Source organism: Gemmatimonas aurantiaca T-27 (genome assembly GCF_000010305.1).
GTDB classification, from domain to species: Bacteria; Gemmatimonadota; Gemmatimonadetes; order Gemmatimonadales; family Gemmatimonadaceae; genus Gemmatimonas; species Gemmatimonas aurantiaca.
The window spans coordinates 230,686-288,356 of record NC_012489.1; the positions used below are offsets into that span (position 1 = coordinate 230,686).

General features: G+C 65.1%; 50 protein-coding genes (1 of these 50 running past the window's edge). 24 read left to right on the forward strand and 26 right to left on the reverse strand.

The annotated features are described in order from the left end of the window. Nucleotides 1-127: 127 nt before the first annotated feature. From GAU_RS00985 to GAU_RS01030, 10 genes are all read right to left on the reverse strand, one after another. Nucleotides 128-1,231: a pyridoxal-phosphate-dependent aminotransferase family protein gene (locus GAU_RS00985; protein ID WP_012681682.1), complete on the reverse strand. Its 1,104-nt coding sequence runs from the start codon at nucleotides 1,229-1,231 to the stop codon at nucleotides 128-130. A 25-nt stretch (nucleotides 1,232-1,256) separates the two neighbouring features. Next, nucleotides 1,257-1,931, reverse strand: a complete 675-nt coding sequence (locus GAU_RS00990; protein ID WP_012681683.1) for a haloacid dehalogenase-like hydrolase — start codon at nucleotides 1,929-1,931, stop codon at nucleotides 1,257-1,259. Beyond that, complete coding sequence (locus GAU_RS00995; protein ID WP_012681684.1) at nucleotides 1,928-3,328, reverse strand: FAD-binding oxidoreductase; 1,401 nt, start codon at nucleotides 3,326-3,328, stop codon at nucleotides 1,928-1,930. The genes GAU_RS00990 and GAU_RS00995 overlap by 4 nt, the downstream gene beginning before the upstream one ends. Nucleotides 3,329-3,331: 3 nt before the next feature. Continuing rightward, nucleotides 3,332-4,936 (reverse strand): phosphoglycerate dehydrogenase, encoded by a 1,605-nt coding sequence (gene serA, locus GAU_RS01000; protein ID WP_012681685.1) that lies wholly within the window; start codon nucleotides 4,934-4,936, stop codon nucleotides 3,332-3,334. A gap of 148 nt (nucleotides 4,937-5,084) precedes the next feature. After that, on the reverse strand, nucleotides 5,085-5,618 hold the full coding sequence (locus GAU_RS20140; protein ID WP_012681686.1) for a MerR family transcriptional regulator: 534 nt from the start codon (nucleotides 5,616-5,618) through the stop codon (nucleotides 5,085-5,087). A gap of 55 nt (nucleotides 5,619-5,673) precedes the next feature. Beyond that, nucleotides 5,674-6,930 (reverse strand): sigma-54-dependent transcriptional regulator, encoded by a 1,257-nt coding sequence (locus GAU_RS01010; protein WP_012681687.1) that lies wholly within the window; start codon nucleotides 6,928-6,930, stop codon nucleotides 5,674-5,676. A gap of 133 nt (nucleotides 6,931-7,063) precedes the next feature. Then, the gene (locus GAU_RS22575) at nucleotides 7,064-8,023 is read right to left on the reverse strand and encodes a hypothetical protein (RefSeq protein WP_012681688.1); all 960 of its coding nucleotides are present in this window, start codon (nucleotides 8,021-8,023) and stop codon (nucleotides 7,064-7,066) included. Between the two features lie 205 nt (nucleotides 8,024-8,228). Then, entirely contained in the window at nucleotides 8,229-9,350 is a 1,122-nt protein-coding gene (locus GAU_RS01020; RefSeq protein ID WP_052574169.1) for an HD-GYP domain-containing protein, read from the reverse strand. An 18-nt stretch (nucleotides 9,351-9,368) separates the two neighbouring features. After that, nucleotides 9,369-11,996, reverse strand: coding sequence for a GAF domain-containing sensor histidine kinase (locus GAU_RS20150; RefSeq protein ID WP_052574170.1), 2,628 nt, complete (start codon nucleotides 11,994-11,996; stop codon nucleotides 9,369-9,371). A gap of 27 nt (nucleotides 11,997-12,023) precedes the next feature. Next, the gene (locus GAU_RS01030) at nucleotides 12,024-12,797 is read right to left on the reverse strand and encodes a zinc ribbon domain-containing protein (protein WP_156798847.1); all 774 of its coding nucleotides are present in this window, start codon (nucleotides 12,795-12,797) and stop codon (nucleotides 12,024-12,026) included. A 27-nt stretch (nucleotides 12,798-12,824) separates the two neighbouring features. On the opposite strand from GAU_RS01030, the gene glnA reads away from it, so the two are divergent. The 3 genes from glnA (at nucleotide 12,825) to GAU_RS01045 (ending at nucleotide 15,603) form a co-directional block, all read left to right on the forward strand. Further along, complete coding sequence (gene glnA, locus GAU_RS01035; protein WP_012681692.1) at nucleotides 12,825-14,192, forward strand: type I glutamate--ammonia ligase; 1,368 nt, start codon at nucleotides 12,825-12,827, stop codon at nucleotides 14,190-14,192. A 126-nt stretch (nucleotides 14,193-14,318) separates the two neighbouring features. After that, nucleotides 14,319-14,942, forward strand: a complete 624-nt coding sequence (locus tag GAU_RS01040) for a superoxide dismutase (RefSeq protein ID WP_012681693.1) — start codon at nucleotides 14,319-14,321, stop codon at nucleotides 14,940-14,942. Then, nucleotides 14,935-15,603 carry a GNAT family N-acetyltransferase gene (locus GAU_RS01045; protein WP_012681694.1) on the forward strand — a complete coding sequence of 223 codons (669 nt, stop codon included), beginning with the start codon at nucleotides 14,935-14,937 and terminating at the stop codon, nucleotides 15,601-15,603. The genes GAU_RS01040 and GAU_RS01045 overlap by 8 nt, the downstream gene beginning before the upstream one ends. Here the strand turns inward: GAU_RS01045 and GAU_RS01050 are convergent. Continuing rightward, nucleotides 15,539-16,360 carry an Ig-like domain-containing protein gene (locus GAU_RS01050; protein ID WP_156798849.1) on the reverse strand — a complete coding sequence of 274 codons (822 nt, stop codon included), beginning with the start codon at nucleotides 16,358-16,360 and terminating at the stop codon, nucleotides 15,539-15,541. The genes GAU_RS01045 and GAU_RS01050 overlap by 65 nt on opposite strands. Before the next feature lie 397 nt (nucleotides 16,361-16,757). Here GAU_RS01050 and GAU_RS01060 point away from each other — a divergent pair, with 397 nt between their 5' ends. Further along, a complete protein-coding gene (locus GAU_RS01060; RefSeq protein WP_169307552.1) occupies nucleotides 16,758-19,007 on the forward strand; it encodes an Ig-like domain-containing protein in 2,250 nt (749 codons plus the stop codon). 63 nt (nucleotides 19,008-19,070) lie between these two features. Here the strand turns inward: GAU_RS01060 and GAU_RS20155 are convergent, their stop codons facing one another. Next, nucleotides 19,071-21,317, reverse strand: a complete 2,247-nt coding sequence (locus tag GAU_RS20155; protein ID WP_169307553.1) for an ATP-binding protein — start codon at nucleotides 21,315-21,317, stop codon at nucleotides 19,071-19,073. A 172-nt stretch (nucleotides 21,318-21,489) separates the two neighbouring features. Here GAU_RS20155 and GAU_RS01070 point away from each other — a divergent pair, with 172 nt between their 5' ends. Further along, nucleotides 21,490-22,071, forward strand: a complete 582-nt coding sequence (locus tag GAU_RS01070; RefSeq protein ID WP_012681698.1) for a hypothetical protein — start codon at nucleotides 21,490-21,492, stop codon at nucleotides 22,069-22,071. 7 nt (nucleotides 22,072-22,078) lie between these two features. Here the strand turns inward: GAU_RS01070 and GAU_RS01075 are convergent, their stop codons facing one another. The 3 genes from GAU_RS01075 to GAU_RS01085 form a co-directional block, all read right to left on the reverse strand. Next, nucleotides 22,079-23,005, reverse strand: a complete 927-nt coding sequence (locus GAU_RS01075) for an SRPBCC family protein (protein ID WP_041265130.1) — start codon at nucleotides 23,003-23,005, stop codon at nucleotides 22,079-22,081. After that, nucleotides 23,002-23,340 (reverse strand): ArsR/SmtB family transcription factor, encoded by a 339-nt coding sequence (locus GAU_RS01080; RefSeq protein ID WP_012681700.1) that lies wholly within the window; start codon nucleotides 23,338-23,340, stop codon nucleotides 23,002-23,004. Before GAU_RS01080 ends, GAU_RS01075 begins: the two co-directional genes overlap by 4 nt. Nucleotides 23,341-23,431: 91 nt before the next feature. Then, on the reverse strand, nucleotides 23,432-23,842 hold the full coding sequence (locus tag GAU_RS01085; protein WP_012681701.1) for a VOC family protein: 411 nt from the start codon (nucleotides 23,840-23,842) through the stop codon (nucleotides 23,432-23,434). Between the two features lie 327 nt (nucleotides 23,843-24,169). Between GAU_RS01085 and GAU_RS01090 the strand changes: the two genes are divergently transcribed. Together GAU_RS01090 and GAU_RS01095 are read left to right on the forward strand one after the other, a co-directional pair. Then, nucleotides 24,170-24,907, forward strand: a complete 738-nt coding sequence (locus GAU_RS01090; RefSeq protein ID WP_012681702.1) for a DUF305 domain-containing protein — start codon at nucleotides 24,170-24,172, stop codon at nucleotides 24,905-24,907. 52 nt (nucleotides 24,908-24,959) lie between these two features. Further along, nucleotides 24,960-26,921 carry an LVIVD repeat-containing protein gene (locus GAU_RS01095; protein WP_156798850.1) on the forward strand — a complete coding sequence of 654 codons (1,962 nt, stop codon included), beginning with the start codon at nucleotides 24,960-24,962 and terminating at the stop codon, nucleotides 26,919-26,921. Between the two features lie 126 nt (nucleotides 26,922-27,047). Here the strand turns inward: GAU_RS01095 and GAU_RS01100 are convergent, their stop codons facing one another. Next, complete coding sequence (locus GAU_RS01100; protein WP_012681704.1) at nucleotides 27,048-28,829, reverse strand: M1 family metallopeptidase; 1,782 nt, start codon at nucleotides 28,827-28,829, stop codon at nucleotides 27,048-27,050. 254 nt (nucleotides 28,830-29,083) lie between these two features. Between GAU_RS01100 and GAU_RS01105 the strand changes: the two genes are divergently transcribed. Continuing rightward, entirely contained in the window at nucleotides 29,084-29,869 is a 786-nt protein-coding gene (locus GAU_RS01105) for a sigma-70 family RNA polymerase sigma factor (protein WP_012681705.1), read from the forward strand. A gap of 118 nt (nucleotides 29,870-29,987) precedes the next feature. Next, nucleotides 29,988-30,887 (forward strand): hypothetical protein, encoded by a 900-nt coding sequence (locus GAU_RS01110; protein WP_041265132.1) that lies wholly within the window; start codon nucleotides 29,988-29,990, stop codon nucleotides 30,885-30,887. A gap of 73 nt (nucleotides 30,888-30,960) precedes the next feature. On the opposite strand, the gene GAU_RS01115 is transcribed toward GAU_RS01110, so the two are convergent. The 4 genes from GAU_RS01115 to GAU_RS01130 all read right to left on the reverse strand — a co-directional run bounded on the left by GAU_RS01115 (nucleotide 30,961) and on the right by GAU_RS01130 (nucleotide 36,893). Beyond that, complete coding sequence (locus GAU_RS01115; RefSeq protein WP_012681707.1) at nucleotides 30,961-31,764, reverse strand: hypothetical protein; 804 nt, start codon at nucleotides 31,762-31,764, stop codon at nucleotides 30,961-30,963. 4 nt (nucleotides 31,765-31,768) lie between these two features. Further along, nucleotides 31,769-34,852, reverse strand: coding sequence for a CHAT domain-containing protein (locus tag GAU_RS01120; RefSeq protein ID WP_012681708.1), 3,084 nt, complete (start codon nucleotides 34,850-34,852; stop codon nucleotides 31,769-31,771). 86 nt (nucleotides 34,853-34,938) lie between these two features. Then, nucleotides 34,939-35,934: a hypothetical protein gene (locus GAU_RS22375; RefSeq protein WP_012681709.1), complete on the reverse strand. Its 996-nt coding sequence runs from the start codon at nucleotides 35,932-35,934 to the stop codon at nucleotides 34,939-34,941. Further along, nucleotides 35,931-36,893, reverse strand: coding sequence for a hypothetical protein (locus GAU_RS01130; protein WP_012681710.1), 963 nt, complete (start codon nucleotides 36,891-36,893; stop codon nucleotides 35,931-35,933). The genes GAU_RS22375 and GAU_RS01130 overlap by 4 nt, the downstream gene beginning before the upstream one ends. A gap of 138 nt (nucleotides 36,894-37,031) precedes the next feature. On the opposite strand from GAU_RS01130, the gene GAU_RS01135 reads away from it, so the two are divergent. The 3 genes from GAU_RS01135 to GAU_RS01145 all read left to right on the forward strand — a co-directional run bounded on the left by GAU_RS01135 (nucleotide 37,032) and on the right by GAU_RS01145 (nucleotide 39,210). After that, entirely contained in the window at nucleotides 37,032-37,229 is a 198-nt protein-coding gene (locus GAU_RS01135) for a DUF1289 domain-containing protein (protein WP_041265134.1), read from the forward strand. A gap of 200 nt (nucleotides 37,230-37,429) precedes the next feature. Beyond that, nucleotides 37,430-38,671: a serpin family protein gene (locus tag GAU_RS01140; protein ID WP_041265135.1), complete on the forward strand. Its 1,242-nt coding sequence runs from the start codon at nucleotides 37,430-37,432 to the stop codon at nucleotides 38,669-38,671. 338 nt (nucleotides 38,672-39,009) lie between these two features. After that, the gene (locus GAU_RS01145; protein ID WP_041265136.1) at nucleotides 39,010-39,210 is read left to right on the forward strand and encodes a hypothetical protein; all 201 of its coding nucleotides are present in this window, start codon (nucleotides 39,010-39,012) and stop codon (nucleotides 39,208-39,210) included. Between the two features lie 130 nt (nucleotides 39,211-39,340). Here the strand turns inward: GAU_RS01145 and GAU_RS01150 are convergent, their stop codons facing one another. Then, nucleotides 39,341-39,757, reverse strand: coding sequence for a VOC family protein (locus GAU_RS01150; RefSeq protein WP_012681714.1), 417 nt, complete (start codon nucleotides 39,755-39,757; stop codon nucleotides 39,341-39,343). A 97-nt stretch (nucleotides 39,758-39,854) separates the two neighbouring features. Beyond that, nucleotides 39,855-40,823 carry a sigma-70 family RNA polymerase sigma factor gene (locus GAU_RS01155; RefSeq protein WP_012681715.1) on the reverse strand — a complete coding sequence of 323 codons (969 nt, stop codon included), beginning with the start codon at nucleotides 40,821-40,823 and terminating at the stop codon, nucleotides 39,855-39,857. A gap of 114 nt (nucleotides 40,824-40,937) precedes the next feature. On the opposite strand from GAU_RS01155, the gene GAU_RS20160 reads away from it, so the two are divergent. Then, complete coding sequence (locus tag GAU_RS20160; protein ID WP_012681716.1) at nucleotides 40,938-42,257, forward strand: metal-dependent hydrolase; 1,320 nt, start codon at nucleotides 40,938-40,940, stop codon at nucleotides 42,255-42,257. A 49-nt stretch (nucleotides 42,258-42,306) separates the two neighbouring features. Further along, on the forward strand, nucleotides 42,307-42,591 hold the full coding sequence (locus GAU_RS01165) for a putative quinol monooxygenase (protein WP_012681717.1): 285 nt from the start codon (nucleotides 42,307-42,309) through the stop codon (nucleotides 42,589-42,591). A gap of 98 nt (nucleotides 42,592-42,689) precedes the next feature. Here the strand turns inward: GAU_RS01165 and GAU_RS01170 are convergent, their stop codons facing one another. Further along, the gene (locus GAU_RS01170; RefSeq protein WP_169307554.1) at nucleotides 42,690-44,267 is read right to left on the reverse strand and encodes a serine hydrolase domain-containing protein; all 1,578 of its coding nucleotides are present in this window, start codon (nucleotides 44,265-44,267) and stop codon (nucleotides 42,690-42,692) included. Between the two features lie 176 nt (nucleotides 44,268-44,443). Here GAU_RS01170 and GAU_RS01175 point away from each other — a divergent pair, with 176 nt between their 5' ends. The 10 genes from GAU_RS01175 to GAU_RS20170 all read left to right on the forward strand — a co-directional run bounded on the left by GAU_RS01175 (nucleotide 44,444) and on the right by GAU_RS20170 (nucleotide 54,112). Next, the gene (locus GAU_RS01175) at nucleotides 44,444-45,385 is read left to right on the forward strand and encodes a methylated-DNA--[protein]-cysteine S-methyltransferase (protein ID WP_012681719.1); all 942 of its coding nucleotides are present in this window, start codon (nucleotides 44,444-44,446) and stop codon (nucleotides 45,383-45,385) included. 9 nt (nucleotides 45,386-45,394) lie between these two features. Continuing rightward, on the forward strand, nucleotides 45,395-46,066 hold the full coding sequence (locus GAU_RS20165; protein WP_052574174.1) for a SixA phosphatase family protein: 672 nt from the start codon (nucleotides 45,395-45,397) through the stop codon (nucleotides 46,064-46,066). A gap of 22 nt (nucleotides 46,067-46,088) precedes the next feature. Next, nucleotides 46,089-46,847, forward strand: coding sequence for a class I SAM-dependent methyltransferase (locus tag GAU_RS01185; protein ID WP_012681721.1), 759 nt, complete (start codon nucleotides 46,089-46,091; stop codon nucleotides 46,845-46,847). Nucleotides 46,848-46,870: 23 nt separating this feature from the next. Further along, nucleotides 46,871-47,398, forward strand: coding sequence for a molybdopterin adenylyltransferase (gene mog, locus GAU_RS01190; RefSeq protein WP_012681722.1), 528 nt, complete (start codon nucleotides 46,871-46,873; stop codon nucleotides 47,396-47,398). Between the two features lie 52 nt (nucleotides 47,399-47,450). Beyond that, nucleotides 47,451-47,648, forward strand: a complete 198-nt coding sequence (locus tag GAU_RS01195; protein ID WP_041265137.1) for a Trm112 family protein — start codon at nucleotides 47,451-47,453, stop codon at nucleotides 47,646-47,648. Nucleotides 47,649-47,659: 11 nt separating this feature from the next. Then, on the forward strand, nucleotides 47,660-48,850 hold the full coding sequence (locus GAU_RS01200; RefSeq protein ID WP_041265138.1) for a cystathionine gamma-lyase: 1,191 nt from the start codon (nucleotides 47,660-47,662) through the stop codon (nucleotides 48,848-48,850). After that, entirely contained in the window at nucleotides 48,840-50,540 is a 1,701-nt protein-coding gene (locus GAU_RS01205) for an amidase (protein WP_197526029.1), read from the forward strand. Before GAU_RS01200 ends, GAU_RS01205 begins: the two co-directional genes overlap by 11 nt. Beyond that, nucleotides 50,537-50,890: a hypothetical protein gene (locus tag GAU_RS01210; protein WP_012681726.1), complete on the forward strand. Its 354-nt coding sequence runs from the start codon at nucleotides 50,537-50,539 to the stop codon at nucleotides 50,888-50,890. The genes GAU_RS01205 and GAU_RS01210 overlap by 4 nt, the downstream gene beginning before the upstream one ends. Further along, nucleotides 50,890-52,089 (forward strand): dipeptidase, encoded by a 1,200-nt coding sequence (locus GAU_RS01215; RefSeq protein WP_012681727.1) that lies wholly within the window; start codon nucleotides 50,890-50,892, stop codon nucleotides 52,087-52,089. Before GAU_RS01210 ends, GAU_RS01215 begins: the two co-directional genes overlap by 1 nt. A gap of 121 nt (nucleotides 52,090-52,210) precedes the next feature. Next, the gene (locus tag GAU_RS20170; protein ID WP_012681728.1) at nucleotides 52,211-54,112 is read left to right on the forward strand and encodes a serine/threonine-protein kinase; all 1,902 of its coding nucleotides are present in this window, start codon (nucleotides 52,211-52,213) and stop codon (nucleotides 54,110-54,112) included. Between the two features lie 236 nt (nucleotides 54,113-54,348). Here the strand turns inward: GAU_RS20170 and GAU_RS01225 are convergent, their stop codons facing one another. The 3 genes from GAU_RS01225 to GAU_RS01235 form a co-directional block, all read right to left on the reverse strand. Beyond that, nucleotides 54,349-55,725, reverse strand: coding sequence for a hypothetical protein (locus tag GAU_RS01225; protein ID WP_012681729.1), 1,377 nt, complete (start codon nucleotides 55,723-55,725; stop codon nucleotides 54,349-54,351). Between the two features lie 33 nt (nucleotides 55,726-55,758). Next, the gene (locus GAU_RS01230) at nucleotides 55,759-57,078 is read right to left on the reverse strand and encodes a transporter (RefSeq protein ID WP_041265139.1); all 1,320 of its coding nucleotides are present in this window, start codon (nucleotides 57,076-57,078) and stop codon (nucleotides 55,759-55,761) included. A 76-nt stretch (nucleotides 57,079-57,154) separates the two neighbouring features. After that, on the reverse strand, nucleotides 57,155-57,671 hold the 3' end of the coding sequence (locus GAU_RS01235) for an amidohydrolase (protein ID WP_012681731.1). 626 nt of this gene lie beyond the right edge of the window; only the last 517 of its 1,143 coding nucleotides appear in the window; the start codon falls outside the window, past its right edge — the gene reads right to left on this strand; its stop codon occupies nucleotides 57,155-57,157.

The following is a 57,671-nucleotide window of genomic DNA, read 5'->3' on the forward strand; positions in this document are numbered from 1 at the left end:
TGCACTCCATGTTGTACCGTGAATACGGCAGAAGCCGCGCTGTCTGGCGCGGCTTCTCTGAAATTGGTGCATTCCGGCGCATCACGCATCAGCGATCCCCCGACATGGTCAGGGGCCGACGAGTCACCTACGACGCGCCGAGTGTCTCCTCGACGGCTTCCGCCGTGGCTTCCAGCACCCGCTCCAGACCTTCCATGGTGTGGTCACCCATGTGACCAATGCGGAACGTGCTCGCCTTGAGCTTGCCATACCCACCGCCGATCACGAAGCCGCGCTTGGCGACGGCCTTCACGACATCGTCCCCTTTGAGGTTGGCCGGCAGCGACACGGCCGTCACCGTCTGGCTGGCAGCGCCATCGGGCGCATACACCGAAAACTCAGCGCCCACCCGCGCCCGCAGCTCGTGCACCCAACTGTGGGTGTGCTCCGACATGGCGACGTGCCGGTCCCATCGCCGCTCGATGGTCTCCTGCGCGATGCGCTCACCCTGCACCGCGGTGGCGTATAACAACGACAGCGCCGGCGTGTTGGGTGTCTGATTCTTGTGCACGTACTGCTCGAACTCCACGAGGTCGAAGTACAGCCCCCGTCCCGCTGCGGCTTTGGCTTCGCCGATGAACTTCTCGCTGGCGACACCAAACGCGAGCCCGGGGGGCAATGCCAGCGCCTTTTGAGAACCGGTGAGCACAAAATCGAGTTCCCAGGCATCCGTTTCCACCGGCACACCGGCGAGACCGGTCACCGAGTCCACCAGCACGGCGCAGTCGTAGCGATGTGCGAGCTTCGTGAGCGGTTCGAGGTCGGTGAGCACACCGGTGCTGGTTTCCGAGTGCACCACGGTGAGCGCGGAGTAGCCACCACGCTTGAGTGCGCCTTCCACGGCATCGAGCGACACGGGGCCGCTCCAGTCACCACCGATCACGGTAGCTTCGCGGCCGCACGACTGCGCGATGTTGGCGAAGCGCTCACTGAACGCGCCGTTCACGAGACACAGGATGGCCCCGGGCCGAGCGCAGCGAATGGCGGCTTCCATGAGCCCCGTCGCGCTCGAGCTGGATACGTACACCGGCCGCGTGGTGCGGAAGATGGGTTTGAGTCCCGCCTGGATGCGTGCGAACAGCGCTTCGAACACGGCGCCGCGGTGTGGCAACATGGGTTGCAGCATCGCGCGCAGCACATCGGGATGCACTTCCGTGGGGCCGGGCAGGAAAAACGTGCCGAAGTCGCTCATCGATCAGTTCGGAAAACGGTCTGGATCAGGTCTTGAACAACAGGGGATACAACGCGTCCACCGAATTCGCTTCGGCGTCGGCCACTGCCACCACCTTTTCGCGACGCGCCACCGCCGTGAAGGCGAAAAACGCCTCCACGACTCCACGTACGGCGGCGTCCGTGCTACCATCGCCCACCATCGCCACGGGGCCGCGCAACTGCAACGCGTTCACCACCTGCGGCTTGCCCTGCTGCGTGGCGAGTCGCTGCTCACCATCGAGCAGGCTGAACGTGCCGTCCTCGTCGCGTGCCAGCGACACCGCATGGACACGATCGGCAGCCACACCCAGATACAGCGCCAGCGGAATGATGGATGCCCGCAAGCCGCCGCTCAGCAAATGCACATGCACGCGCGCATCGAGCAGCGCACGCACCAACTCGGGCATGCCGGGCACGATGGCCTGCCGGTAGGCGTCGCCGAGCATCAACAACTCCGCACCGGTGGGGCGAATGCGTGCCAGGCGCCGCGTATACACTGCGTCGATAGGAAGCTCACCCGCCATGGCCTGATTGGTGAGCGCTTCGCTTTCGCGGGCGATGGTTTCATCGCGCAGTGTGGCCAGCCAGTCGATGCCTTCGATGCTGGCCAGTGTGGAATCGACGTCGAACACCACGGTCTTGAAACGTGGTGTTGCCCCTTCAGCGAATCCTGCGTTCACAACACGTTCCCCGGTGCGAGCAGGCCGAGCGGGTCGAGCTCACGCTTGAGCGCCCGCATCACGCGCTGCTGCGCGTCGCTGGCCTGCAGCGGCAACCAGCGCCGCTTGATCTTGCCAATGCCATGTTCCGCCGCCACGGTGCCGCCCATGGCGATCACTTCCTTGAGCGTCGCATACACCACCTGCTCGATTCGCGCGAGTTCGTCGGCGTCCTGTGCGATGATGTTCTGATGCGGATGGCCGTTGCCGGCATGCCCGTAGGCGATGCCACGTGGTGTGCCGGCTTCTTCGGCAAACCGGCGCGCGATGGTGAGAGCTTCGCCGAGTCGTGGATACGGCACGGCCCAGTCGGTGCTCACCTTGCGGCCACCAAAGGCACGCCGAGCGGCGCCCCGTTCATTCATCGTCGCTGGTACGGCATGTCGCATGCGGCGCGCGTCGTTCAACGCACTTGCCGAATCGTACACGCGGATGTCTTCGGCCGAGGCATGATGGGCTTCGGCCAGTGCGAGCCAGGCATCGAGTGGCAGCTCCTCGTCACCATCGCCGCCGCCGGTTTCTTCCACGTAGACCATGGCACTGATGCCTGGTGCCCATGCCCCGGCACCCTCGGCCGTGCGTGCGATCTCCATGGCCCCCTGATCGAAGAACTCGAGGCACCGGGGATGCACATCCGGTGCGCGTCGTGCCGCGACGACGAACGCCAGGGCATCGGCTTCACTCATGAACGGCACCGCGAGCCCCAACACCTGCGATGGTAGCGGATACAGTGCCAGCTCGGCTTCCACCACCACACCCAGCGTGCCTTCACTCCCAACGAACCAGTCGACCGGGTCGTGTGCGATGGGATAGCCCACCGTGTTCTTTTCGAGTGCTGGACGTCGCAGTTCGAGTTGCTCGCCGTTGGCCAGCAGCACGGTGAGGGCGCGCACATGTGGACCGGTGGCACCGTAGCGCAACGATCGGGCCCCCGAGGCATTGCAGGCGATGGCGCCGCCGATGGTGCTTTCTTCTTCGCTGGTCGGATCGGGCGTGAACAGCAACCCGGCTGCTTCGGCGGCGCGGCGCACATCGGCGACAATGGCACCGGCGCCGGCGCGGATCACGCGGGCATCGGGGTCGACTGCGCCAATGTGCGAGAGTCCACGCAAGGACAACAACACGCCGTGGTCCGCAATGGACGCACCCGTCGTGCTGGACTGTGCCCCGGCGGGGGTAACCGACACACCGTCGGCGGTGGCCGCGCGCAACAAGTCCTGCACTTCTGCCACCGAGGATGGACGCGCCACCATGTCGGCCATCATCTCGAGGCCCGAGACGTCACGCGCAAAGGCGCGACGCACGTCCTCGTCATGCGTGACGGTGGCAAGCCCACCAACGCGTTGCGTGGTGGTCACGGACTATTCGTTGCGGAAGTGCACGATGCTGGCCGATCGCACATCGGACAACTCGAGCAGGGCTTTCCGGGTCTCTTCGCTCACCGTGCCGTCCACCGATACGGCGGCGAGTGCATCGCCACCCTGTGCGAGACGCGCCTGGTGATACTCGGCGATATTCACGCCCCGCTCGCCCAGCAGCGTACCCACCCGACCGATAACACCCGGTACGTCGTGATTGGTGAGCACCAGCAGCGTTTGCCGCGGGTTCACGTCCACGTGGAACGAGCCGATGCGTGTCAGGCGTGGCGTGCCGCCTTCCGGCGCCACACCGGCTACAGCGAGCTGCTGCATGCCACCCGACAGTGAGACTTCGAGCGCACGCCCCGACCCGAGCTCGGTGGTTTCGGCCACCGACAATTCGAGCCCGCGTGCCTCGGCCAACGAACGTGCGTTGATGAGATTGAGACGGTCGGTTTCAATCACCCCTTCCAGCACGCCCGCGGCGGCGGCGGCGAGCATGGCTCCGGTGCCATGGGCCAGATCCGGGCTCACACGCAGCGCCACGCGGCGTACGGCACGCATGCCCTGATCGGCGAGCACCGCACGGGCCACCGCGGCGGCCCGACGTGTCAGCAGCATCGCGCTCTGCAGCTCGCTCCATTCGCCCGTAGCGCCCGACACGTTGATGGACCGCGAGAGGTCGTTGTGCAGCAGTGCATCGCGCACCGCGACGCATACATCACGCGAGACATTGCGCTGCGCTTCCACGGTGTTCGCGCCGAGGTGCGGCGTGAGCACGAGATTGGGGATGTTGCGCAGGGGGCTGTCGGGCGCGAGCGGTTCGACGGTGAACACATCGAGCACCGCACCACGCAGTTGATCGGTTTCGAGCGCCGCCTGCAGCGCGGCTTCTTCGATGACACCACCACGCGCGAGATTCACCACCACCGAACGGGCAGGAAGGCGTGCAAGCTCGCGTTTGCCGATCATGCCGCGCGTTTCATCGGTGAGCGGCACGTGCAGGGTGAGCACGTTGGTCTCGGCCAGCAGTGCGTCGAGCGATGGCGCACGACGCACACGCAGCGCGGCGAATCGCTCGTCGGCGATATACGGATCGTACGCCACCACGGTCATACCAAAAGCGTGGGCCCGGGCGGCCACTTCACTGCCGATACGGCCGAGGCCCACGATACCGAGTGTTTTCCCCTTCAGTTCGCGGCCCATGAACTTGGCGCGATCCCAGCGTCCGTCGCCCATGGCGGCAGCGGCGGTGTGCAGTTGCCGCAGCAGACCGATCACCGTGCCGAAGAACAGCTCCGCCACGGCGACGGTGTTGCCGGCCGGCGCGTTGATGATGGCGATGCCCAGCGATGTGGCGACATCGAGCTCGATGTTGTCGACACCAACGCCCGCACGACCCACGACCTTGAGCTTTCCGCCGGCTTTCAGCAGTTCGGCAGAAATGCGCGTGGCGCTGCGCCCCACGATCGCATCGTACTCGCCGATGCGGCGCAGCAGTTCATCCTTGGGGAGGGTGGGGAGTTCGTCCACCTGCAATGCGGGTTCCGCAGTGAGGAGAACAACACCTTCCTGATCGACTTCGTCGGTGACGAGGACGCGAAACATGTATGGCGGCAGTGAGGCAGCAGTGACCTGCGCGTGAGTACAGCGAGCGTAAAGAGACGCCGAGCGGAGTTACGCGACGACGGAGCTGACGAAACGACGACGGACGATCACGAGGATCGTCCGAGGATTGTCGAGCAGTGGACTGCGGCTACTGGCCGAGCGATCGGCGCAGCATGTCCCGCAAACTCACCAGCGTGTCGTCTTCGGCTGCCGGCGAATCCTCGCGCACATGCAGCTCCACGCCTTCAGCAACGATAACGCGTCGCCAACTCGCAACGGGATTGCCCGCGCGCGATGCGCTCGCATCCATCTGCAGCGACAAGGCGGGGGCCAATGACGCCGCGACCCGGCGTTCGAGCGCGTCGCCCGTGGTTTCGCGCATCTCGGCCTTGATAGCCTCGAGCGTCTGTCCCTCGCGCTGGCGAATCTTGATGGACAGCAACTGCAGCAGATGGCGATAGCCGTACGTCGCGGCCGTGCCGGCACCTTCCGGGCGGTCGAGCAGGCCGTTGGCCACATAGAACCGTACGGCGCGTGCACTGGGCATGGCCCGCGCGGACGCGTTCGTGGGCTTTACGCCCGCCGAGTCGACGAGAGCGGCCGCGTGCGCAGCGAGACCGCGCGCATTCCACGGAGCGTGGCGCGCGTGGGCGCGCAGAAGTTGGACAGGAGACTCGGCCATGGGACGCGCAATATACGTGGATCGAGTCCGTCGTGCCCGCCTGTCCGGTTCGCGGTCATGGGAGCCCGTATCGCTTGATCTTCTCGAGCAGGGTGGAGCGCGCGATGCCGAGACCCTGCGCGGCTCGCGTGCGGTTGCCGCGGTGGGCCGCGAGGGCGGCGCGAATGGCCTCCCGTTCCACGGCATCCAATGGTCGCGCGCCCGCCGAACCGGCCATGGCAGAAGCGCCAGCGGCACGCACCGCGGTGTCGGTGCCAGGAAGCGCCAGGTGCACGACATCGATGACGTCCTGACCGGCTACGACCTGCGCCCGCCACAGAGTGTCGCGCAATTCGCGCACGTTGCCGGGCCAGCGATGGGCTGTGAGGGCGTCCTGCGCTGCCGGGGAAAGGGCGGCGCCGGCGGAGAGAAACGTTTCGGCCAGCGGCAGAATCTCGTCGGGCCGGGCACGGAGCGGCGGCAGGGTGAGAGTCAGGGTCTGCAGCCGGTAGTAGAGGTCGGCGCGGAACCGTCGGTCGGCCACTGCATCGGACAGGGGCGTATGCGATGCCACGATGAGGCGAACCTCAGCCGCAACAGGCGTCCGTCCACCATGACGAGTGAAGCGCCGATGTTCGAGCAGTTCGAGTAACCGGTCTTGCATGGCCGAATCGAGGCGGTCGACCTGGTCCAGAAACACGGTGCCCTGTCCCGCCGCCTCGAGGAGGCCGGCGACAGAAATCGACGACGAATCTGGGATATGTGGTTCATTGCCGAACAATTCAGATGTCAGATTTTCCGAATGAAACAGACTGCAATCAATCTCGAGATATGGTGATTCGTTTTTAGACGAACGATTATGGATGAGACGAGCGATGTACCCTTTTCCGGTACCGATTTCGCCTTGTAGCAGTACCGGTGCCTCGGCACTGGCTGCCAGAGCGACGAGTTCGTCGAAGGTCGGCGCCAGGGTGGGGCGTGGCAGCGGGCTGGCGGGCCCTCCGTGTGTACGCAGCCAGCGCAACTCGCGACGGGCTCGCCCGGCATCGGCGGCGTCCTGGAGAGCCGTTTCGATTTCCGTCGCATCAAAAAAGTCCGGCAGCAGGCAGGTGCCGAACGATGTGGCGACCAGTTCAGGAAGGCGTTCGAGTTCGGCCGGCGACCCGGTGAGTACCAGCAACTGCGGCGCCTCGTCGCGGGCCAGCGTGTTCGCCTGTTCACGCGTCGCGGCCTGGCGCACCCGATGACCGTGATCGATCAACCTGGTCGCCAGCGCTTCTCGGGCGCTCGCATCGCTTTCCAGCACCAGCAGGGAGAGGGAACTCGTCGTCATGCGGAGGCCGGTGATGGGTCCAAAGTAGGTGTGCCACGCCTGGCCATGAAACACTGAGCACCCGAGCGCCGCCCGGTGGCAGGGCGGCTTCGGGTGCTCAGCAGGATGGAGCGAGTATCACATCCGCCGGGGCTCAGCGGCGCTTTGCGCCCTTCTTGGCCGGAGCCTTGGCCGGCTTCTTGGCGGGCTTGGCGGCCTTTTTCGGAGCTGCCTTTTTCACGGCCTTCTTGGGAGCAGCCTTGGACGGCGCTTTCACCGCCTTCTTCGCCGGTGCCTTCGCGCCCTTCTTGGCCGGTGCCTTGGCCGCCTTCTTGGGGGCCGCCTTCTTCACGGCCTTCTTTGGCGCGGGCTTGGCTGGCGCCTTCTTGGCCGGCGCCTTCGCAGGTGCCTTGGCGGCCTTCTTCGCCGGAGCCTTGGAAGCCTTCTTGGCTGGCGCCTTTGCCGGTGCCTTTGCTGGAGCCTTGGCAGGCGCCTTCGCCGGAGCCTTCGCCGGAGCCTTCGCCGCCTTCTTGGCTGGGGCCTTCGCGGCTGGGGCCTTGGCGGCCTTCGGAGCTGCCTTGGCCGGGGCGGCCGGGGTTTCAGCCTTTGGCGCCGGAGCCGCCTTCGGGGCCTTGGGTGCCTTTGGAGCCTTCGGCGCCTTCACCGGCGTGGGTTCGGCTTCTGGGGCGTCCTCCTCCTCGATCTCCACGACCGGGGCGGGCGTCTCGACTACCGGCGCCGGCTTGGGAGCCTTGGGCTTCGGAGCCGGCTTGGGCGCGCCAGGATTTTTCGGTGGCCGACCAGGGCCGCGACGCACAATGGGGGCGCCGAAGAGGTCGTCCTCGTCGTCCTCGTCGTCGGAAGCGCCGTCATCCTCGAATCCATCGGCGTCTTCATCGTCTTCATCGTCCTCGTCATCATCGGCGTCGTCCCACAGGGAATCGCCGCGATCGGAGGGGAGGCCGTATCCGTCCTCTTCATCGTCCTCATCGTACGATGAGCGACCATAGCCCCCAAGATCATCCATATCGTCGTCGATCAGCTGGAGCTTCTCCAACTCGTCGCCCTGCGACATGACCGCCTCCTCTCCACCGGAAAAGTTCTGATCGTGCATGGTGCGCGATAGTGCGCCGCATGCGATGCCAGGACTCCGCCTGGCATATGATTGCGCACGAGCTTTCGCATGCGCGCGACCATATGCTCCTAGTACATAGAGATTCGGCGGGAGTCAAGCCGTGGCGGTGCGCAACGTGCAATTCGGCATGCAATTGTCACCGATTCGCGGTGCGGCGTGCGGTCGGCTCGTGCGCGATGCCGTGTTACGGCCGGGGGTCGACACGCGGGATGGTTGGCACCTCACCACGTTCGACCACGGCGCACAGGGCTTCGCAGACACCGGGTTCGAGCATGCTGCCCACCTGGGTGGTCAGGTAGGCAAGGGTCTCCTGCGCCGACATGGGATCACGATAGGCGCGCTTGGACGTGAGGGCGTCGAAAGCGTCGGCCGCGGTGAGGATCCGACCACCGATGGTGATATCCAGCCCCGAGCGACCGTGGGGGTACCCGGCGCCATTCCAGCGCTCGTGGTGGTCGCGGATGAAGTACAGCACGTCGCCCAGGTGGTTCAGGGGGCTCAGGATTTCGAGACCAATGAGCACGTGGTCCTTCACATGCGAGAACTCGTCGTCGCTGAGGCGGCCGGGCTTGTTCAGCACCTCTTCCCGAATCCCGATCTTGCCCACGTCGTGCAGGCGTCCGGCCAGATGGATCTTGTCCACGGTGTCCGCCGGCAACCCCAATTCGGTCGCGATGGCGGCGCCCAGGTCGGCGACCCGCTGGGAATGTCCCCGGAGGTAGAGGTCCTTCGCCTCCATCGCGTTGATCAGCGTTTCGGCGATGCTCACCGTGAGCGCCCGCAGCGCCTCCTTTTCCTGTTCGAGCTGGAAGGTGCGCAGGGCCACCTCCTCGCGAATCAGGCGGTCGATGGCGTGCCGCTCCATCGTGCGCATCCGGCGCATCGAAGCCCGCTCGACGGCGGCCAGCAGATCGGGCAGCTCGACCGGCTTGGTGAGGTAGTCGAACGCGCCGTTGGACAGGGCGTCGGTGGCACTCTGGGCATCGTTGACGGCGGTCAACATGATGATCCCGAGATGGGGATCATGCGTGAGGGCCTGTGGCACCACTTCGAGTCCACTCACACCGGGCATGCGCAGGTCGCACAGCATCAGCGAGAAACGCTGCTGGGCGAGGATGGACAGGGCCACCGTGCCCGATTCGGCCATCTCCACCTCGTATCCGCGCGTGCGGAGGAAGCGGCTCAGGGCCAGCCGGATGGTCGATTCATCGTCGACGACGAGGATGCGTCGCAACGAGTCGTCCACCTGGGCCGCACCGGCGGCCTCGATGGCGCGAATGGGATCGATGGCAGGAGAGATGTCCATGACGACCAGATCAGGAATTCACGCAGAAAGCGCGGGCAATACGATAGTGACCGTTGTCCCGACGTCGGGCACGGACTCGACAGAAACGGTGCCACCATGCGCACGAACAATGCCGTAGCTGACACTCAGGCCGAGGCCCGTGCCCACACCATTGGGTTTCGTCGTGAAGAACGGTTCGAAGATGCGTCGCCGCACTTCCTCCGGCATCCCCTTGCCGGTGTCCGTGGCGGTGATGGACACCGTGTCGCCGTGCCCCTGTGTGGTCAATGTCAGCACGCGATGGGGACGATCCCGCATAGCGTACTCGGCATTCCCGATGATGTTGAGCAGCACCTGTTGCAGCTTCTGCGCATCACCGCTGACACGCGGCGCTGACGGATCGAGTGCGAGCTGCACGTCGACACCGCCATTGCGCAGCGGGTATGCTCGCAATCGTACGACCTGACCGAGTGCATCGTTGATATCGACGGGCCCGGCGGCGCGTTCGGTATTGCGTGCAAAGAGCAGCAGGTCGTGAATGACGCCCTTGGCGCGGTCGGTTTCTTTCTTGATCAGCGCAACGGACTCCCGCTGATCGTCGGTGAGGGTCTCCTCGAGCAGGAGCTGCGCAAAGGCCGAAATGCCGGTCAGCGGATTGTTGATTTCATGGGCCACGCCAGCCACCAGTTCACCGACCGCCACCATCTTCTCGGTGTGTCGCATCTGCTCTTCGAGCTGACGCTCCTGACTCACGTTGCGTACGCTGAGCACGCGGCCGAGCAGTCCACCGTCCTGGGAGGTGAGGGGGCTGATCGCCACCGCGGCGGGGAACTCGCTGCCGTCGCGGCGCCGATGGACGTCGTGCGAGGCGCGTGGGCGCTGCTCGATCACCGTCGGGTTGGGCGGCGTGGGGTGCGCGCCGGCGGCCGGCGGTGATTCGCTGGCGCCGTTGGTGTCACGCGCGATCGTCGGGTCGTCGTCGGGGGCGCCGCGTGCTCCCTCCGACACGACGAGTTCCTCGAAGCGCATGTCCATCAGCTCGTTCTGCGACCACCCGTACTCCCGCGCCGCTGCGGGATTGGCATACCGCACGCCGACCCGGTCGAGAATGAAGATGGGGTGATTGATGGTCGTGAGCGCGGTCGCGAGGAGCTGCTCGCGATCGCGGGCGAGTCGCTCTTCCTCATCCAGGAGCAGCGCGTCGATGGCGAGGGCCAGTGACGCCGACAAACGCTCGAGCGTGATGCGATGGTGCCGCGAGAGGGGGCCGGTTCGGTGGGCACTGGCAATCAGCACCCCCAGCGTCCGGTCGCGCGCGATGAGTGGCAGGACAAACGCCCACTCATCGGCGAGTCCGGCCTGCAGACTGACCGGTGCCAGCGGCGCGAGGTCGGTGCACTCGACGGCGTGGCCGTTGGGGGAGAGCTCGTGCAGCGCCAGCAGGCTGGCCGGCCGATGCCCACGCAGTCCGTCGAGCGTTCCGCTGGCGGCCACATATTCGATCATGCCATCGCGTGCACGGGCCACCCCGATGGCCTTGCCGATGGACGGCACAAACCGATCGAGGACGTGCAGCAACTCCGACGCGCCTTCATCGAGTTGACGCGCGTGCAGGGCCACACGGGCCACTTCCGCGGCACCTTCGGCACGCTGACGCTGCAGATCCTGCAGGGAAAACAAGCGCGCGGTTTCGACGGCGGTGCCGGCGTGGCGGGCAAGGATGGCGATCAGTTCGAAGTCATGGCTGTCGAACGCCTGGTGTCGTGGCGCGAGCAACCGGATGACGCCCGCCGTCCGATTGCCATCACGCACGGGCGCGCAGAGCTCGGTGGTGCCCACGGCCACCTCCACACCGTCCTGCAAGTGCGACGCAAGACGGGCCACGCCCGCGCGGGCGGTGGCTTCGACGAGGGCGACATCGGCGAGGGGCGCAAAGTCCGCGCTGGTCATGTGACCGTGTTCGAGGCAGACCACGCGCTCGAGGGAGTCGAGCCGCCGGATGAACACCTCGCAGCGCGCGGCCGGCACAACCAGTTGCACCGCTTCAGCGATACCACCCGGCAGCGAATCCTCGCGGGAGAGCTGGGTCAGGCGCTGCTGGGCCCGGGCGAGGGCGGTGAGTCGTTCGGCGCGCCGCTCGAGCTCATCCCGCACATCGGCGTTGCGCAGGGCCAGCGCACACTGCGTGGCAATACCTGAGAGGATCGATTGGGTCGGCGCATCGAAGGTGCGCCGATCGAGGTAGCGCAGGGTCAGCATGCCCTGCACACGGCCCTCGATGATGAGCGGCAGCAGGGCCGCCGAATGGACATTGTTTTCGAGCAAATGACGGGCGAGCGGGCGGCCTTCGCGCGCAAACGCTTCCACGTCCTCGATGAAGCGCGGGGTGAGCTCCCGCACCGCATCGCCCAGAAAACTGTCCCAGAAGTTGCTGCCGATCCGGGAGGGCGAGGTGAGGACCACGCCCCATTGATGCTCGAGATGCCCGCGTTGTGCACCCACGTCGACGCCGTACAGGGCAAAGCCGTCGGCTTGCAGGTCCGTGACCACAATGCGTTCCAGCGCCGCGTGCAGCGATGCACGCGAGGTGGCCCCCGCAAACGCCTCCGCGACCCGGGCGAGCAACACGCCCAGATGCGCGGCGGGTGGGACGTCTTCAGGGCGCATCACCGCGTGAAGCCCCAGCGGGAGGAACTACTTACGACGCGCCTCTTCGACGGCGCGATCGATCTCCGCACGGTGCAGTTGATAGTCCGGCCGCTCGATGGCGAGCTGGGCCTGCAGGGCGTCGAGCAAGCGCTTGTCGAATCCGGCCGCTGACTTGGTGTCATTGTCCATGCGCGCACCGCGCGCCGCGAGCAGAAGACCGAGGAGATCGTCCGGGCTCGCCTTCAGGATGGTGTCGGCTTGTGCGCGGGCCACGGCGGCGTTGCCGGTGACTTCCGCGATACGGCCGTGATGATAACGCTCGTCGGGGGTGGGCGATTCGAGCATCTCGTGCGACGCCATGGCCATCGGCGCGAAGAACGCGACCGAGTCGACCTTACCGTCCTGCACGTACGTCATCATACGCTGATACAGACGATTGGCGCGCTCGCTGGGTGACAGGTCGCCGATGCTGGGGGCCGGGCCACCGGCACCCGCCTGGCCCATGGCCTGCCCATCGATGGCCTGCGTGGGGAGCGAGTTGGACGAACCGTCGATTCCCGACCCCTTGGCCGCACCGAAGTTCCGGCCAGCGAACATGGCCACCAGTGCGAGCAGGGCCACGAAGGCCACACCCCACGGCAACACGGACGCGGCCGAGCCGGACGCCGGCGCGGGGGCGGAGTGACCCGCTCGCGTGGGGCCCGCGCCTTCGCCAGCAGGGGTGCCACAGCGGTGGCAGAAACGTGCGCCGGCCGAAAGTGCCGCGCCGCAGGCGGCACAGAAGCCGCCGGAGTGAGCCGAAGTCTTGGAGGCAGTCATGCGGCCTCTAAGGTACTACAATACGTCATGGCCACGCCAAGTCGCTCACTGCTTCCTGCCAATCTGGATGGCGCCACCGCCACCGATATTCTCGAGCTCGCAGAAGCGCACCAGGTGCGTTTTCTCCGGCTCCAGTTCACGGACATCCTCGGCGTCATCAAGAACGTCGAGATCCCGAGCTCGCAATTCAGAAAGGCGATGAAGGGCGACATCATGTTCGATGGCTCCAGCATCGCCGGTTTTGTGCGAGTGGAAGAGTCGGACATGCTGCTGGCCCCGGACCTGAGCACCTTCCAGATCTTTCCGTGGGGCGACCCGGCGTCGCGGGTGGGGCGTCTGATCTGCGACATCACCATGCCCGATGGCTCGCCGTTTGTGGGTGACCCGCGCGGTGCGCTCAAGCGGCAGTTGGCGGCGGCGGCCGAACATGGCTTCGTGATGAATGCCGGCATGGAAGCGGAATTTTTCCTCTTCAAGTCGGCCGATGACGGCCGCCCGGGCACCACCACGCATGATGTGGGCGGGTACTTCGATCTGGCGCCGATGGATTTGGGCGAAGATGCACGCCGAGCGATCGTCGATGCCCTGGAGCTGATGGGGTTCGAGGTGGAAGCCGCCCATCATGAGGTGGCGCATGGTCAGCATGAAATCGATTTCCGCTATGCCGACGCCCTGCGCACGGCCGACAACATCGCGACGTTCCGCTTTGTCGTGAAGCAGGTGGCCCGTCAGTTCGGGCTGTTTGCCTCGTTCATGCCGAAGCCGGTGTTCGGGCAGAACGGCAGCGGTATGCATGCACACCAGAGTCTGTTCAAAGGTGGGCAGAACGCCTTCTGGGATCCGTCGCGCGAATGGTCGCTGAGCCTCACGGCGCTGCACTACATCGGTGGCCTGCTGCGGCACGCGCGCGCCATGTGTGCGGTGACCAACCCCATCGTGAACAGTTACAAGCGGTTGGTTCCCGGGTTCGAAGCGCCGGTGAACGTGGCGTGGAGCATGCGCAATCGTTCGCCGATGATCCGTGTACCGGAGCGTCGCGGGTCGGGCACCCGCATCGAACTGCGCACCCCCGATCCGAGTGCCAACCCCTATCTCGCCCTCACCGTGATGCTGGCGGCAGGGCTGGACGGGCTGCGCACCGAGGCGGATTGGCGCGAGCCGGTGAACACCAACATCTGGGAGATGTCGCACCGCGAGCGTCGGCGACTACGGGTGGACGACCTGCCCCAGTCCCTGCACGAGGCGTGCGACGAGCTCGAAAAGGACGAAGTGATCTGCGGTGCGCTGGGCGACCATATCACGCAACAGTTCCTTGCTGCCAAGCGCGCCGAGTGGACCGAGTACAATCAGCAGGTCACCGCGTGGGAACAGGCGCGGTATCTGGCGCGGTACTAGGCGCAGCATTGGGCGCTGGCGTTTGCGGGCTGTGACTCCCAGGTACATTCCCTCCCCATGATCGATCGATTGCAGTCGGGACCGTTTGCGGACGGCACGCACAACGTACGAGTGGCACCGGATGCGGTGCTGTCACAGAAGTATCCCTTCGTGCTGCCGCCACTGGGTTATGCCAACAACGCGGTGGAACCGGCGGTGGATGCGCAGACCATGGGCATTCATCATGATCGGCATCACGCGGCGTATGTCACCAACCTCAACGCCGCCGTGCAACCGCAGACCGCGTTGCATGGTCTGACGCTGGGTGAGCTGCTGATGGGATTGCGGCGCTGGCCGCCTGCTGTGCAGACGGCCATTCGCAACAACGGCGGCGGTCACGCCAATCACGCGCTGTTCTGGAAACTGCTCTCGCCCGGTGGTGCCGTGGCGCAGGTACCGTCGGGGCGATTGGCCGAGATGGTGGCACGCGACTTCGAGACGGTGGACGCGTGCAAGGCGGCCTTGAAGGCGGCTGCCGTGTCGCAGTTCGGCAGTGGTTGGGCGTGGCTGGTGAAGACCGCCACGAGTCGCCTGGCCGTGCGCGCGCTGCCCAATCAGGACTCACCGCTGCTCGAAGGTGAGCTGCCCATCGTCGGCATCGATGTGTGGGAGCACGCCTACTATCTCAAGTATCAGAATCGCCGGGCCGACTACGTGGACGCGATTCTGGCGCGCATCAACTGGGACGTGGCGGGAGACCAGGTTGTCTGACGCGGTTGGCCGGCCGCCTTTTCATCCGGTTGCTGCGACACTCCATGGACGACATGTCCGTCTGGAGCCATTGGGTGCCCAGCATGCCGAAGGATTGCTGCATGCCGGCACCTATCCACAGCTCTGGGCGGTGACGGTACAACCGCCACTGGATTCGCCGGAGGCCGTGCAGCGCTATCTGGCCGATGCGATCCGACAGCATGACAGCGGTCAGGAAATACCTTTTGCCATCCTTGAACAGGCGTCCGGTCTGTTGATCGGCAGCACCCGCTGGATGGACATCGCGCGGGCGCATCACCGCGTGGAGATCGGCAGCACCTGGCTGACGCCGCGGGTGCAGGGCACGCTCATGAACACGGAAGCCAAGTACCTGCAACTCGTGCATCTGTTCGAGGTGCTGGGGGCCGTGCGGGTGCAGTTCAAGACGGATCTGCGGAATACCCAATCGCAGCGCGCCCTCGAGAAACTGGGAGCCATTCGTGAGGGCGTGCTGCGTCGTCATATGGTCGTGCGGGACGGCTATGTTCGTGATTCTGTGTACTACGGCATCACCGATCTGGATTGGCCGGGCGTGAAGCGTCGGCTCGAAGAGCGGCTCATGGCTGAGCAGGCGTCATCGGCCGCGTCAGTCCCAACTGGAGCGTCGTCGCTGTTCCGCTGAGGCGGAAGTTCACCTGCGGTCCGCGCGGCACGGGTGCAAAGGTGTGCTGGAGATTGCCGACCTGCGTCGACGCGAGCACGGCGGTGGCGTCCAGGAAATTCCAGGTGGCCGCTCCACGATCGTATGCAACCGTGCGACCCACTTCGCGGTGCTCGATGCGTCCGTTGACCAGTTCACGTTCGATACCCACCAACTGCAGCACCACCTCATAGCGATCCTCGAGGTGCACAATGCCTGATTCGAGGCGCGTGAGCAGGTCCACAACACGTCCGTCACCGAGTGCGATGCGCTCCACGTCCACAATGGCTGGCAGTGCGCGTCCGTCCACCGTCGTGACGGTATAGCTCGTTCCGCCCACCACACTGTTCACCGAGACGCGCATCGTCGCCGCGAGTGCGCCCAGGCGCGCCGTGATCACGGTGCTGCCCGGCGCAATAGCGGTGAGGTGTCCGGCGGGCGATACCCGCAGGATGGCCGCATCGGCCGAACTCCAATCGAGCGGTCGATCTGCGAGCAGGGCGCCATTGGCGTCGCGCAGTGTGGCGACCATGCGTCGTGTGCTGCCCAGCGACATATCCATTGTCGCGCTCGGCAACGTGATGGACGCGACCGGCGTGGGTTGGGGAACGGGCGCCGGCTGTTCCGGTGCGATCGAGGTGTCGCTGTTGCAGGCGCCGAGGAACAGGGCGCAGGCGCACATGGCGATGCGTGCGCGATGGGACGGACGTGCCGTGATGCGGGACGAGTGCGAAGGCATGAGGGATCTCCGTATGTAAAGTGCGCGATCGGTGCTGACGCGCTGTGTGAGCGCCTGGCAGGATGTGATCGCGTGAGCGCACTACCTCACACCGATGGGCACTGTCACATGCATCCGTCGCACAACGGTGGCCTCGTCGCTCTCCGCAGAAAAGAAAATCTCGTGCGACATGACGTGTGACACGCTGCCGTCATGCCGGGTACGGCGGTCCGCATTCATCAGTGATGACATCGGATCGTGTGCCGCCCGATGAAACTCGTCATGAAGAGTTTCCGTCAGGTGTCGGCGACGCAGGTCGTCATCAATCGATGTTCCCCTCAGATTTTACGGAGTGATTTTTATGCGTGCTTCGGCCAGTTTCCGGCCCGCGCTACAGTGCTTGGCTTTCTCTGTAGCAATGATTGCTACAGCAGCCTGTGGTAGTGATGACAAATCTCCCACCGGCAATCCGCCCGTCACTGTCGCCAGTGTGGCCATTACGCCAACCACTGCCTCCGTCGTGGTCGGCGCGACGACCACGCTCACGGCCGTGGCCCGTGATGCCCAGAACAACACCTTGGCTGGCCGTACCATCACCTACACGTCGTCGGCGGCGACCATTGCCACGGTGAGCGCCACTGGTGTGGTGACGGGCGTGGCCGCTGGCAGCGCAGAAATCGCGGCCACAAGTGAAGGAAAGACGGCGACGGCGCAGATCACGGTGACGCCCGTGCCGGTGGCCAGCATCAGCATCACGCCGACATCGGATACACTGGTGGCCGGAGACACGGCATCACTGCGAGCCACCGTGCGGGATGCACAGAACAACGTGCTCACGGGGCGCGTGGTGAATTTCACATCGTCGGCCACGAACATTGCCACGGTGAGCGCCACTGGTCTGGTGACGGCCGTGGCGGCGGGCACGGCGCGCATCACGGCGGCCAGCGAAGGACGCACGGTGGAAGCGACGATCCTCGTGACGGCGCGCGTCGTGCCGGTGGCGATGGTGACGGTGGCGCCAGTGATCGATACGATCCTGGTCGGCGACTCCGTCGTATTCACGGCCACCGCTCGTGATTCGCAGAACAACGTGCTGACCGGGCGCACCTTCACGTGGGCGTCCTCGACCGGCACGATTGCCACCATCAGCAACAGTGGTCTGGTGCGTGGTATCGCGGCAGGCACCGCCACCATCACCGCCACCAGCGAAGGCAAGACGGGTACCGCCACGGTGCTGGTACAGCCGCGCGTGGCGCCAGTGGCCATCACCATCGATGTGGCGCTCGATACGATCGAAGCGTATGAGCAGCGCGCGCTCGTAGCGACGGTGCGTGATGCGCAGAACCGTCCGATCCTGGGATTGCCGGTGACCTGGACGAGCTCCAACACGGCCGTTGCGACCGTCGACAGCACGGGGCGTCTGACGGGTGTCGATCGTGGTACGGTGACCATCACGGCGCGTCACGCGGCGTTGACGGCCACGGTGAGCCGTGTGGTGGTGATCAAGTATCGCTCGCTGGCCATGGGAACGGCGCATGCCTGCGATCTGGCCAGCGGTGGTATCGCGTGGTGCTGGGGCATGAATGGCAATGACGCCCGCTTGGGCGATACGCAGACGGGTGATGAAGCCCATCGCACGTCACCGGTGCGTGTGCCGGGCAACCATCGTTATACGCAGCTCGTGGCGTTCGCGCGCTTCACCTGCGGTCTGCGGACGGACGGTGTGGCGTTGTGCTGGGGCAACAACGGGTGGGGCACACTTGGTGGTGGCACCACGGCGGCGTTCTCGGCCAACCCCGTGGAGATCGGTGGTGGTATCAAGTTCACGCAGCTCACCGCAGGCATCGAGCATGCGTGCGGCGCGGCGAATACGTCGTCGAGCCCGATCGTATGCTGGGGTCACAACGATTGGGGGCAGTTCGGCATCGGTAACACGTCGAGCCCGAATGGCCCGGTGCCCGCAGGCACGGCCGGCGGCAACCCGCCGTTCCTGAATGTCTACGCCGGTGGTTCTTTCACCTGCGCCATTGCGATGACCAACGCCGCCTATTGCTGGGGCGCGAATGGACTGGGCCAGAATGGCGACGGCGGCGCGCTGACGTATGGCAACACCTATCGCACGTCACCGATCGCGGTGACAGGTGGCCACAGCTTCCGTTCATTGTCGCTGGGCAATCAGTACGCATGTGGTGTCACGACGAGCAACGAAGGCTTCTGCTGGGGCAGCAACAACGGCAAGCTGGGTGATGGTGGGTTCACCGATACGTCCACGCCGCGTGCGGTCGCTGGTGGACACCGCTTCACGGAGATCTCGGCCGGCTACAATCACTCCTGCGGTCTGACCACGCTCGAGCAGATCTACTGCTGGGGTGGCAACGGCAACGGACAGCTCGGCAATGCCGCTGCGAACGCGTCTTCGCCGGTGCTCGCCATCAACGGCGTGAAGGCAGCCGAGGTGGAGGTGTCGGGTATCGGCACGGGTTCATCGAGCTTCACCTGTGCCGTGTCGAAGGATCGCCTCACCACCTGGTGCTGGGGGCGCAACGACATGGGGCAGCTTGGCAACGGGCAGCGCCATACTGCGGTCACGGTGAATAACAGCGCCACAATTGTGGTGGGCCAGCGTCCGCTGGAGGTGGCGACCCAGCGCGCCAACCGCGCGCAGTAAGTCGTGCGCCAGGTGTCGGAGCCGCCGATCCGAACCTCGATGCGCGCGGCTCCGACCTGATGATCAGGAAACGGGTGTGCCGCTCGGAGGTGTGGTGCGGCGCGCGCTGTACACGGCGCTGAGGAGTTCCTGCGCCGAAAATGGCTTGTCCATGACGACGGTGGCCGCCGAGGCAAGCAATGCGGTCGGCCATCCGTCGCGTGTGAATCCCGAGATCAGCACGATGGGCAACGCGGGATTCATGGCACGGAACGCGAGCGCCACGGCATCACCACGCACATGTGGCATGTCGTAGTCGGTGATGAGCACATCGATCGGGCGTGAGGGGGATGCGCTGGCTGTGATCGCTTCCTGACCGTTCTCTACGGCGGTGACATGAAAACCTGCCCGCGTGAGGATCCGCTCGAGCAGATTGCGCACTTCAGGCTGATCTTCCGCGACCAGCACATGGGCCTGAACCTCCGAGAGAGCAACGGCCGGCACCGGCACGGACGGATCATCGGATGCGCCACTGGCTTCGGGGAGCCAGATGGTGATGGTCGTGCCGTCTCCTGGTGCGGTGCGCACGTGCACATGCCCCCCGTGGTATTGCACGGTGCCGTACACCATGGCCAGTCCGAGTCCTGTGCCTTGTCCGACGCCCTTGGTGGTGAAGAAGGGCTCGAAAATCCGGCGTCGTACGTCCGGGGTCATGCCATGCCCGGTATCGCTCACCGTCAGCCGCACCCATGCGCCAGCGGGCGGATGATCGGGCGATTCCTGGCTCGTGGTTTCCACATCGTCGAGCTCGATGACGAGACGTCCACCCTTGGGCATCGCATCGCGCGAGTTCACGGCCAGATTCATGATCGCCTGTTCGATACGCCCGGCATCGACACGCACCAACTTGTGGCTGGCGGTGTGCACGTCGAGCGTGACGGAGGCCGGCATCACGCGGACCAGCAGCGCCGCGGCGCCCTGCACGATCGCATCGAGCCGCTGCGGGGCATTGCTCAGCGGCGCGCGGCGTGAGAAATCGAGCAATTGCCGCGTGAGCGACCCCGATCGGCTGGCCGACGACTTGATGGTGGCCAGTTCGGCGCGGGCGGGGTGATCGATCGGCAATTCGTCGAGCGCGAGATCGGCGCTGCCCACGATGGCCGTGAGCAGGTTGTTGAAATCGTGCGCCACGCCGCCAGCCAGGCGACCCAGCGATTCCATGCGCTCGGCGTGCCGCATGCGATCCTGCCGTACTTCGAGTTGCGACGCCATCGTGTCGAAGGAGTCGGCGAGCTGGCTGATCTCGCCCGTGGTGCTCGCCACACCGGTGCGGGCCGACAGGTCGCCGGCCCCGAGTCGCCGCGTGGCCGCGAGAATGGCGTTCACGTCACGCAGCACAAGCCTCTCGGCGCCGAACCACGCAATCACCAGTGCCACCGCGCCGGCCACAAAGAGGAACGCCAGCCGCACCCGGGCTCGCTCGGTGGGTGCAGCAAAGGCGACATCGGGCGACATGACCATGGCGAGTCGTACGAAGCTGCCTTCGGCACTCGCGAGCTGGTGGTAGGCCACCAGGCGCATAATGCCCTTGCGATTGTTGCGGATGGTGACGCCACTTCTGGGATCCATCGTGCGCCGGTCCTGCTCTATCATGGCACTGAGGCCCGGCACACGGGTGCCCACCAGATCCGGCAGCGCCGGAAGGGTGGCGTAGACGAAACCGGTGGAATCGACGATGGACAGTTGTGACCCCGGCGGCAATTCCGCGTCGCTGGCCAAGCGGCCCAGCCACCCGATACGAATGCCGATCGACAGCACGCCAACGAACCGACCTGTCGAATCACGCAGGGCGATGGACAGCGGCATTACCACTTCGCGATCGATGCTGGCGGGGAGATGCATGCCCAGTACGGCCGAGTCGACAGCGAGAATGCGCTGGGCGATGGGGCCATCCCCTACCAGGTCGGTGCCGCCGGGTGGCAGGGGGCCACCACAATCGACCTCCCCCCGCGTGTTGACGCGGGTGGGCAACACGGCCGACGGTGCAAACCGGGAGAGTCGGGCGAGTGTCGCTTCACATTCTGCACGTGTGCCGCTGATGATCTCCGGTACCTGCGCCCAGGTGCCGATGATACGACGCCCGGATCCAAGCTGGAGGTCATTCTCGTGCGCCGCTCCGCTCAACATCTGGGTCAGGTGCGTGCGCACGGCGTCGAACGCCTCTTCCCGGTCGCGACTGATCGTCCAGAGGGTCAGCCCCACTGCGGGCAGATACGCAGCCGCGACCAACAGTAGCAGACGTGTCCGAAGACTCGAGAGCGACAGTGCCAAGGCCTGGCGGGAGAGCGGTGAGGGGGAAGTCAACGCAAGGGGCGAGTCGACGCGAACCGGTTCCTTCGGTGGCAACGGCGTGCGATCATGAAGCAACGAGTAGCCTGCCGTGATGACTTCCAAACGGTGGCTCCACAATAACTGCAATCGGCCTCTTCGGAAGAGTTCGCCCATGACCTCCTGGCTACAACGCTGGTTCGGCGACCCCGAACCGCTTCGGCTGCACGGCATTCCGGTGGACCTCCGGAACTCCCGTCCTGACATCGCCGATGCCGATGTGCTCGCGCGGCTCGACGAGGCGCTCGGGCTGATCGCCCAGTATCAGCCACTGCGATTCCGTCATCTCGTGCGCGACGTCCGGGGGATTCGCGTGGAGCGTTTTCCGACCCGCGGTGCATTTCTTCCGGCTGAGGAAGTGGTACTGACGGAGCTGACGTTCCTGGCACGTCGCGACATTTCGGCGGCGCCCGTTGCTTCGAGCATCCTGCACGAAGGCGTCCATGCGCGGGTGCACGCCTTCCGGAGTCATGTGCTGGGTGGCCGCAACGATGCCGAATCGATGGCGCGCGAGGAACGCCTGTGTCGGCGAGCGGAACTCACTTTTGGTCAGAGTTTGCCGCCAGCCCTGGGCGCGCCGGTGATCGAGCGCGCGGCCGCGTCCCTCGCCCTTGCTGATGAGGAGGTCGCGCCCACCATTGATTGGCAGGAAGCGCGTGCCCGTCAGGACGACGTGGACCGCGGCCGCAACGGCTGATTGGCGCTCACGCCTCGGTGAGTTTCTCCGACAGCGCCTGCACCTGCGACAGGAACCACACCCAGCCAAACGGATAGTCGCTGATGTCGGCGGTGCGCTGGAAGCCTGTGTGCACAAACGTGAGGCGCGTGGCGGCGTCGCCTTCGTCCGCCAGCAGGAAGGTGATGGTTTGTCCCTGCACCGACGTATCGCCGCGCCAATCGGGCCAGTCGAGGGTGAGCCGTTCGTTCTCGACGTATTCGATGATACGCGTGGGTCCGCCGCTGACGGCACGCCCATCAATCTCATAGCTCCAGCCGAACACGTACTGGCCACCCGGTCGCGCATCGATGACCGCGTTCTTCGAACCACACCACTGATTGACCAGTTCCGGCTCGATGAGCGTGCGGAACACCGTGGCGCGCGGCGCGTTGATGACAAGTTCCTTGCGCACTTCCGGAGAGGGATCGGTGAAGTCGGGCAACACAATGCCTCCCATCTCTCCACTCAGCTCCGCCATGAGGTTGCCCACGACGAAGCGCCAGTGATCGTCGAGTAACTCGCGTTGCCGGGGCACACCGAGCGCGCCCTGCACCACATGTCGCAGTAGCAGTGTCGTCGCGCCGTCCTTTTTGCCCGGCCCCAGCGTGAGATGGACCTCGGTGGGCACACCATGCAGTGACCAGGTGAAGGCGAGCACACGATCCGGCTCCCACGCGATGAGGCGCTGCGTGGCATCGGCCGCCGTGGGTGTCTCCAGCGAATGGCGTCCCCAGAACCGGAAGGGCGCTCCAGCGGCGCTGCCGATATCCACTTGTTCGGCGAACCAGCGGCGCAGGGCGTCAGGTGCCGTCAGGGCATGAAAAACGGCACCGGGCATGGCCTCGAGTTGCCAGGAATACTCGTGATGCCATTCGGCATCGGCAGGTGTGACGACAACAGGCGCAACGGTCATGGCGTCTCCGAACGCGCGGCGGCTTCCGCCACACGCTTGAGGTCGTGGAGGCGAGCCGTCCAGAAGACGCGATAGTGGGTGATCCACTGATCGACTTCCCGGAGCGGGGCGGGGTCCAGCGAATAGCGGCGGGACTGGGCTTCGCGGCGTTCGCGCACGAGACCGGCCTCCCGCAGCACCCGGAGGTGCCGCGAGATAGCCGGGCGGCTCACCGGGAAGAGGTCGGCGATTTCGCCGGCCGATCGTTCGGTGTGTCGAATGGCGTCGAGGATGGCGCGACGGGTCGGGTCCGCGATGGCGTGATAGACCGCGGCGTCGGGAGCGTACGTAACCATATGGTTACATAGTGCACTTCCGACCTCAAAAGCAACCCTGTGCCGGCGCTGCTGACGGATGCGATTGCGCTGGCTGGGCAGTAGGCGCCAGTCAGGCCTTGGGGCAGTCGAGCATCCAGGACACGCCGAACTGGTCCACCACGACGCCGAACAGGGTGCCCCACGGTGAGTCGAACAGGGGCTGGACGATCATGCCGCCAATAGCGAGGCGGTCGAAGCCACGCCGGATCTGGTTGGGGTCGTCGAAGCCTATGGCCACGCTGACAGTGCCTCCTGCCGGCGGCGATTCCATGGGGCCGTCGCTCAGCATGATGCGCGCCGCGCCGAGCTGGAGTTCTGCATGCATGACACGCTCACGCATGGCGGTGGGGCAACTGTCATCCATGTCGCCAAATCGGGTGAGTGCGCTCACTTCGGCGCCGAGGGCCTCGTGGTAGAAGGCCAGGGCGTCGTCGGCGCGGCCGCCAAGGATGAGGTAGGGGATGATGGACTGAATGGCCATGGGCGAACTCCGGCAGATCGTGGGATGGTAGGTGGGCGTGCCGGTGGACACGCGTTTCGTCGATGCTTTGACTCCGCAATGCGGCGGAATTCATCGTCGGTGCCGGGAGGCGTGCGAGGCGCCTGGCGACGGCATACCGCCGGTCATGCCCGGAGCCTCCGTGTCCGACGGACTACCATCACAAAAACACATTTTGTCACTGTTTGGAATCGCCAGCTCGTCCCCGTGAAATGAACACAGGCGCATCGATTGCCCCGCCACACACGTAAGCATTAGCGTAGACGATTCCCACGGTCTCCGCTGCGGCGGATGTCCCAACCAGCGAACATGACAATTCCTGCCAATCGTTTCGTCCGCCCTGCGGCGATCATCGCGGCCGCCCTCGTGTTGGGCGCCTGCGCCAGCGGCCGTCAGCCCGGGGTCTCGAGCGATCCGCGATTCCAGATGGGTGATGCGGGCGCCATTGCGCGTGCGCGGGCAGACAGCCTGCGCTATCCGTACACCAAGGCGGACATCGACTTCATGAGCGGCATGATTCATCATCATGCTCAGGCCATCACGATTTCCCGTTGGGCGCCCACACATGGTGCCAGCGCATCGGTGCAACGTCTCACGGCACGCATCATCAATGCGCAGACCGACGAGATCAACATCATGCAGACGTGGCTCAAGGATCGTCTGCAGCCCATCCCAGTGGTCGATTCACTGGGTCAGGTGACCATGCAGGGCGCCATGGCCGGCATGTCGCATGATGCCCACGCGGGACACGGCGGTGCCACCAACGCGCACGGTCAGATGGAAATGCCGGGCATGCTGACGGCCGCGCAACTGGCCGAGCTTGATGGCGCGCGTGGCGCTGACTTCGATCGCCTGTTTCTGACCTACATGATCCAGCACCATCGCGGCGCCGTCACGATGGTGAAGGTGCTGTTCAATGCGCCGGGTGCCGGTCAGGACGAGACGATCTTCAAGTTCGCGAACGATGTCGAAGTCGATCAAGGCACCGAGATCAAGCGCATGATGTCGATGATGCTCGATATGGGTTTTGTGCCGCCCTCGGAGTAACTGCATTCCCGGTTCAGCAGGTTTGTCGTTCCCCACACTCACCCCACGGTTCATGTTCCTGTTCTCTTCCCGCGCCGCCATGGCGGGCGCAGCGCTCGTCGCGCTGGCAGCCTGCGCCAAGGCCAAGCCGAACACGGGGGCCTCGCCGGCCACCGATCCGCGCAACAACCTGAAGGCCGGCCTGCTCGACGCGGCCGAGTACACGTCGAACATGAAGGTCCTGGCGAAGGCGGTGTCGCCGAAGGGGTTCCTCGGCATCACCAACTCCGACCTGGCGTTCACGGGCAACTACGTCATTCAGGGCAACTACAACGGCCCCGTGGTGTGGGACATCAGCAACCCGTCCAACCCGCAGCTTGTGGTGGCGTACGAGTGCCCGGCGTCGCAGAACGACGTGTCGGTGTACAAGAACCTGATGTTCATGTCGGCCGAAGCGCAGAACGGCCGCATCGACTGCAAGCCAGGTGGTGTGCGGGAGACGGTGAGCAAGGAGCGCATGCGTGGCGTGCGCATCTTCGACATCACCAACATCCGCGAGCCCAAGCTCGTGGCCAATGTGCAGACGTGCCGCGGTTCGCACACGCACACGGTGCTCGAAGATCCGAAGGACAAGCAGAACCTCTACATCTACGTGTCCGGTTCGTCGGGCATCCGTTCGGCGGGTGAGCTGGAAGGGTGCGCGGACGCGGCCAGCGTCGATCCGAATTCGTCGCGCCTGCGCATCGAAATCATCAAGGTGCCGCTCGCCAATCCGGCGCAGGCCGCCGTTGTGGGTCGGGCGAACATCTTCGCCGGTCTCTCCGACAACCCGCGCCACGGTCTCTCCGACGCCGACAAGGAAGCGGCGGTCAAGCAGTTGGCCGATGCGCGTGCGCGTGGTGGTTTCGTGGCGAAGAACCCGCAGTCGGGTCTCGATCAGGTGGTGCCGCCGCAGATCGTGCGTCCGCTGCTCGACAGCCTCGCCAAGGCGCGTGGCGCGTCGACGCCGAACGCGGCCGACACGGCCGCTGCTCGTCCGCTGGTGCAGAACGCGCTGAACCGGATGTTCGCCAATGCGGCGGGTGCCGCAGCCGGCACGGGCGCGATCAGCGAGCGCTCGCAGTGCCACGACATCACGGTGTACCCGTCGCTTGGTCTGGCCGGTGGCGCGTGTGAAGGTCATGGCCTGTTGCTCGACATCAGCAACCCGGTGGCGCCGGTGCGTCTCGACGCGGTGGCCGATTCGAACTTCGCCTACTGGCACTCGGCCACGTTCAACAACGATGGCACGGCCATGCTGTTCAGCGACGAGTGGGGCGGTGGCAGCTCGCCGAAGTGCCGCGCTGGTGACAAGGCCGAGTGGGGCGCCAACGCGATCTTCAAGATCGTGAACAAGAAGTTGGTGTTCCAGAGCTACTACAAGATTCCGACCTACCAGACGTCGAACGAAAACTGCGTGGCGCACAATGGCTCGCTGATCCCGATCCCGGGTCGTGACGTGATGGTGCAGGCGTGGTATCAGGGCGGCATCTCGGTGTTCGATTGGACCGATCCGACGAAGCCGAAGGAAATCGCCTCGTTCGATCGTGGCCCGGTGGACAGCACGCGCATGGTGTCGGGTGGTTCGTGGTCGGTGTACTGGTACAACGGCAGCATCGTGAGCTCGGAAATCGCCCGCGGTATGGATGTCGTGGACCTGACGCCCAGCGAATTCATCTCGCAGAACGAGATCGATGCCGCGAAGACGGTGAAGTGGGACCAGCTCAACGCGCAGGGCCAGCCGAAGATCGTGTGGCCGCCCAGCTTCTCGCTGGCCAAGGCCTTCACCGATCAGCTCGAGCGCAAGGGCTGCTCGGCGAGCACGGTGAGCGCGCTGCGTTCGCAGATCTCGGCGGCCGAAAAGGCCAATGGCGCGGCGCGCAATGACGCGCTGAACAAGGCCGTGACCGACGCGGAAGGCGCGCGTGGTTGCGATGGCGCCAAGGTCGACATGCTGAAGAAGTCGTTGCAGGACCTGCGCGCGCTGGCGATGTAAGGCACGCGCGGTGCGATGACATCATCGCATCGGAACAACATCGGAACAGCAAACGGGCGGTGTCTCACCAGAGACGCCGCCCGCTTTGTTTTCAGGATTGCATGACGACCAATGATGCCGTGTGGGTCATGGGGTCTGCCGTTCCACGCGAATGTCACCCAAGACCCCGACATCGGGATCGGCATCGACCGCGACGGGTGTTCCGATCAAGCCGATGGGGGTACGCAGCGTTTGTGTGGCGGTGGGTTGAACGGTCAGTGTGATGCGCTGGGTGGCACCGTTGGCATCGCGCAGCGCTAGCACCAGCGGTACCGCGTATGGTGCAAACCGCGCGCTCTGCGTCACCGTGGATTCGAGCATTCGGGTGGCCGCATCGTAGCGCCAGGTCACCGTGAGCTCGGCGAATCCCGGCCGATGCAGCCACTGCAGGAAGAACGCATCGAGTGAGCGCGCTGCATGACGCTCCATGATGCGCTGCAGTTCTCCGGTGGTGGCGGTGCCGTGCCGGAAGCGCCGCTGATACTCCCGCACACCTGCGAAGAAGACCGAATCGCCGAGCATGTCATGCAGCATGCGCAGGACAAAGCCGCCCTTCTGATAACTGTTGGCGTTGAGCAGTGTCATTGGCGCAACGGCTCCGACGGTATCCACCACCGGGCGCGAAGAGACCACCGATGCCCTCAACACGCTGCTGCGCATGCGGCGCAGTTCGCCGAGATACGCCGTGTCACCACGCGACGCGCGTAGGTAGAGTGCGGCCCAATAGGTGGCAAATCCTTCGGACAGCCACACGTCTTCCCAACGCCGCGGGGAGACTGCGTTGCCGAACCACTGATGTGCGGTTTCGTGCGCGATCAGACCGATACCGACGTTGTGCCGACGAAAGGCATTGTCGGAATAGAAGATGGCGGTGGCGTTTTCCATGCCCCCGAAGCGGGTGGACGACTGCAGGTGCGCGAGATGTTCGTAGGGAAACCCGGTGGCGGTTTTTGCGAACATCTCGATGACGCGGCCGGCTTCGCTGAATGGGCCGGGCACGTAGTTCGTTTCCTGTGGGAAGGTCCACACGGATTGCGGCACACAGGCGCCGTCGATGCCACTGCCGCAGGCCGTGCGGCCCAGTGGTGTCTCTGTCATGCGTGCCGCCCCGACTACCATGAGGTACGTGGGGATGGGTTGGCGCATGGTGAATTGCCAGGCCGAAAATCCCTGTCGTGAAGACAGCGACGCATGTGATGTTTGCGCACCGTTGGCCACCACCGACAGCTCCGATGGTGCCACGACGGTCCAGCGCACGGTGGCTTTGTCGCTTGGGTGATCGACGGTGGGAAGCCAGTGTCGGGCGCGATTGGGCCAGTTGTCGCCAAAGGCACGCCAGCCCCGTTCGGCCTCGGCGGTGCTGTCGCGTTCGGTGATGATGAGACCGTCTTCGGGAGCGCCGTGCCATCGCACCCGCACGGTGAGGCGTGTGCCGTCGGCAGTCTGCAGCGGTATGTACACCCGTTCCTGATCGCGGCGGAACGCGCGCGCGCGGGTGCCGACCTGCACCGAGTCGACGATCATCGCGGCCTTGAGATCGAGCCGGAGTGTATCGACGGATCGGCGCCGATTGACGGTCAGGGTGGCCGAACCCTGAAATTCGCGTCCGTGGCCAGGCAACGTGATGCCAAAGTCGTAGTGCGCGACATCGATGCCCGGCTGGTAGGGAAACAGTGAATCCGGGGCGATGGCGGCAGAGGTCGCCGTTGCGGCAGGGGGGCGAGCGGGAGGTTTGGTGGGCGGCCGTCCCGTCCCGGTTGTTTGAGCACCGACCAATGACGGTACCATCGACGGGACCGCAGAAGCCGCGGTGCAAGCCAACACGCAACGGACCAGCACGGCCGTCCGGGCAGAAAAGGGAGTGCGCATGGCACCAACGTACAGCGCCGACGCTATCGTCGGGCCCGTCCGCAGGCGGTGTGTCGCATCCTGGGACGGGCGAGAGCCGGTGACCCAAAAAAGGGGTCAATCAATCATTGTCATCAATAGGGTGCCCCGGGCCACGATTGAGTGTGATCCGGATTGCGTATTTCATGCTACGGTCGCTCTCGCCACTCAACTGACGGACAGGCGGCTCCGTTTTCCCGGCACGTCGGGTACATTGGCCAGATCATGCCGAGGTCATGAGTCCACCGTCCGCGTACGAGGCGCAGTTTCTGGAGTTGCTGCCGACGATCGATCGGATCGCCGGCGCGCTTGCGCGTGCCAGACGGTTGACCGGTGCGGATGCGGAGGACTTCCTGTCGCTGGTCCGGGCACGGTTCGTCGAGACGGACTATGCGGCGTTGCGGCAGCATCGGGGCGAAGCCTCGATCAGCACCTACCTGACGGTCGTGATCACGCGGTGGCTGCAGGACCAGATGGTCGCGCGCGATGGGCGGTGGCGTCCCACGGCCGCAGCGGTGCGTGTTGGTCCGGTGGCGATTCTGCTGGAGCGACTGGTCACCCGCATGGGCTCATCGGTGGACGAAGCCATCACCCAATTGATGACCGAAGGCGGGCACGGCTATAGCGAACGAGAGCTTCGGATGTTGGCCAGGCAGTTGCCGTCACGTCCGCCGCTCCGCCCCAAGCTGGTATCGGACACCGATGCGCGCGATGTGCCTGGGCTGGACAGAGATCATGCCGATTCGGTCCTGCGCATGCAGGAACACTCTTCGTCATCAGAAAGAGTCGATTCGGCCCTTTTTGACGCACTGGCACTCCTCGACGAGGAGGACCGCTTGTTGGTCACGATGCGTTTTCTGGATGGCCATACCGTGGCCCAGATCGCGCGGGCGCTGCGCATCGAACAGAAGCCGCTCTATCGTCGTCTCGATCGCCTGATGGTGTCCCTGCGTCACACCTTGGAGGCCGACGGCATCACGGCGGATGACGCCGGGGAGTTGTTGTCGCGTACGGATCAGTGATTTTTTCAGGAACAGCGGCGGGAAATTTTTCCGTCCGTCCGTCTGCATCAGTGGAAGCCAATGATGCACGTCGCGTGTTCTACGAGGAGCTTGGGTGAGCGAAGGGTCTGATGCTCGAATGTTGTCAGATGCGGAGCAGGTGGCAGCACTGATTGACGGGCGGCTGTCGGTCGAGGCGCGCAAGGCGCTGATCGCCCGTCTGTCCGGGGATCCGGAATGGCGCGACGTGCTGGTGACAGCCGCTGAGCTGGTGGATCGGACCTCGGAATCGACCGTTGCCCCGTCGGCCGTGAGCGGCGCCTTCCCTGTGTATGGGGAAGAGGTTGTGGCTCAGGGAGCGAAGGTTCTGCCCTTTGCGCCGCGCATCCAGCGGTGGCGCTGGACCATGGCCGCTGCCGCCGTGATGGTCGGTGTGGCCGGGTTGTCGTACTGGACCCATTCGCAGATGTCGATTGCCACCCGGCCGGCACTGACCCTGGCGATGGTGGAACCGCCGGCGATGGTGGTGGCCGAGGGCCGCAGTGTATCACCGGCGCTGGCTCGTTGGACACGGGTACGTGCGGCCACGCGTGAGTTGCCGCCCCGTGCGCTGGCCGTGCGGCTTGGGGCGTTGTCATCGGTGGCGTTGCAGGCCGCCCGTGCCGGTGATGATGCTGGCTTGCGCGTGCACCGCGAAGACATGCGGGCATTGCTTGGGCAGTTGCCCGGCAGCAGCCCTTTTGCCAGCGCGCTCGATTCCACGCACAACGTCCAGGCCCTGTTTGAACTCTTCCAGAGCGTGCGTGCGTTGGTGGATGGCCGGGCGTTTGATGCCGGAGCGATGCTGGCGCTGGCTCATGTGCGTATCGACATCGCCTCGGATCGCCTGATCACGTTGCTCGCGGCGGATTCGGCGGCCGATCCCGAAGTGGCGCGTCTGCTGGTGCGCCTGCATGAAGAGGGCGCCATCAATGCCCCCACGCCGAGTGCCTCCACGGTATCCACGCTCGATTCCTTGCTGGTACGACTGGCCCGCTGAACAACGACCGGAAAAGACAACGCCGCCCGATTCCAGACAGGAACCGGGCGGCGTTGTCTTTTCTGCGCTTGAATCAGATGTCGCCGTCGACAAACGCGCCGGCGCACAGCGAGTCTTCGTTCGCTCCAACCATCTGCACCTGGCCCAGGATGATTTCGTGCGAGGACGTGGTGCGTGGCATGAAGTGCGGCACCGGCGTGGGCAACGGCGAATCAGGACGCCGTGTCAACAAGTAGTTGGCGGCGAAATCGTCATCCGAGCGGCTCTCCGTCGGCTTCTGCCCCATGCGGTCCGCCAACGACAATACCTGGATCACCAGCGTAATGGTGCCGTTGCGCGCGGGATCGCCCTTGAGCGTGATGGACTCCTGCTGGCTGCCATCACGAAGTGTGCGGGAGATACTCACCGTATCGCTGGCGAGCGGGGCACTCCAAGCCTCGCGATAGGTGAGCAACAGATCGAGATCAGCACCGCAGGAGGCCGGGCCTACGAGCGGATACGCACCCGGCGACAACATGCCCGGTGTGAGCTGCAGGACCCCATTCACTTCTTCCGGGCACTCCACGAACGGGTCTTTCCGGGTGACCGGTGAACCCTTCTCGGCAATCAGCCCCACGAGAAATGGCTGCTTCACGGTTGAGCGTGGCAGCGGTTGTGTGGCCTTCCGCAGATCGACACGCCAATTGCGCAGATCCCAATACACTGGCTTGCCGTCGTCGGTGTAAGCACCGTCGATGTACAGGGAGGGGTCGTGCGGGGCGATCCACTTTCCATCGGGTGATTTGGCGTGCTCCGCAATCGGAAACATCAATTCCCAATGGGATTTGCGGTTCATCCACACTCCGAGTCCCTGATGGAACACGGTCATGACGCTCATGTCGTTACTCTCCTCGAACCAAAAGCTGAAAGGCAGACCATACGGAAGGGGCGTTGTGCGCTGGGTTGGGGTCGCGCCGCATTTCCAGTTGTACACGCCGCAGCGCGGCCGCGGGAGGCAACCCTGCACGCAATGCCTCGTGCAAGCGTTGCATCAGGACCGCTGTGGCATCGTCGTCGACTGGCCAACCGGCCGCGATGACATTGGCCACTCCCGCTCGGTGCAGCACACCCGCCAAAGACTCCAGGCCACTCAATGGCGTAACACTTGCGACGCGTGTGTCGCAGGCGGCCAGGATCATCAGTCGCACATCGGGCAGTTTGTACTGGCTCAGCACGGCCGCACGCAGCAGTGAATCGCCCGTCGATGTGGGAATGCGCAGCGCGGATTGTTCGGGGATCACGTCGTCGATGATCGCATGTCCCGCGAAGTGCACGATGTCGGCCCCTTGCATGGCCTGCTGCAGATTGACGTCGCTGGTGGTGGGCACCACACGTCCGTTTGCTCCCCAGATCCTGTTCACCGCGGAGACTTCTCGCACGGCGCCCGGGAGCCGTGCCACTCCCTCGCGCGGTGCTGCGTCGATGATCAGTGTGCGCGGAGCGCCCTGGCGAGGTGTGAGTCGTGGCAACTCGCGTGGCGGACCGCCAGATGGCGCGATGGCCAATGTGTAGTCTTCGATCAGGTATCGTGCGCTGCCGGTCGGTGAGCCAGCGCGTAAGGCGGGCCAAGGTACGCGCGCGGCCAGGCCCTGCACATCGAGCAGGAGTGTCGCGCCCGTATCCGATGACGGGTTGTCTGGCCGTGCCGAGCGCCACGGTGCAACCAACGCGTCGTACATGGCCGTCAAGGCACCCGGATCCGTGCGATCGATGAGTGGCTGCAGCGCGGTCGTTCGCGCCGGCGAGATTCGGATGCGCAAAGCACTGGGAGCTGCACCGGACGATGCGTCGTGCGTGAACAACAGTACCGAGTCGCCCAGTTGGCGTACGGCCAGCCAGTGAGGCTGCGCCGCGGGTCTGGTGTAGCGCACGGAGTCGGCAAGGGCGAGCCCCGTCAGCACGGCGAGTGTTGCCGAAGCGCGTCCCTGCTGGAGGAGCGCCTGGGCCAGATGCTGACGGGTTTCGCCCACCATGGCGATCAGTCGTCCTTCGGCAAACACGGTATTGTCCCGTGGGCCGCGCAAGCCATACTCGATCAGAGCACTGTCCAGCTCGAGCACCGCACCAACGGTATCGCCGGCGCGCAATCGCGCCCGCCCGTGTAACTGTCGGATCTGCGTCAGGCGGTTGGCGTTGGAGACGACGCGCTCCTGTGCCAGCGCCGAATCGAGTGAACGGACGACGGCGTCAGGCGCAGGTGTTCCGCGAAGCAACGCGACCTCCGCACGCCGCAACCGGATATGATTGATAAAGCTGACCTGCGTAGCCGGTGAATGGGCGGCCATCAGATCCGAAAAGTGTTCTGTCGCGTTGGCCGCGAGGTCGATGGCGGCTTTCCGCGATTCCCCTGATGCATACGCCACACGCAGCACGGCTTCCTGCGCACGGCGATTGGCCACATCCAATCGGTTGTTCGGGCGTTGCAGGTGTTCCGCCACAAACTCGAGTTCTTCGTTCAATGCCGCAGCGGCATTCGGCAGGCGATTGAGCTCAACGCCACGCTGCAGTTGGCTGAAGGCGCTGAAGGTCCGCCCTGTCAGCGGTTGGCGGGACGCACGACGCACGGCCATCAGCCCGGCGAGTGCCGCGGCACGTTTGTCTCCCAGGTTGCTCTCCGCTCCGACGCGCATCGCGGGCGCCGCCACGGCACATTCTTCGTCGTTGGTCGCGAGACACTCCTGCTCGAGCGCGATGAACACGTCACGTGCTGCGGCATGTTCGCGCGTGGTGAGTTTCACCAGGGCATCCAACCAGGCGACCCGTCGTTTCACCCACGGGTATTCGGCGGTGCCGTACCGGGCGCCCTCGGCGTCCAGAATCAGCCGCGCCTCTGCCGGTGCGCCGCGCTGAATAGCCAGGAGTGGCTTGAGATACCACACCCACGCCGGAAACGCGGTCGCGAAGGCCTTCGCCGCGTACATGCGGGTCAGTGCAGAATCACTCTTGGCGAAGTTGGACAGGTAAAACTCCGTCCAGTACTCGGCGTAGGCCACGAAACCCTGCGCCAGCTCGCGCTGTGCGAGGGTGTCGCGAGCCGTCTGCAGGACCCGTTGTACAGCATGCGGCGCATGGTGCCGATCAGGGTCGGTACTATGGCGAGCAATGGTATCGAGCTCGGCGAGCGCACGCGCCGCACCCTGCTGATCGCCTGCGAGATAGGCACGTCCCCAATCCGGAACGACGACGCGCCATACATACTCACGCGCGTGATCGAACCATCGGCCGGAGCGGGCGTTCTCCTTGCCGTCACGCGCATAGTCATTCTGACCAAAATCGATCGCCGGGCGGGTGCGGCCGCTCAGACGTTCGTAGCGTTCCCACACGGACTTCTGTGTGCGAGGCAGTCCAATCCATGTCGAGGCGACCGCGCTGTTCCATGCAGCAGCGGCCAACGACGGGTCCGTGATCAAGGCATGTTCGGCGGCATCGAGCGCCGAGAGCAGGTCCATGCCATCCCCTGTGCGGCGATAGCGGAGCAGCAGCGCTGCCGACAGGTCGGAGCGCATGGCCGCGCTGCCGTCGGCGCCATTGGCCACATCGCGCAAGGTGGTGATCGCCCGTGTCAGTACCGTGTCGTCACGTGTGCCGTACCACAGGTCGATCAACGCGCGGGTGTGCACCAGATCCAACGCCTCAGGGGCCGCATCGGTCTGTCGTTCCGACGGCGCCTGGGCGTTCAGCGCGACGGCGATCGCCGAGAGCACTCTGGTCGCGGCCGAGTCATCGGTGCGTGCGGGAGCGCCGCAGTCATCGCCGGTGCCGAAGGTTGTGTCGGCAAATACCAGGCGCCGGCACGCCATGCCCCCACCGGTCGACACCGCCACCGGCACACCCCACGACAGTCCCTCGAGGTCGCGCTGCGGCGCGTCACCCCGACATGCTGAGAGCGCGCATACTGCGCCGAGCAGAAGAAAGAGGGCTCGCATTCCGGTTGAGTATGTGCTTCTCCGCTCGAGCCCGCTACAGGGAAACCCGTAACACTTGACGGAAGCGTCGGGTTTTTGGCGGCCGTTCAGAACGTCCAGGGCAGCAGTTGCACCTTCCGCGTGAGCAGTATCCGCGAGTCCCGCCCGCCGATGAACCCGATCTTGGCGTTGCCCCACGCGACATAGGCACCGAATCGTGAGTTGCCCTGAAATGGCGACTCCAGCGCACCATCGTGCGCACCGGCCACGAGAGCGCCCACCGTGACATGCCCGGGACGCAGCACACCGCCTGCATCGCCACCCCATCCCGGCTTCCAGATGTACACACGCAGTCCCGCTTCGGCGACGCTGACCGCATCACTGCGTATGCCTTTTCGGGGCATGCTGATCCAGGTGGGTACGTACGCGGCCGACAGTTCGAGGCGCGACGGTGATTCGTCGGGGCGTGGACCGAACAGTGGCAACCATTGCGCGGCGTAGTTGAGGCCCACCTCCACGATGTTGCGCGTCGGGGCCTCGGGCCCGTACTTGCGCTCGAATCGGCGCAGGCGTTCGAGACTCTCCGCCAGTGACTGACGGCGACGTGCCGAATTGAACGCGTCGACTGGAAGGAACAGTTCCCGCGTGCGCGCGGCGCCGGCTGCCCCCGCGAGCGGCCGACGGACCGATTGTTCGGCCAGGGCGGCCAGCGTATCGATCGCTGCGGCCTCGGCGGTCGTGAGCGCGCGTACCCGACGGCGGGCCACATCAGAAAAGCGCGCCCGTTCGGCCACCAGATCCTGCAACGGACGAGAGCCGATCTCCGGGCGGGTGAGTCGCGAAAACAGGTCCTGCAGTTTGGCGTGCAGCGGTGGAGCGCTGGTTGGTGCATCGAGCAGCGAATCGGCTGCCGTGAGCGAGCGCACCAGTGAATCGATGGTCTGGCGTGCAAAGCGCGACGCGATGGCGCTGCTGTCTGGCGCCGCCGCCGGCTGGGCATGGAGCAACGACGCCGAGGCCACGGTCAGGGTGGTCGCGGCGATGGCGACCGAGCGGCTCACCAACACGCCGACCCGACGGGCGCAGGTGGCATGAGCGATCATGTCAGCCACTCCCGCAGGCGATCGGCATGGCGATCGACGTAGCCTTCCCAACTGTGTGGGTTGGCGATGCCGAACATCGGTGGGGCATCGGGGCGACGAGAATCCAGGAAGGTCTTCAACAAGGCTGCGGGGGAATCGATGCCCAGAAGCTGCTGGTCGTCGACGAGCGCGGCGAACTGCCCGTCCACCTTCATATATCCCCAGTCGGCGCGACGTCTGAAGAAGTGTCCACCCACCGGGTCCAGTGATCCGGTGATGGAAATCCATCGTTTCACCGATGTCGCCTCACCGCCCAGCATGAGCGGTTCGCTGGGGATGGCCAGCGCATCGCCCTTGACGGCGTACAGCCAGCGGCGGTTGGGCACGAGTGGTCCCATGCGATCGGCCACGGTGCGAATGAGCTGTACCGGCGACGCCATGAAGATGACATTCTCGAATACCACGCCATCGGAGCCGGGCCGCAGCGTGTGTGTGCCCATCACGGCGGCGTGATGCAGGGCTTCATACGTGTGGAAGCAGCCGAGCGAGTGGCAGATGATGGAGATCTTCCGCTCGAGGGGGTCCACGTTGGACTCTTCGGCGTCGAGCAACATGCGCTTGACCTGGGCGAGAAACGCATCGCGTACGGCGGCGCGGGCTTCGGCCACCAACACCGGCCAAAGCACATCGCCGATCACTTCGGCCATCGTCTCACCGAGTTCGGCGTCGTCGATGGAATCGGACAGCGTGTTGACGGCTTGTTGCAGGAGTGACCCCACCTGCAGCTTGCCTTTCACCCAGTCGTTGATCTGGTCATACCAGAGCTGATAGATGACGGTGGTGTCGGCGGCCGGGCCCAGCGCAGTCTTCACACGCTCGAGCAGCTCCTTGTAGTCGCCGGGAGCCGCGTTCCCGATGCCATGCACGAGAAGGATGGCGCGATTGCTGGTCCACGGCTGGCTCTGTGGGGTCCACGGCATGGGACGTCTGGTGAAGGCTGGGAGGGGAGTGTGTCGGGGCGGGTGTCACAGGGCCGGCACGCCGACACTGGGCAGATGATAGCCCATTCAGCGTCGCCGCACAGGAGAGGGAGGGAACCACGATGATAGATTCCCGGCATGACTGAGGGCGGAGAGGTGATGACGGGCACGGCCGAGTCGCCGTGCATCAAGGTGTGCCGGCTGGATCTCGAGGACCGGTGTTATGGTTGCGGGCGTACCCGCACGGAGATTGCGCGCTGGTCTGGGATGACCTTGGACGAGCGGCGCGCGGTGAACCGGCGTGTGGGGTTCCATGGGCACAAGCGGGAGTGGTAGCTGAGTTTGCTTGTGCTGCTTCGATAGTGGCTCAAAATTGAGCAAGCACGCCGAGTGAAGGCCAATGAGGCAGGGCGTTCGACCTTCTGCGGCGACACAATTGTCGTTTCATGTGATCCACGCCGCAGGATGCGGTGACAGGTGCAGGCGAAAGTGAGGTAGGGCGAGAGACGGAACTCCCACCCCGACCAGATCCCGCCATGTCCAATTTGCTGTCCCGCAGTGCGCTCATCGGAGCGTTGCTGCTCGCTGCCTGCAGCGAAGGCACCGGACCAGGAGATGCCGGCAATACGCCGGTCGATTCGCTGACTGCGCTTCCACGCGCGCTCACCGCCGTGGAACGGGAAGGTATTCAGGCCAACAACAGCTTCGCGTTGCATCTGCTGCGCACGACGGCGTCGAGCCGATCGGGCAATGTGTTGCTGTCGCCGCTGAGTGTGTCGTTTGCGCTGGGCATGACGATGAACGGGGCCGGTGGCGAGACGTTGGCCGAGATGAACCGCACGTTGGGTTGGGGCACGCGTACGCGGGCCGAGACCAACGTGGCGTATCGCGACCTGCGCACCATGCTGCCCACGCTCGACAACTCGACCACCATTCGCATTGCGAACGGTCTGTGGGTGCGGCAGCCGCTGGTGATCGATACCGGCTTTTTGCGGGAGGCACAGACCTTCTTCAATGCGCCGGCGCAATCGTTGCGGACTTCGCAGATCATGTACGATTCGGTCAACGTGTGGGGCAACCGGCATACCGATGGCATGATCCCGCGTGTGTTGCAGGAACCGCCGCGGGAAGACCTGGCGATGCTGCTGGCGAACGCGGTGTACTTCTCCGGCACGTGGCGTGACAAGTTCGATCCAGCCAAGACCACACCCATGCCGTTCACCCTGGCATCGGGCACCCAGGTTTCGCATCCGATGATGCAGCGGGCTGGTGACTTCAATGTCTACCAGAACAGTCAGCTCATGGCGGCGGAACTGTTGTACGGCAACGCCGCCTACAGCATGGTGGTGATCGCGCCGGCGTCCGGCACGGCAGCCGCTCTGGCGGCGCGACTCGATTCTGCAACATACGCGACGATCGTCCAGGGCCTTCGCAAGTCGGATGACCGGTCGATGATCTTCCTGCCGCGTTTCAAGGTGGCAGGATCGCTCGAGCTTTCTCCGGAACTCAAGGCGATGGGCATGCCGCGCGCGTTTACGACGGCGGCGGAGTTTCCCCGTCTCGTGAATGCCCGGACTATGCTGGACTTCGTGCAGCACTCCGTGGCGCTCGAGGTGGACGAACGTGGGTCGCGCGCGGCGGCCGTGACCGTGGTGGGGGTTGTGCCCGTGTCGGCACCACCCAGCTACCAGTTCAATCGGCCGTTCGTGTTTTTCATTCGCGAACGTCTGAGCGGTACGATCCTGTTTACGGGAGTGGTGAACGACCCGCGGCAATAAGTGCTGCGGGGTAGGACCCGCTGCTCCACGCGAAAGCCAGGGGCGAAAAGGAGCGGCGGTGGTAGGCCGGCGCAGCTACGCCGTGAAGCGGAGCGATGACAAACGATGACAGCCCGACCGGATTCGGTCGGGCTGCCGTTGTTTGTGACAGACAGGATCGTGGATGAGTATCTGAAATACCTGAACGGACGGAGAAACCTGGCGCGCCAATGTGCGTATGGAAGGCGCGGAGACTCCGATCGGGAGACTTCCTGCAGTCATAGATTCGAGAAAGTGCAATCATGTCATATACCACACGTTCCTCAATGCGCTCGACAGAGCTCTCGGTGATGAGGCCCATGATGCGGCCTCTGCCGATGTCCACACGCGAGATGGCGGCCCGGGCGGGCGCGCGTCTCATTGCTTCGCCGATGCAGTTGGCCAAGCAAAACGCACGGCGTCGGCGCCGTCAGCGGGTGCTCACCATGTCGATTGCGCTGTTTGTTGTCATTGTCGCGTCACTGGTCGGTGTACACCCATTACATGCCGCCATGCGCTGAGTTGGACTGAAGTCGAAGCGTTGTACTGAACGTTGTCAGTGAATGCAATACGAGGGCCCGGCACGGGAACATGTGCCGGGCCCTCTTCTTGTTGTGCCGCTCGGTGCACCGCACCTGGCGTTCTGCCTGCTCAGGCGGCGGGCATCACATGGTCGGGGTTCATGTAGAACACTTCCCAGTGGTGTCCTTCGGGATCATAGAAGCTCCAGCTATACATGAAGCCGAGGTCCTGAGCCGGCATGGCCGGGCTGCCGCCGTTGGCCAGTGCCGTGTTCACCAGGTGATCCACTTCCTCGCGGCTCTCGCAGGAGAGCGCGAGAAGCACTTCGGTCTGCGCATGTGGATTGCTCAGTGGGCGGGTGGTGAAACCCTTGAAGAACTCTTCCTTGAGCAACATCACCGACGCCATCTCGTTGATCACGAGGCAGGCGGCGTTGTCGTCGGTGAACTGTGCGTTGTAACCGAACCCCAGCGCCGTGAAGAACGCCTTGGTGCGGGGCAGGTCACGCACCGCCAGGTTGGGGAAAATCATACGGGTAAAGGCCATGGTGCACCTCGTTCAGTAGTGGGATGGAGCGAACCGGAACACACCTTTGACTCCGGGCTCCGCCAAAAATCATCGGTGTCGCTGTCCGGGGGGTCGGTCAGTCCAATCGCATGGGAAGGCCGAACCGCGGAAAGAGGGTCTCGACGTCCAGGAAGTAGGTCATGCCGGCAATGCGGGGACCGTCGAGTTCGAGCACCACCAGCGCCCAGGGCGTCGCGCCGCCGTCGCGGTACTGGGCAAATGCCGGCGCGCCGGATGCCCAGGTGGGGACCAGCTTCGACCCACGGCACCCCGCGCCCGGACCCAGCATCCAACTGCTGATGTCGGCGTGGCCTTCAAGCCAGAGATCGAAGGGCGGCATGCAGAGTGTTGCATCGTCGCGCAGCAATGCGGTGAGACGTGGCACGTCGTACGCCGTGAATGCATCGGTGAACTGGTCGACCAACTGTTGCTGCTCGTCACTGAGTGCCCGTGTTGCCGTCGCATGGCGGCTCGAGAGCGCGACGATACGATCGAGTTGCTGCTCGGCGCGGCGTTCGGCCAGGGTGGCGCGTGCCCGCTGCAGCGCACTGTTCACGGCGGCCGTGGACATATCGAGTGATTCGGCCACTTCCGCGGCCGACCAGTTGAGCACCTGTGTGAGCAGCAACGCGGCGCGCTGACGGGGCGGCAGGTGCTGTAGGGCCGCCACGAAGGCCAGCCGGATGCTCTCGCGCATGACGGCATCTTCGTGCGGATCACTGTCGGCCGGCATGCTGGCCAGGTCGGGAATAGGCTCGAGCCAGTGCGTGCGGGGTTGCTTTCGCAGCTCCGACGTCAGGCTGCCGCGTGGTCCTTCGTCGGTGGGCAAAACACGCGGTGCACGATCGGCCAGCGCGTCGAGGCACACGTTGGTCGCGATACGGTGCAGCCAAGTCGCCAGCGCCGACCGTCCGTCAAACCGGTCGCGGGCGCGCCAGGCGCGCAACATGGTCTCCTGTACCGCGTCCTCGGCATCGGTGATGGAGCCGAGCATACGGTAGCAATGACCCGTGAGGGTGGGGCGGTAGATATCGAGATCGGTCATCGTTCACTGATACTCGGATGTTGCCAACACGGTGTCCAGCGCGGATTCGGAGGTGTGCCGAGTTGCGGACGGGCCGCTATCATACCGTGACCATTCACCCGTTCTGCAGACACAGTGGACAACGTCACACACGCGCTGGCCGGCATGCTGCTGGCTGACGCCACTACGTCGATCGTGGCGCAGCGCACGCGCGTTGCCGTGCCGGACCGGTTCCGGCGAGCGGCCGTTGTGCTGGGCATCACGGCCGCCGAACTCCCTGATATCGATGTGCTCTACGCCGGTACGCCGTTGCGTATGGGGCCGCTGGGATATCTGCTGCATCATCGTGGCCACACCCACACCATCATCTGGGCGTTGATCGGCGGTGTGCTGATCTGGCTTGCCGCGCGATGGTGGTACCGGCGCACGCAGGATCCAGGCGAACAACACTGGTTTGCGTCGCATGGTGCCACACCATTGTTGGTGTTGGCACTGGTGGGCACGCTGTCGCACATCCTGCTGGATTTCACCAACAGCTATGGTGTGCATCCGTTCTGGCCGCTCGACGACCATTGGTACTATGGTGACGCCGTGTTCATCGTGGAGCCGTGGCTGTGGGTGGTGGCCATCCCAGCTCTGCTCTGGCGACCGCGTGCCACGGCCGGTCGGGTGATCCTGGCCCTGTTGTTGGTGGTCATTCTGGCCGCGGCATGGCGCATTGGCGAAGTGGCGCGTCCGATCGCCATGACGCTGACCGTCTTTGCCGCCGGGTGGCTGTTGATGCAGCGGCTGTTCGCCAATCCTGTGCGTACCGCATCGGGCATCGCGGCATGGGTCATGGTGACGCTCGTGTTTTTCTCGGCGTCGCGTTCGGCGCATGCCGCGGTGGCTGAACGGGTGCAGCGCACGCAGGCTCCGACCACACCGGGCGTGGCCCATGCAGGCACACTCAATGACCTGGTGTTGACCCCGTCAGCGGGCGATCCGACCTGTTGGTCAGCGATGGCCGTGACCACAGACGGCATGTTCTATCGCCTGACGACGGCCGTCGTGGCGCCGTTCCCGTCGGCGCGCACGGTAGACGATTGTCAGCGTGCCTATCCCGGCGCTCGTCTTCAGGGCGATCCGCTGGAGGTGCTGCGTACATCGACGACGCTTGTGCCTTTTGACTCCAGTGCTGCCGTGCGCTGGCGTCGCACCTGGTCGGCGGCGCGCGCCGAGATGGTGGCGCTGGCCGATGAACGCTGCGAGTTCGTGGGGGCGCTGCGATTCATGCGCACGCCGGTGTGGGCCGAAGATCCCGACGGCACTCTGACCATCTCGGATGCGCGCTATGGCGTGGGCAGCGGTTTTGCGACTGTGACGCTGCCGGGGTGGCCGCACGATTGCACACTCCGGCGGGCGTGGGTGCCGCCCTGGACCCCACCACGTAGCGACATGCTGTTCGCGGATTGAGCTTCCCTGTCATCACCTCTGCAAAAGACCCCAGGATTGGAGCACGACCATGTATGGACTGATCGGCCGGATGTTGTCGGTGGACGGCCAGCGCGACGCCTTGCTGGACCTGCTGCTCGAAGGCACGGGCGAGATGCCGGGGTGCGTGAGCTACATCGTGGCCCGCGATCCCAAGGATCCCAACGGCATCTGGATCACCGAGGTATGGGAGACGCAGGCTCACCACATGGCATCACTCAAGCTGCCCGCGGTGCAGACCACGATTGCCAAGGCCCGCCCGATCATTGCGGGTTTTGCCGAGCGGTTTGAAACGGAGCCGGTGCTGCGGTCTTGAAAAAGCCCCGCTGTGTGGCGCAATTGGCGCACTGCACAGCGGGGCATTCGAATCTCACAGGATCGCGGTATTTGTTCTGATAGTGATTTGTTGATGCTTTATTGCTGTCGGCAAACAGCGCCTGGTACTGCCTGGCGTTCTGGCGGAATGCTCATGACGGTGAACTGCTGAATACGCGCCGGTTCGGTGGGGGCGAGGGTGATGCCCACCTGCAGGGCGCCACTGGCGCAGCGCAGCTTCCACACACCGCGCAGCGCGTTTTCCACCCACATGGCGCCTTCGGGTCGGCAGTTGCCGCCAGCGGCCGAGACCAGCCGTGCGATCTCCGCGGCGCGGCGCGGCGCCGCTTCATCACGGAAGAGGTTCATGGCCGCGACACTGTCGGCCAGGGGTTGCTCCCAGTGCTGCACCAGGCGGGTGGCCTTGGCCTGCATGTCGGCGAGCACGGGCGACGGCTGCGCCGCACGCGCCACCAGGCTGCCGGCTCCGGCGAGCAGCTCGAGCGCCTGGTCGATGGGCGGTCCCCAGCCGGTGTAGGTAAGGTTGCCCAGCGCCACGATGCCCACCCCCTGCTCGGGCAGCCAGCGCATCTGTGATCCGAACCCGGGCAGGCCGCCGGAGTGCGCGACGATGTGATTGAACAGGCAGTTTTGCGAGATGCGCAGGCCGTAACCGTAGCCGCCCGCCGAGAGATTGAGTGTGCCGCCCTGCAGGACCGCGCTGCCACCGGCGTACCGCCAGATCTGCTGCATTTCGCGCAGCGAGGAACGCTTGAGCACCGGTGACTCCGCGCCATCGCGCGCCGGCCAGGCGCTCAGCATGAGGCCCACCCATCGGCTGAGATCCGCGCTCGAGGTGAGCATGCCGCCCATGGCCCCGAACGATCCGTCGGGGAGCGGCGGTTCTTCGAGCCATTGCCCATCCTGCAGGCGGTAGCCATGGGCGAGGCGCGTTGCCGGTACATCGCGCGACTGCATGGTGGTGGACGTCATGCCCAGCGGGCGCAGCACCTTGTCGCGGATGTAGGTGGCGTAGGGTTGTCCCGACACGTTCTGCACAATGCGTCCGAGGATGGCGAAGCCGTAGTTCGAGTATTCGTAGGCGACGCCGGGCACGTTGGAGAACGGGATGCCCTGCCGGATCATCTGCCCCAGTTCGGCGTCGGTGCGATCGAGCTGCTGGTCGCCCCATGGATTGTCCTCGGGAAACCCCGCCGAATGCGACAACAGATGACGCACCGTGATGCGCGGCGCATCGGATGTGGGGTACTTGAGGGTGCGCAGCTCGGGCACGTACTTCTCGGCCGGGTCGTCGAGCGCCAGCTTGCCCGCATCGCGGAGCTGCAGGATGGCGAGTGCCGTGAAGCTCTTGGTCATCGACGCGATGCGGAACACCGTACTGGTGTCGACGGCGGCCCGAGAGGGCACTTCGCGCTGGCCCATCGCCGCCACGTGCAGCAGTCGACCGTCGACTACGACGCCATAGGCGATGCCCGGCACACGATTGCGCTCCATGAACGCGCGCATGACGCTGTCGATGCGTGGGACCGTGCGCTGGATGCGCGCGAGCCGTTCGGGATCGGCGAAGCGGGCGGGCGGGGCCACACTCGACTGCGCGAGCACCGAGGCGCCGGGGACGGTGAGGAGCGCGAGCGTGGTCGCGATGGAACGGAGCACGGGAGCGGGAGTTGATCGCATGTCCTGATCTGCCACCAACATCTGCCATCGTCAATCCAGTGACGGATTTCCGGAGCCCATGGCGCAAGACTGCGCAAGATTCGGAGCGCGTCGGTTGGGCGCCACGCATTTCGTTCGGTCACGGCTCCTGACACATTTCTTTCACTGCTCCGCCGATGCCGAATTCACGCTCCTCCTCCTCGCCTGCGATCCGTCCCGCACCTTCGCCTGAAGTGGCGGCGCGGATGCGTCATGTGGCCGAATACATCGCCTCACATGCCGACGAGCCGCTGCCGCTGGCCCGCCTGGCCCGCCAAGCCGACATGAGTGCCACCCACCTGCAACGCACGTTCACGCAGGTGATTGGGGTGAGTCCCAAAGCGTACCAGTCGGCGCAGCGGCTCGAGCAATTCAAGCGTCGTTTGCGTGAAGGCGATGCCGTGCTCGATGCCACGTTTGGTGCGGGGTATGGCAGCACCAGCCGGGTGTATGAACAGGTGACGGGTGGGTTGGGCATGACGCCGTCGGCGTATCGCAGTGGCGGCGCGGGAGAATCCATCGTCTACGCGGTGCGCGAGACCGGGATGGGGCTGTTGCTCATGGCGGCCACGACACGCGGGGTCTGTCTCGTGGAGTTTGGCGACAGCGACGCCGCACTGGTGGCCCGATTGACCGACGAGTTTCCGCGCGCGCAGCTCGAACCGGCCGGTGATACCGCGCGTGCGCCGCTGGATGCGTGGATGGCTGCGCTCGACGCTCACATGGTGCAGGGAGCCCCGCGTCCGGATTTGCCACTGGATGTGCGGGGGACGGCGTTTCAGGTGAAGGTGTGGCGTTTTCTGATGCACGTGAAGCCGGGGGAAGTGGTGAGCTACACTGAGCTCGCAGCCGGCATCGGACATCCACGGGCCGTCCGGGCGGTGGGGAGTGCCTGCGGCGCCAATCGCCTGGCCGTGCTCATTCCGTGTCATCGGGCGTTGCGCGGTGATGGCTCACTCGGCGGGTACCGCTGGGGACTCGATCGCAAGCGGACACTGCTCGATCGTGAGCGCCGTTCGGCTGCCGAACACAGCAGCCGTAGCCATGCGCAATCCAGCGGCGCGCTCGCTGATGGGTAGATTGGTGCGATGCGCGGTACAATGCAGGCGGTGGCTCATTCTGCCGACGGAGAACGGAAGACGATGACGAAGGTGTCGATGATGTCGTGGAAACAAGCGGATCGCGTGGGCGCTGTGACCGGAAGCCTGAGGCGGGCCGCGCTGTTGGGTGTTGCCATGATCGGCGCGGTGGCTGTTTTGCCGCAGGTGGCGCAGGCACAGCCGTCGCTGGTCATTCTGGTGCGGCATGGCGAGAAGCAGCCGACGCCGGCCAACGATCCGTCGCTGAGCGAAGCCGGCGTGGCGCGTGCCGACGCGCTGGAAAAGGCGCTGGCCGGCGCGACACCGGGCACCATCGTGGTGACGGCCACCAAGCGCACGCAGGAAACGGCCGCCGCTGTGGTGAAGCGCACCGGCATCACACCCACTGTCATCGCCCTCTCCGGCGCCCATGTGAAGTCGGTGGCCGATGCCGTCATGAAAGCCAGCGGGGTGGTGCTGGTGGTGGGGCACAGCAATACCGTGCCGGCTATCGTGAACGCGCTGGGTGGTCCCAAGTTGCCCGATCTGTGCGACGCGAGTTATGCCACGATGTTCGTCTTTCAGCCCGCTCGGGACGGTCGTGCGGCGCAGCTCGTGACCAGTTCGTACGGCACGCCCGACGCTCCGGGCGCCTCAACCTGCGCGCCGCCGTCACGATGATCGGCTGGCGGTCCGTCGGTTGATGGCCGACGTGCGCGGCGATCATTTCTCCACCGTCTCCGCGGGGTACGCGACCTTCAGGCCGCGTTACCCCGCGTCGCTGTTTCAGGCCCTCGCGGCGGTGGCACCGGTGCACACGCTGGCCTGGGACTGCGGATGTGGTTCCGGCCAGGCCAGTGTGGCGCTGGCCGAGTGGTTCGGGCAGGTCCATGCCACCGATGTGAGCGCGGCGCAGGTGCAGGCGGCACAGCCCCATGCGCGGGTGACGTATCAGGTGGCGCCTGCCCAGGAGAGCGGCCTGCCCGCCGGCAGTGTTGCCCTCATCACCGTGGCCCAGGCACTGCATTGGTTCGATGTGGACGCCTTTCATGCCGAAGCCACGCGTGTGCTCATGCCCGGCGGCGTGATTGCAGAATGGTCGTACGCGCTGATGGAAACACCAGCACATCCCGCGGTTGGCCAGGTCGTGAATGCGCTGGATGCCGATGTGCGGGCGTGGTGGCCACCAGAGCGCCGGCATGTGGATTCGCACTACGCCGATCTGGCCTTTCCGTTCTCGCCGGTCGACATCGGCACGCACCACATGACCGTCGACTGGACGCAGGAACAACTCCTGGGCTATCTCGCCACCTGGTCGGCCATCACCCGTGTCCGTGCCGGTCAGGGGCATGATCCGCTGGTCGCGTGTGCCGCCGCGCTGGCCGCCGCATGGCCGGCGTCTGACACGGTGCGTGTCCGCTGGCCGCTCACCGCGCGTGTGGGACGCCTCGCGCGCCCGTAGAGGCGGCATGATACCTTTGGGCCATGATCTCCCTCGGCATCGTCACCATCTCCGATCGGGCCAGCACCGGTGTGTACGAGGACAAGTCCGGGCCGGCGATTCGCGATGTGTACACCCGCTGGCTTGCCACGCCGTGGCAGGAAGCCTACCGGTTGGTGCCCGATGAGCAGCCTGCCATCGAGGCGGCACTGCGCGAACTGGCCGACGATGTGCGCTGCCCGCTCATCGTGACCACGGGTGGTACCGGTCCCGCGCCGCGCGACGTGACGCCGGAAGCCACGGTGGCGGTGTGTGATCGCATTCTGCCCGGCTTTGGGGAACAGATGCGCGCCGTCTCCATGCAGACCGTGCCAACGGCGATCCTTTCGCGGCAGATCGCCGGATCGCGTGGTGCCTCGCTGATCATCAACCTGCCCGGCAAACCCGTCGCCATCGAAGAATGTCTGCGGGCCGTGTGGGCCGCGGTGCCCTACTGCGTGGAGTTGCTCGGCGGACCACGTCTCGCCTTCACCGACGCGGCGCCCCGTCATCATCGTCCGACGTCTGCATGATGCACCGGTCTCATCGTGTCATGTTGTGTCGCCCCCTTTCCTGTTGCCGCTCATGAGTCTGTCTCCCACGCTGCTCGAGATCCTGGTGTGCCCCAAGAGCAAGGCGCCGCTCGAGTATCATGCCGGTCCACCGGAAGTGCTGATCTGCCGCGAGAGTCGCCTGGTGTATCGCGTGGAGGAGGGGGTTCCGGTGATGCTCATCGATGAAGCGGAGCCGCTGGACGAAGCGCGCTATCCGCGTCCGGTTTGATCGAGGCATCGATGATGGATTCCGCTCACCATCCAGTTGCGTCGACCGACGAGGGGGCGTGGCAGGGCGCGACCCGTGTCGTGCGTGCAGGTCTGCCCGATGCCGTGCCGGGCACCCCGTATCTGCCAGGTCCGGTGTTTGCCGCGCCCTATCACGCGCCTGGTGATCCATCGCAGTCCCCATACACGTACGGCCGGTTCGACAACCCGTCGTGGAAGGGCTACGAATCGGCATTGATGTCGCTGGAAGGCGGCCCCTGTGTGCTCTTTCCGAGTGGCATGGCGGCGACAGCGGCGGTATTGGCCACGTTGGTGCCACCTGGCGCTTCGGTGTTGATGGCCGCCGAGTGCTACTACACCACGCGCGTCATGGCCACGCAGACGTTTGCCGGTGGATGGTTTGCATCACAGGGCATGCAGGTGGTGCAGGCGCCCACGGCCAACGACGGCATTCTGCACGCGTTGGAGCACTGGTCGGGTCCGTTGGCGATGGTGTGGCTGGAGTCGCCCACCAATCCGCAGCTCGACGTCTGCGACATTGCGGCCATTGCGGCGCGGGCTCATGCCCTGGGAGCGATCGTGGTGGTGGACAACACCACCGCCACCCCGTTGTTGCAGCAGCCGTTGTCACTGGGTGCCGATGTGTGCGTGGTATCGGACACAAAAGCGATGACCGGACACGGCGACATCGTGCTGGGTCATGTGGCGGTGCGCGATGGTGCGCATGCGGATGCGCTGCGCATGTGGCGAACGCGTATGGGTGTGATTCCGGGACCCATGGAAGCATGGTTGGCCCATCGCTCCTTGGGCACGCTGCACGTGCGGATGATGCAGCAGTGTCGTACCGCGCAGGTGGTGGCGGAATTTCTGGCCGCGCGGGCAGCGAGTGGTTCGGTGGTGCGCAACGTGCGCTATCCCGGGCTCCCCGGTGATCGGGCCCATGTACTCGCCTTGCGTCAGATGACGCATTTTGGCGGTGTGGTCAGCTTCGAGTTGCCCAGTGCCGATGCCGCGACGCGATTTTTTGCGGCGTCGCAGTTGGTGTACGAAGCGACGAGTTTCGGTGGCTTGCACACCAGCGCCGAACGTCGGGCCCGCTGGGGCGGTGATGCGGTGAACGAAGGATTCATCCGACTCAGTGTCGGACTGGAAGACGTGAACGATCTGGTGCGCGATCTCGCGCAGGCACTCGATGCGATCTGAACAGGATGAGCGTGACGTGACACACGACAACGGCGAACGCACCATCGATCGTCGGCGTTTCATGACGGCGGCGGGGCTGACCACGCTGGCCGCAGTGGCGGGCGTTGGATGCGCCGGCGATCCCGCGCCGGTGCAGGGCGCATCGGGCAAGGCGGCCGGTACGAGTGGCGCTGCGAGTGGTGACGGGCAGCCGGCGTTTGTGCACAACGAAGCGACGATCGCCAGTCTGCAGGAGCAGATGCAGCGCGGGTCGCTCACGTCGACGGCACTCACCGAAGCCTATCTCGCCCGCATCGCCGCCGTGGATGCGGCAGGGCCCACGCTGCGCAGTGTGCTCGAAACCAATCCTGATGCGCTCACGATCGCGGCGGAACGCGACGCCGAGCGCAAGGCGGGCAAGGTGCGTGGTCCGCTGCACGGTATCCCGGTGTTGGTGAAGGACAATCTCGACACCGGTGATCGCATGCAGACCACGGCGGGTTCGTTGGCGCTGGTGGGCACGCCGGCCACGCGCGATGCACACGTGGTCGCGAAGCTGCGTGAGGCGGGGGCCGTGATCATCGGCAAAACCAATCTCAGCGAGTGGGCCAACTTCCGTTCCACTCGCTCGTCGAGCGGATGGAGTGGCCGTGGTGGGCAGACCAAACATCCCTATGTCCTCGATCGCAATCCGTGTGGTTCGAGTTCCGGTACGGGCACGGCGATCGCGGCCAATCTGGCCACGGTGGGTATAGGCACCGAGACGGACGGATCGATCATCTGTCCGAGTTCGATTTGTGGCCTGGTGGGGCTCAAGCCGACGGTGGGGCTGGTGAGTCGCGCGGGCATCATTCCGATTTCGGCCACGCAGGACACCGCCGGTCCGATGACGCGCAGCGTGTCCGACGCAGCCGCGCTGTTGCAGGCGATCGCGGGGCGCGATGAACAGGATCCGTCCACCAGTGCGGCGCCGGCTGCAACGCCCGACTATGCCGCGGCTCTGGTGAAGGGCGCGCTCAAGGGCGCGCGCATCGGTGTGGGCCGCAATCTCGCGGGCTTCAATCCGGCAGCCGATGCGGCGTTCAACAAAGCCATCGACACGCTGCGGGCGGCTGGTGCGGTGATTGTCGATCCGGCCAACGTGCCAACCGTGGGCAAATACGACGATGCCGAGTTCCAGGTGCTGTTGTACGAGTTCAAGGACGGACTCAATCGCTATCTGGCGTCACGTGGCGAGACGGTGTCGCACAAGACGCTGGCGGCCCTCATCGCGTACAATCGCGAGCACGCGGACACGGAGATGCCGTGGTTTGCGCAGGAGATCTTCGAGCAGGCCGAAGCCAAGGGGCCACTCACCGATGCGGCGTACCGCAATGCGCTCGAGTTGTGCCGTCGCGCGTCACGTGAGCAGGGACTCGATGCGCTGTTCCGCGAGCATCAACTGGACGCACTGGTGGCACCATCGAATGCACCATCGTGGGTGACCGATCATGTGAACGGTGACAAGTACAGTGGCGGCAATTCTTCGGTGGCGGCCGTGGCCGGCTATCCATCGCTGACAGTGCCGATGGCCTACGTGCATGGGCTGCCACTGGGCATCAGCTTCATCGGGCTCGCGTGGAGCGAAGCGAAGCTGTTGGGTTATGGCTATGACTTCGAGCAGCAGGTGATGGCGCGTCAGGCGCCGAAGTTTCTGAGGACGGTGGAATGAGCGACGGTGCAACGAGCGGCCGGCCGCCAGTGGCGGCCCTGCTCACGTTGGTGGTGGCGCTGGTGGTCAGCTTCGTGGCATGGCGCATGTTCGGCGCCGCGGCCGACGCCGGTGTGGATCGCCTGGCGCGCATCGATACCGTGCGGGCCTGGTGTGAAGGGTTCTATGTGCAGGCGCAGAGTCGCACCGATACCATGCGTGTCGATCGTGTCGCCTTGCCCGACACCATCGATCCCCAGTCGAGCAACGCCATCGATCGGTGCGGAGACCTGCGCAGTGAAGCGCCCGGCACGCCACCGCCGAATCCGCGGGAGATGAACGGACAGGAGATGCCACGAGGGCTGCGCTGATGCATGCGACACGATCGGGATCACTCTGGAAGCGGATCGGCCTCGGCACCCTGCTGTTTCTGGTGGCGGCCCTGGTGATCTTTCACACCATCGTGCCACGAGTGGTGGACAGCCGGATGAACACGGTGGTGAGTGCCACGCTGCCGCCGGTGTCGCCGCAGGCCGCAGCACTGCATCGCACGCTGTTCGTGGCCGACCTGCACGCTGATGAAATGTTGTGGGGTCGCGATCTGCTCGCGCGTGTCTCGCGTGGGCATGTGGATCTGCCGCGTCTGCAGGAAGCGCATGTGGCGTTGCAGGTGTTCAGTGCGGTCACCAAGACGCCGCGTGGCATGAACTACGATCAGAATACCGGCGAGACCGACAACATCACGTTGCTCGCCATGGCGCAGCGATGGCCGAGTGAGACGCGCACCAGTCTGCGCGCCCGGGCGCTGTATCAGGCGGAACGTCTGCAGGATGCGGTGCTGCGTTCGCAGGGGCAGCTCACGCTGATCACGTCACGGGATTCGCTGGCGGCGTTCGCTGATCGTCGTCGAGGCGATCCGGCGCAGGTGGCCGCGTTGCTGGCCATCGAGGGGCTGCACGCGCTCGACGGGAAGCTCGAGAGTGTGGATGTGCTGTTCGGGGCGGGCTACCGCATGATGGGCCTGGTTCACTTCTTCGACAACGAAGTGGCCGGCAGCGCCCACGGTGTCACGCATGGGGGGCTCACGCCGCTGGGCCGGCAGGTGGTTCAGCGCATGGAGACGCTGGGCATCATCGTGGATCTGGCCCATTCGTCGCAGCAGACGGTCACCGAGGTGCTGGCCATGGCCACCCGCCCGGTGGTGGTGTCGCACACCGGCGTGGCGGCCACCTGCGCAGGGCCGCGCAACCTGACCGACGATCAGTTGCGCGCCATCGCTGCCAATGGCGGTTTGATCGGTATCGGGTACTGGGATGGCGCGGTGTGCGAGCCGACGCTGGAGAACATCGTGAAAGCGATCCAGCACGCGGTGAGCGTCATGGGCGTGCAGCATGTGGCGCTGGGGTCCGATTTTGACGGGGCCACCCGCACGCCGTTCGACACGCGCGGGGTTCTGCTGATCACCGAAGGGCTGCTCAAGGCGGGGATGACCCCTGATCAGGTGGCCCGGGTGATGGGACGAAACACCCTGGAGTTCCTCTTCCGAGGATTGCCGGCTGCGCAGCCGTAACAAATCCGTGCCTTGCGCATGAGGTTGGAGTAGGCAAGTTGACTGTTGTGCTCGTCATTCGTCATCTCGATGAGCGAATTGCGTTGCCGCGTATCCAGTCGCACTTGGACGATCTCCCCGCATGACCCTCCCCACGACGCCGAACGAACCGATCGCGATCGGGAAATACCAGATCCTCGACCTGGCCGGAGAAGGGGCCATGGGGGCTGTGTATCGCGCGCGCGATACCGTGCTCAATCGACTGGTTGCGATCAAGGTCATGAACGCCACGATCGCGCGCGATCAAAGCCTGCGCGATCGTTTCCTGCGTGAGGCGCAGTCGGCGGGATCATTGCAGCATCCGAACGTCGTCACGATCTATGACTTCGGCGAACTCGATGGCCATCTGTTCATCGCCATGGAGTACGTGGAAGGCAAAGATCTCGAGACACTGCTGGCGGAGCCAAATGGCCTCACACTGCAGACCCGGCTCGAGATCATGATCGATGTGCTGGCTGGTCTGGCGTACGCCCACCAGCACGGCATCGTGCACCGCGACCTCAAGCCGGCCAACATCCGCGTGACGCCCGAGCCGCGCGGCAAGTTGATGGACTTCGGTGTGGCGCACCTCGAGTCGCAGAAGATGACGCAGACCGGCGTCATGATCGGTACGCCGAACTACATGGCGCCCGAGTACATCTCCGGCAAGCCGGTCACCGCGTCCAGCGACATCTTCTCGATGGGTGCGGTGCTGTACGAAGTCCTCACGGGCCGTAAGCCGTTTCTGGGTGACACCTTGCACGCGTTGCTGTTCAGCGTGGTGCAGAATGATCCCGAACCGCCCAGTGTCGTGGCCCCGGGTGTGCCGCGTGCGCTCGATGCGGTGGTGATGCGTGCGATGGCCAAGGATCCGGCGGAGCGTTACGCGTCGGCGCTCGAGATGGCGCAGGCGTTGACGGCGGTGCGCGCGTCGTTGAGTGGTGCCCCGTACAACGATTCCCTGGCGCTCAGTCAGACGCTGGCCCACAAGGTGGCCGCGAAGGGCGCCGATGTGGCACGCGAAGCTGTGGCCCGCGAGGTTGCCTCGGCGACGCGCGGTGGTCGCACGGTGCCGCCCACCGGGGCGGCCGATTCTTCGACGCCGACCGCACCACGCAAGACGGGCCGCTTGCTCGTGTCGGGTGTGGCGGCCGTGGGCGTGCTTGCCGCAGCGGGTTTCGCGTTCATGCGGAGTTCCGGTGGTGACGCGGAGAGTGCGCCGGCAGCGGCACAGGTGGCCGTGTCACCGTCGCTGGATGGTGGCGCCAATGACGGAGCCAATGGCGCCGCTGGTGCCAATGGTGATGTGGCTGCCGGTGGTGCTGGCCGTGGTGCCGATGTCGCGCCGACGCCTGCGGGGCAGTCGGCCCGTCCGGTTGCCGGCAACGTTGGTGGTCCGGTTGCAGGTCCGATCAGTGGCGGTGGTGCATCAGGATCGGGGCGTGCACCATCTACAACGCAGCCTGCGGCACGCGTCGCGGGTTCAGCACAGGGCTCGGCGGGTTCTGTACCGGCGTCTGGAGCGAGTGCCGCACCATCGGCGAATGCACCCGCCGTGCAACCGCCGCCGGTTCAGCAGGCGCCCAGCAGTGCCCCTCCGGTCGTGGAGCCCACAGTCACGGCTCCGGTGGCGAGCGCACCGGCCGCCAGCGTGCCGGCTGCGCCTGTTGTGGAAACGCGATCGTCGCAAAACGAGATGCGCGATCTGATCGCGCGTTACGCCCGCGCCATTTCTGCGCGCGACATCAATGCGGTGCGGGCAGCATATCCGGGTATCTCACGCGATCAGCAGCAGGGCTTCGAACGGTTCTTCTCCTCCACCAAGTCGTTGAGTGCTTCGCTGCTGCTCGGCGGTCTCGAAGTACATGATCGCACGGCGGATGGTCGCGTCACGGGCACGTACGAATTCGTGGGTGGTAGTGGACGCAAGGAAGTGCAGATGGTGTCGTTCCGCGCGCAGTTCGAGCGCGACGGAGACAGTTGGCGGCTGACCAGCGTGCGGTGATCCTGGTGTTGTCGTCGGCAGGATTGGGATAGACGACAGGCGTTGCAGGGCCGCCTGCGGCGGCGATACCGGCAGGATACACAACCGAATAAAAGCAGGATGGCCTCCGTGCGAGCAGCAGATGCTGTGTGTCGCACGGAGGCCATCCTGCTTTTATCGGTCGTTCATCCTGACGGTATCGCGCCCGAAGGGCGCCCCTCAACACCCGAGGAACGCCCTCAATCCTGCCCACGCACTCAGAACGAGTACTCGAGTCCCATCGTCCAGAGCTGGTTGGCGCGCATGCCACCGCGATTGAGCGGCAGCAGGGCATTGGTCACCACGATGACGTTGCGGGACGCGAGGAACTTGAAGCCGAACGAACCGTTGATGAGATCATCGCGGATATCCGGGATCGTCGTCGGGTTCACGCTGCGACGGTACGGTGAGTCGTAGAAAATCGGCTTGGGCAGCGCCAACTTGCTGGCACCCACCTGGAATTCGCTCACGATATCCACGGCCAGTGTGACTTTGGGGCCGAGCAGGTGATCGAAGCCGGCGGTGGCCAGCACGGCATGGTTTTGCGATTCGTCGGCGCGGTAGAGGAAGCCCGTGTTCAGGTGCGGCGAGAAATTGCCAAAGCGCGACGACATGATAGCCTGGCTGCGTAGTGCGAAGTGACCGAGGCCGAGCAGGTCTTCCACGTCGCCGGTGGGGAAACGTGCGTCGGCCAGAAAGGCCACCGCCGTGTTCTGTGACTGATACGCATTCACTTTCACGCGTGCCGCCACATCGCCGATGCCGAAGGTATTGCCTTTGGTGGTCTTGGTGGCCTGCAACACCGGATCGGTGGGCGTACCCGAGAAGAAGTGTGCCGCAGAGGTGCCACCGAACGGATCGATCTGCGCGAAGCTGGTGCCGCTGAATGACGTCTGCTGCAGCGGTACGACCACACCGAAGTCGATGCGGTCGGTGATGCCAAACGTCGTGTAGAACGACGTCACGTCGACGGCGATGTTGAGGTTGAGGTTGAAGCTCATCGCTTCATTCTCGAGCACCGGCACACCGTACTTGGAGCAGTCCTGACCGCCCTGCTCGGCGTCGCAGCCATCGTAGTCGACGTTTTCGTGCGTGAACACGAGACCGACATCAGACAGCGGGCGCCCGCGCAGCGTGGAGAACTGGAAGGTGCTGCGATTCACGCCGGCGAGTACACGACCACGACCCAGCGTCTGTCCGCGTTCTGCGAAGATCGGGCCGGCTGACGTGGCCGTACTCACCGGCACGCCGCCCTCGAAGCGGAACGTTTCACCGCTCGTGGTGGCGCCGATCGGCACGTTGGACACCGATGCGGCGAGCGCACTGCTGATGAAGCCGATGATCGAACCGTTTTCAGCCGCCGCCGACGGAATGAAGTGCGTGCCGTGTGCGCGAACGCTGGCCGGGTTGGACGAGGTGGCCGAACCGGCGAGGAAGAGGGGCTCTTCACCCTCGCCAAAGACAAACAGTTGCGAGATACGTTCGCGCAGGCGCTGCGCCTGCACGGTGGATGGAAGCGCGGCGAGTGTCATGGCCGAAGCCAGGGCAATCGTCAGTGCTGGTGTGGAGCGGCGGAGGGGCCAGTGACGGCGCATTGAGTGACTCGGAGGGGGCGGTGGAGGGGCAAATCAGAATGCGTATTCGACACCAAGCGTCCAGGTGTACGCGGCACGCATACCACCGGCGTTCAGCGGCACCATGGCATTTGTGACGAGCATGAAGCTACGCGTCGGCGCGAACTTGAGTCCAACAGATCCGTTGACCAGATCATCCCGGATGTCCGGGATCGACGTCGGGTTCACGAGGCGACGAAAGGGCGCGTCGAAAGTGACGGCGCCGGGCAATTGAAGCAAGTCACCACCCACCTGAAACTCACTCACCAGATCGAGCGCCAGCGTCACCTTGGGGCTCAGCAAGTGATCAAAACCGGCGGTGGCCATGAAGGCGTGGTTGCGGGCCTCGCCGGCGCGGTACAGAAAGCCGGTGTTGAGATGGGGTGAGAACGCGCCGAACCGCGACGAGATGATTGCCTGGCTACGCAGTACGAAGTGGCCCAGCCCCAGCAGGTCATCGACATCGCCGGTCGGGAAACGTGCGTCGGCGATCAGGGCCACGGCGCTGTTTTCGGTGGAGAAGGCGTTCACCTTCAGGCGAGCCGCCACATCGCCCACACCAAACGCGCGACCGCGTGATGCCGAAGAGGCCTGCAGCACCGGATTGCTGGGCGTGCCGGCGAAGTAGTGCGTCGCCGGCCCATTGCCGTGAATCTCGATCTGCGCGGCGTTGGTGCCCTGGAAGGCCACCTGTTGCATCGGGATCACGATCCCGAAATCGATGCGGTTGGTGATGCCGATGGTCGTGTAGAACGTGGTCACGTCGACCGCGAGATCGAGATCGAGCGAAAATCGCGTCAGGTCGTTTTCATAGCCCGGCACGCCGTATTGGGTGCAGTCCTTGCCACCGTGTTCGGCGTCGCAACCGGGGTAGTCGACATTTTCATGCAGGAACGCCAGGCCGATATCGGACATCGGTTTGCCGCGCAGCGATGTGAATCGAAAGCTGCTGCGATTGAGCCCGGCGAGCATGCGGCCACGGCCCAGGGTCTGTCCACGTTCGGCGAAGATCGGGCCGGCCGATGTGGCGGTGCTGATCGGGATGCCGCCTTCAAACCGGAACGTCTCGCCGCTGGTGGTGGCCCCGATGGGGATATTGGCCACGGCATTGGCCATCGTGCTGCCCAGAAACCCGATGGCCGCAGCGCCGGAGAGATCGGGCGCGGTGATGATGTGCGAACCATGCTGGTGCACGCCGCCCGGCGAAGAGGACGTCGACGGATCACCGAACAGGAAGAGCTGCGCGATGCGGTCCCGCAGTCGCTGCGCCTGGGCGGTGGAGGGCGGAACTGCAACAGCAACGGCAAGACAGACCAACAACACACTGCGACGCATTGTCCGGGCGGTGGAAGGGCACATCGACCGCCGATGTGCCTCCACGCGGGAGAGCTGGCCGATGGGTACTGCGGACTTATGGCTTCGTGAGTAGGTCGAGCGAAGCCGCCGTGAGGTAACGCAATCCGATCGCCAACGACGCTTCATCGATCTGGAAGCGCGGGTGGTGGTGCGGATACATGATGCCCTCGGCCTCGTTCCGGGCGCCGACAAAGGCAAATACGCCGGGCGCGCGCTGCTGATAGGCCGAAAAATCTTCGCCGCCCATGGACGGACGCATATCGACCAGCGTGTCCACGCCAAACGTCTCTTCCACCACCGCTGAAAGACGCGCGGTCAGTGCCGGATCGTTCACCACCGGACGGTAGCCCAGCTCATAGCGGAATTCGTAGGTGGCGCCAAAGGCCGACGTGATGCCGGCAATGACGCGTTCCATCTGTGCGGGAATACTCGCCCGCAGCGTCGCGTCGAAGGTGCGCACGGTGCCGGAGAGATAGGCAGAACCGGGAATGACATTGAACGCCGTGCCAGCAATGAACTGCGTCACCGAGAGGACCACCGGATCGAGCGGATCGACGGTGCGGGACACCACC

Coding starts and splice junctions, on each gene's coding strand:
- GAU_RS00985 (WP_012681682.1), bottom strand. CDS start 1,231: ATGAGCGACTTCGGCACGTTTTTCCTGCCCGGCCCCACGGAAGTGCAT.
- serA (WP_012681685.1), bottom strand. CDS start 4,936: ATGTTTCGCGTCCTCGTCACCGACGAAGTCGATCAGGAAGGTGTTGTT.
- GAU_RS20140 (WP_012681686.1), bottom strand. CDS start 5,618: ATGGCCGAGTCTCCTGTCCAACTTCTGCGCGCCCACGCGCGCCACGCT.
- GAU_RS01010 (WP_012681687.1), bottom strand. CDS start 6,930: ATGACGACGAGTTCCCTCTCCCTGCTGGTGCTGGAAAGCGATGCGAGC.
- GAU_RS22575 (WP_012681688.1), bottom strand. CDS start 8,023: ATGCACGATCAGAACTTTTCCGGTGGAGAGGAGGCGGTCATGTCGCAG.
- GAU_RS01020 (WP_052574169.1), bottom strand. CDS start 9,350: ATGGACATCTCTCCTGCCATCGATCCCATTCGCGCCATCGAGGCCGCC.
- GAU_RS20150 (WP_052574170.1), bottom strand. CDS start 11,996: ATGCGCCCTGAAGACGTCCCACCCGCCGCGCATCTGGGCGTGTTGCTC.
- GAU_RS01030 (WP_156798847.1), bottom strand. CDS start 12,797: ATGACTGCCTCCAAGACTTCGGCTCACTCCGGCGGCTTCTGTGCCGCC.
- glnA (WP_012681692.1), top strand. CDS start 12,825: ATGGCCACGCCAAGTCGCTCACTGCTTCCTGCCAATCTGGATGGCGCC.
- GAU_RS01050 (WP_156798849.1), bottom strand. CDS start 16,360: ATGCCTTCGCACTCGTCCCGCATCACGGCACGTCCGTCCCATCGCGCA.
- GAU_RS01060 (WP_169307552.1), top strand. CDS start 16,758: ATGATTGCTACAGCAGCCTGTGGTAGTGATGACAAATCTCCCACCGGC.
- GAU_RS01070 (WP_012681698.1), top strand. CDS start 21,490: ATGACCTCCTGGCTACAACGCTGGTTCGGCGACCCCGAACCGCTTCGG.
- GAU_RS01075 (WP_041265130.1), bottom strand. CDS start 23,005: ATGACCGTTGCGCCTGTTGTCGTCACACCTGCCGATGCCGAATGGCAT.
- GAU_RS01080 (WP_012681700.1), bottom strand. CDS start 23,340: ATGGTTACGTACGCTCCCGACGCCGCGGTCTATCACGCCATCGCGGAC.
- GAU_RS01085 (WP_012681701.1), bottom strand. CDS start 23,842: ATGGCCATTCAGTCCATCATCCCCTACCTCATCCTTGGCGGCCGCGCC.
- GAU_RS01090 (WP_012681702.1), top strand. CDS start 24,170: ATGACAATTCCTGCCAATCGTTTCGTCCGCCCTGCGGCGATCATCGCG.
- GAU_RS01095 (WP_156798850.1), top strand. CDS start 24,960: ATGTTCCTGTTCTCTTCCCGCGCCGCCATGGCGGGCGCAGCGCTCGTC.
- GAU_RS01100 (WP_012681704.1), bottom strand. CDS start 28,829: ATGCGCACTCCCTTTTCTGCCCGGACGGCCGTGCTGGTCCGTTGCGTG.
- GAU_RS01105 (WP_012681705.1), top strand. CDS start 29,084: ATGAGTCCACCGTCCGCGTACGAGGCGCAGTTTCTGGAGTTGCTGCCG.
- GAU_RS01110 (WP_041265132.1), top strand. CDS start 29,988: ATGTTGTCAGATGCGGAGCAGGTGGCAGCACTGATTGACGGGCGGCTG.
- GAU_RS01115 (WP_012681707.1), bottom strand. CDS start 31,764: ATGAGCGTCATGACCGTGTTCCATCAGGGACTCGGAGTGTGGATGAAC.
- GAU_RS01120 (WP_012681708.1), bottom strand. CDS start 34,852: ATGCGAGCCCTCTTTCTTCTGCTCGGCGCAGTATGCGCGCTCTCAGCA.
- GAU_RS22375 (WP_012681709.1), bottom strand. CDS start 35,934: ATGATCGCTCATGCCACCTGCGCCCGTCGGGTCGGCGTGTTGGTGAGC.
- GAU_RS01130 (WP_012681710.1), bottom strand. CDS start 36,893: ATGCCGTGGACCCCACAGAGCCAGCCGTGGACCAGCAATCGCGCCATC.
- GAU_RS01135 (WP_041265134.1), top strand. CDS start 37,032: ATGACTGAGGGCGGAGAGGTGATGACGGGCACGGCCGAGTCGCCGTGC.
- GAU_RS01140 (WP_041265135.1), top strand. CDS start 37,430: ATGTCCAATTTGCTGTCCCGCAGTGCGCTCATCGGAGCGTTGCTGCTC.
- GAU_RS01145 (WP_041265136.1), top strand. CDS start 39,010: ATGATGCGGCCTCTGCCGATGTCCACACGCGAGATGGCGGCCCGGGCG.
- GAU_RS01150 (WP_012681714.1), bottom strand. CDS start 39,757: ATGGCCTTTACCCGTATGATTTTCCCCAACCTGGCGGTGCGTGACCTG.
- GAU_RS01155 (WP_012681715.1), bottom strand. CDS start 40,823: ATGACCGATCTCGATATCTACCGCCCCACCCTCACGGGTCATTGCTAC.
- GAU_RS01165 (WP_012681717.1), top strand. CDS start 42,307: ATGTATGGACTGATCGGCCGGATGTTGTCGGTGGACGGCCAGCGCGAC.
- GAU_RS01175 (WP_012681719.1), top strand. CDS start 44,444: ATGCCGAATTCACGCTCCTCCTCCTCGCCTGCGATCCGTCCCGCACCT.
- GAU_RS20165 (WP_052574174.1), top strand. CDS start 45,395: ATGCGCGGTACAATGCAGGCGGTGGCTCATTCTGCCGACGGAGAACGG.
- GAU_RS01185 (WP_012681721.1), top strand. CDS start 46,089: ATGGCCGACGTGCGCGGCGATCATTTCTCCACCGTCTCCGCGGGGTAC.
- mog (WP_012681722.1), top strand. CDS start 46,871: ATGATCTCCCTCGGCATCGTCACCATCTCCGATCGGGCCAGCACCGGT.
- GAU_RS01195 (WP_041265137.1), top strand. CDS start 47,451: ATGAGTCTGTCTCCCACGCTGCTCGAGATCCTGGTGTGCCCCAAGAGC.
- GAU_RS01200 (WP_041265138.1), top strand. CDS start 47,660: ATGATGGATTCCGCTCACCATCCAGTTGCGTCGACCGACGAGGGGGCG.
- GAU_RS01205 (WP_197526029.1), top strand. CDS start 48,840: ATGCGATCTGAACAGGATGAGCGTGACGTGACACACGACAACGGCGAA.
- GAU_RS01210 (WP_012681726.1), top strand. CDS start 50,537: ATGAGCGACGGTGCAACGAGCGGCCGGCCGCCAGTGGCGGCCCTGCTC.
- GAU_RS01215 (WP_012681727.1), top strand. CDS start 50,890: ATGCATGCGACACGATCGGGATCACTCTGGAAGCGGATCGGCCTCGGC.
- GAU_RS20170 (WP_012681728.1), top strand. CDS start 52,211: ATGACCCTCCCCACGACGCCGAACGAACCGATCGCGATCGGGAAATAC.
- GAU_RS01225 (WP_012681729.1), bottom strand. CDS start 55,725: ATGCGCCGTCACTGGCCCCTCCGCCGCTCCACACCAGCACTGACGATT.
- GAU_RS01230 (WP_041265139.1), bottom strand. CDS start 57,078: ATGCGTCGCAGTGTGTTGTTGGTCTGTCTTGCCGTTGCTGTTGCAGTT.